This window comes from Mangrovibacterium diazotrophicum (assembly GCF_003610535.1).
Taxonomy (GTDB): domain Bacteria; phylum Bacteroidota; class Bacteroidia; order Bacteroidales; family Prolixibacteraceae; genus Mangrovibacterium; species Mangrovibacterium diazotrophicum.
Window position 1 is genome coordinate 1,326,443 of sequence record NZ_RAPN01000001.1, and the last position, 57,671, is coordinate 1,384,113.

The 57,671-nt window shown below is 44.7% G+C and carries 36 protein-coding genes (2 of these 36 running past the window's edge); 7 read left to right on the forward strand and 29 right to left on the reverse strand.

Translation table 11 applies throughout. The features are described from left to right. The 3 genes from BC643_RS05295 to BC643_RS05305 form a co-directional block, all read right to left on the reverse strand. Window positions 1-1,109, reverse strand: the beginning of a protein-coding gene (locus BC643_RS05295) for a TonB-dependent receptor (protein WP_245994862.1). 2,149 nt of this gene lie to the left of the window's left edge; 1,109 of the gene's 3,258 nt are visible here — the first part of the coding sequence; the start codon lies at window positions 1,107-1,109; the stop codon falls past the left edge of the window. A gap of 157 nt (window positions 1,110-1,266) precedes the next feature. Then, window positions 1,267-2,286 (reverse strand): FecR family protein, encoded by a 1,020-nt coding sequence (locus BC643_RS05300; protein ID WP_120272105.1) that lies wholly within the window; start codon window positions 2,284-2,286, stop codon window positions 1,267-1,269. An 89-nt stretch (window positions 2,287-2,375) separates the two neighbouring features. Next, on the reverse strand, window positions 2,376-2,951 hold the full coding sequence (locus BC643_RS05305) for an RNA polymerase sigma factor (protein ID WP_170154460.1): 576 nt from the start codon (window positions 2,949-2,951) through the stop codon (window positions 2,376-2,378). Window positions 2,952-3,291: 340 nt separating this feature from the next. Here BC643_RS05305 and BC643_RS05310 point away from each other — a divergent pair, with 340 nt between their 5' ends. Then, window positions 3,292-5,715, forward strand: coding sequence for an alpha-ketoacid dehydrogenase subunit alpha/beta (locus tag BC643_RS05310; RefSeq protein ID WP_120272107.1), 2,424 nt, complete (start codon window positions 3,292-3,294; stop codon window positions 5,713-5,715). Window positions 5,716-5,820: 105 nt separating this feature from the next. Here the strand turns inward: BC643_RS05310 and BC643_RS05315 are convergent, their stop codons facing one another. From BC643_RS05315 to BC643_RS05400, 17 genes are all read right to left on the reverse strand, one after another. Beyond that, on the reverse strand, window positions 5,821-9,360 hold the full coding sequence (locus BC643_RS05315) for a CotH kinase family protein (RefSeq protein WP_120272108.1): 3,540 nt from the start codon (window positions 9,358-9,360) through the stop codon (window positions 5,821-5,823). Between the two features lie 24 nt (window positions 9,361-9,384). Then, complete coding sequence (locus tag BC643_RS05320; RefSeq protein ID WP_120272109.1) at window positions 9,385-10,056, reverse strand: DUF4956 domain-containing protein; 672 nt, start codon at window positions 10,054-10,056, stop codon at window positions 9,385-9,387. After that, the gene (locus tag BC643_RS05325) at window positions 10,053-10,820 is read right to left on the reverse strand and encodes a polyphosphate polymerase domain-containing protein (RefSeq protein ID WP_120272110.1); all 768 of its coding nucleotides are present in this window, start codon (window positions 10,818-10,820) and stop codon (window positions 10,053-10,055) included. Before BC643_RS05325 ends, BC643_RS05320 begins: the two co-directional genes overlap by 4 nt. A 4-nt stretch (window positions 10,821-10,824) precedes the next feature. Continuing rightward, on the reverse strand, window positions 10,825-11,502 hold the full coding sequence (locus BC643_RS05330) for a DUF2490 domain-containing protein (protein ID WP_170154461.1): 678 nt from the start codon (window positions 11,500-11,502) through the stop codon (window positions 10,825-10,827). A gap of 31 nt (window positions 11,503-11,533) precedes the next feature. Further along, window positions 11,534-11,944: a hypothetical protein gene (locus tag BC643_RS05335; RefSeq protein ID WP_120272112.1), complete on the reverse strand. Its 411-nt coding sequence runs from the start codon at window positions 11,942-11,944 to the stop codon at window positions 11,534-11,536. A 535-nt stretch (window positions 11,945-12,479) separates the two neighbouring features. Continuing rightward, entirely contained in the window at window positions 12,480-13,355 is an 876-nt protein-coding gene (locus BC643_RS05345; protein ID WP_120272114.1) for a carbohydrate kinase family protein, read from the reverse strand. Between the two features lie 4 nt (window positions 13,356-13,359). Then, on the reverse strand, window positions 13,360-14,718 hold the full coding sequence (locus BC643_RS05350) for a sugar porter family MFS transporter (RefSeq protein WP_120272115.1): 1,359 nt from the start codon (window positions 14,716-14,718) through the stop codon (window positions 13,360-13,362). Between the two features lie 22 nt (window positions 14,719-14,740). Next, window positions 14,741-16,966: an alpha-galactosidase gene (locus BC643_RS05355; RefSeq protein ID WP_120272116.1), complete on the reverse strand. Its 2,226-nt coding sequence runs from the start codon at window positions 16,964-16,966 to the stop codon at window positions 14,741-14,743. A gap of 57 nt (window positions 16,967-17,023) precedes the next feature. After that, a complete protein-coding gene (locus BC643_RS05360; RefSeq protein WP_120272117.1) occupies window positions 17,024-18,601 on the reverse strand; it encodes a glycoside hydrolase family 32 protein in 1,578 nt (525 codons plus the stop codon). A gap of 44 nt (window positions 18,602-18,645) precedes the next feature. Next, a complete protein-coding gene (locus BC643_RS05365; protein ID WP_120272118.1) occupies window positions 18,646-20,118 on the reverse strand; it encodes a glycoside hydrolase family 32 protein in 1,473 nt (490 codons plus the stop codon). Window positions 20,119-20,198: 80 nt separating this feature from the next. Continuing rightward, window positions 20,199-21,941, reverse strand: a complete 1,743-nt coding sequence (locus tag BC643_RS05370; protein WP_245994863.1) for a RagB/SusD family nutrient uptake outer membrane protein — start codon at window positions 21,939-21,941, stop codon at window positions 20,199-20,201. A gap of 21 nt (window positions 21,942-21,962) precedes the next feature. After that, entirely contained in the window at window positions 21,963-25,445 is a 3,483-nt protein-coding gene (locus BC643_RS05375) for a SusC/RagA family TonB-linked outer membrane protein (RefSeq protein WP_211337992.1), read from the reverse strand. A gap of 191 nt (window positions 25,446-25,636) precedes the next feature. Continuing rightward, a complete protein-coding gene (locus tag BC643_RS05380) occupies window positions 25,637-26,620 on the reverse strand; it encodes a FecR family protein (RefSeq protein WP_120272119.1) in 984 nt (327 codons plus the stop codon). 76 nt (window positions 26,621-26,696) lie between these two features. Further along, complete coding sequence (locus BC643_RS05385) at window positions 26,697-27,308, reverse strand: RNA polymerase sigma-70 factor (protein ID WP_170154462.1); 612 nt, start codon at window positions 27,306-27,308, stop codon at window positions 26,697-26,699. 168 nt (window positions 27,309-27,476) lie between these two features. Further along, window positions 27,477-29,534: a glycoside hydrolase family 65 protein gene (locus BC643_RS05390; protein ID WP_211337993.1), complete on the reverse strand. Its 2,058-nt coding sequence runs from the start codon at window positions 29,532-29,534 to the stop codon at window positions 27,477-27,479. Between the two features lie 134 nt (window positions 29,535-29,668). Continuing rightward, window positions 29,669-32,302: a glycoside hydrolase family 3 C-terminal domain-containing protein gene (locus BC643_RS05395; protein WP_120272121.1), complete on the reverse strand. Its 2,634-nt coding sequence runs from the start codon at window positions 32,300-32,302 to the stop codon at window positions 29,669-29,671. Window positions 32,303-32,421: 119 nt separating this feature from the next. Further along, on the reverse strand, window positions 32,422-33,465 hold the full coding sequence (locus BC643_RS05400) for a glycoside hydrolase family protein (RefSeq protein WP_120272122.1): 1,044 nt from the start codon (window positions 33,463-33,465) through the stop codon (window positions 32,422-32,424). Window positions 33,466-33,621: 156 nt separating this feature from the next. Between BC643_RS05400 and BC643_RS05405 the strand changes: the two genes are divergently transcribed. From BC643_RS05405 to BC643_RS05415, 3 genes are all read left to right on the forward strand, one after another. Then, on the forward strand, window positions 33,622-34,359 hold the full coding sequence (locus BC643_RS05405; RefSeq protein ID WP_120272123.1) for an MBL fold metallo-hydrolase: 738 nt from the start codon (window positions 33,622-33,624) through the stop codon (window positions 34,357-34,359). 141 nt (window positions 34,360-34,500) lie between these two features. Then, window positions 34,501-35,937: an MATE family efflux transporter gene (locus BC643_RS05410; RefSeq protein ID WP_120272124.1), complete on the forward strand. Its 1,437-nt coding sequence runs from the start codon at window positions 34,501-34,503 to the stop codon at window positions 35,935-35,937. A gap of 106 nt (window positions 35,938-36,043) precedes the next feature. Then, window positions 36,044-36,412, forward strand: coding sequence for a YccF domain-containing protein (locus BC643_RS05415; protein ID WP_120272125.1), 369 nt, complete (start codon window positions 36,044-36,046; stop codon window positions 36,410-36,412). A 172-nt stretch (window positions 36,413-36,584) separates the two neighbouring features. Here the strand turns inward: BC643_RS05415 and BC643_RS05420 are convergent, their stop codons facing one another. Continuing rightward, on the reverse strand, window positions 36,585-37,289 hold the full coding sequence (locus tag BC643_RS05420) for a phosphoadenylyl-sulfate reductase (RefSeq protein WP_120272126.1): 705 nt from the start codon (window positions 37,287-37,289) through the stop codon (window positions 36,585-36,587). A gap of 192 nt (window positions 37,290-37,481) precedes the next feature. On the opposite strand from BC643_RS05420, the gene BC643_RS05425 reads away from it, so the two are divergent. After that, window positions 37,482-38,867: a methyltransferase RsmF C-terminal domain-like protein gene (locus BC643_RS05425; RefSeq protein ID WP_120272127.1), complete on the forward strand. Its 1,386-nt coding sequence runs from the start codon at window positions 37,482-37,484 to the stop codon at window positions 38,865-38,867. 491 nt (window positions 38,868-39,358) lie between these two features. Further along, on the forward strand, window positions 39,359-40,558 hold the full coding sequence (locus BC643_RS05430; RefSeq protein ID WP_120272128.1) for a saccharopine dehydrogenase family protein: 1,200 nt from the start codon (window positions 39,359-39,361) through the stop codon (window positions 40,556-40,558). A 102-nt stretch (window positions 40,559-40,660) separates the two neighbouring features. On the opposite strand, the gene BC643_RS05435 is transcribed toward BC643_RS05430, so the two are convergent. The 8 genes from BC643_RS05435 to BC643_RS05470 all read right to left on the reverse strand — a co-directional run bounded on the left by BC643_RS05435 (window position 40,661) and on the right by BC643_RS05470 (window position 57,060). Continuing rightward, window positions 40,661-43,525: a SusC/RagA family TonB-linked outer membrane protein gene (locus BC643_RS05435; protein WP_120272129.1), complete on the reverse strand. Its 2,865-nt coding sequence runs from the start codon at window positions 43,523-43,525 to the stop codon at window positions 40,661-40,663. Between the two features lie 195 nt (window positions 43,526-43,720). Beyond that, window positions 43,721-45,292, reverse strand: coding sequence for a SusD/RagB family nutrient-binding outer membrane lipoprotein (locus BC643_RS05440; protein ID WP_120272130.1), 1,572 nt, complete (start codon window positions 45,290-45,292; stop codon window positions 43,721-43,723). 12 nt (window positions 45,293-45,304) lie between these two features. Further along, the gene (locus tag BC643_RS05445; RefSeq protein ID WP_120272131.1) at window positions 45,305-48,370 is read right to left on the reverse strand and encodes a SusC/RagA family TonB-linked outer membrane protein; all 3,066 of its coding nucleotides are present in this window, start codon (window positions 48,368-48,370) and stop codon (window positions 45,305-45,307) included. 136 nt (window positions 48,371-48,506) lie between these two features. Beyond that, a complete protein-coding gene (locus BC643_RS05450; RefSeq protein ID WP_120272132.1) occupies window positions 48,507-49,673 on the reverse strand; it encodes a FecR family protein in 1,167 nt (388 codons plus the stop codon). Between the two features lie 194 nt (window positions 49,674-49,867). Further along, window positions 49,868-53,146, reverse strand: coding sequence for a SusC/RagA family TonB-linked outer membrane protein (locus BC643_RS05455; RefSeq protein WP_120272133.1), 3,279 nt, complete (start codon window positions 53,144-53,146; stop codon window positions 49,868-49,870). 175 nt (window positions 53,147-53,321) lie between these two features. Beyond that, complete coding sequence (locus BC643_RS05460) at window positions 53,322-54,428, reverse strand: FecR family protein (RefSeq protein ID WP_170154463.1); 1,107 nt, start codon at window positions 54,426-54,428, stop codon at window positions 53,322-53,324. Window positions 54,429-54,588: 160 nt separating this feature from the next. Next, window positions 54,589-55,188: an RNA polymerase sigma factor gene (locus tag BC643_RS05465; RefSeq protein ID WP_245994990.1), complete on the reverse strand. Its 600-nt coding sequence runs from the start codon at window positions 55,186-55,188 to the stop codon at window positions 54,589-54,591. Between the two features lie 408 nt (window positions 55,189-55,596). After that, on the reverse strand, window positions 55,597-57,060 hold the full coding sequence (locus BC643_RS05470; RefSeq protein ID WP_120274161.1) for an aminoacyl-histidine dipeptidase: 1,464 nt from the start codon (window positions 57,058-57,060) through the stop codon (window positions 55,597-55,599). Between the two features lie 340 nt (window positions 57,061-57,400). Between BC643_RS05470 and BC643_RS05475 the strand changes: the two genes are divergently transcribed. Continuing rightward, window positions 57,401-57,671, forward strand: partial view of an ABC-F family ATP-binding cassette domain-containing protein gene (locus BC643_RS05475; protein WP_120272136.1) — the 5' portion only. 1,346 nt of this gene lie beyond the right edge of the window; the window shows 271 of its 1,617 coding nt (coding positions 1-271); its start codon is at window positions 57,401-57,403; its stop codon lies off the right edge, out of view.

The window sequence follows — 57,671 nt, forward strand, 5'->3', positions numbered from 1 at the left end:
TCATCCATCCAGTCGGTATCAGTTCCATCGAGGGTAACAGTTCCCGCGCCGGATTCTTCCATCCACTGTTTGTACTGTTCAGCATTCATCAAGTCCATGTCGCTGCGCGAACTTTGAACACCGTATTGAAAGTCGTAGCTGATTTTTGCACGTTCGCCTTTTGCACCCGATTTGGTGGTAATGATGATTACCCCGTTGGCACCTTCAGTACCATAGATTGCTGCCGAAGCCGCATCTTTCAATACTTCCATCGATTCAATATCTGCCGGATCGATGTTGTTGATATCGCCGGTTTTCATACCGTCAACAATGAATAACGGGTTTGAATTACCATTGGAGTTGACACCGCGAATACGAATTTTGGTACCCGCACCCGGAGAACCGGAAGTCGATAAAACAGAAACACCGGCTGTACGACCTTGAATGGCCTGGTCCGCACGTGCTACCGGAACACTTTGTAAATCTTCTGCTTTGACGCTGGAGATTGCACCGGTAACCAAACTTTTCTTTTGAACACCGTACCCAACGGCCACAACTTCTTCAATGCCGATGGTTTCTTCAGCCAGAACAACATTGACAACCGACTGGCCACCTACAGCAACTTCCTGTGCCTGCATGCCCACAAAAGACACCAACAAAACAGCATCAGGTGACACATTGGTCAGTGTGTATTTTCCGTCAAAGTCGGTGATTGTTCCGTTGTTTGTTCCTTTCACAACGACAGTAGCACCCGGGATCGGGTCGCCATTGGCCGAAGAGATCGTTCCCCGAACATCCCCCTGCTGCTGAACGCTTTGGGTTTCTTCGTTGAGGTTGGTTAAAATTATCTGGCGATCTTTAATTACATATTTAACAGTTGTTCCTTCGAACAACAGGTTCAAAACCTCATCAATTTTCTGATCATTTACCGTGATGCTAACTTTGCGATCAACATCAATCAAATCCTGGTTGTAGAGGAAGTAATAATCAGACAGGTTTTCGATTTCGTTTAAAACCTCAACTAAACTCGTGTTTTTCAAGCTCATGGTCATTCTCGACTGTTGAGAATAACCGGTTACGGCTGATACCTGAAAAATTCCAATTAGCAGAAACAGAACGGTTAGTCGCATAAAGAATAAGGTTTTTTTTAGGGCATACCAATCCCTAATTTTCTTAGATTTTTTCATAAATTTACGTTTGTAGAGTTGTTAAAAATACACTGTAACGATTCTTCGAGCAGATCAGGGGAGTGGTACCAGCACTTTCCTGATTTTTAGCTTTTTAAGATCATTTCTTTTCGATTACTATTTTCATTTTTTCATAAATGCCATTTTGATTTTGTTTACGTTCTTCAATTTTATATTTCATTGGTGTTGTTAAGGCTATCATTTTCAGGATCTCTCCCAATTGTTCGTCTTTAAAAGTTGCTCTGAAATTGTACGATTTCAGTTGGTCGTCGCGAATTTCGATATCCACATTGTACCAACGCGAGAGCTTGTTCATCACTTCTTCCAGCGACTCTCCTTTAAACTGAAGTAAACCCATCGTCCACGAAGTAAACTCCCCGGCATCGATCGTGCTGATCAGTGCTTTGTTTTGTTGTTTGTCGAACTGAAATCGTTCGTCCGGCTTCATCAGGTAAGTTGCCTGGTCTTGTTTGTCGAGGATCTGTACGCTTCCTTCTTTCAACACAACGCTTATATTTTCGGCTTCGGAATAGGCAGAAACATCGAACTGTGTGCCCAAGACTTCAACGGTTAAACCGCTTGTACGAACCCGAAACTTGTCGCCATGCTGGTGTTTTACATGAAAGAAGGCTTCACCATTTAGTTTAACTTCCCTGGCTTCAGCAAATTCAACCGGGTAAGTCAGCTCCGAGCCGCTGTTCAACCAACCGGTAGAACCATCGGGCAAAACAAAACTTGTTCGTGCACCCATCGGTGACACAATAGTTGCCATCGCCACTTCGCCCGGCTTTTGGTCATTCACAAACCAATAGATGGAAAAGAGAACGATTGGAATTAACAGGATGGCTGCAATACGTTGATAGTAGTTCAGCATCAGTTTTACAACCGTTTGCTTGACCGGGAAAATATGCTGATCGAAATGTTGCAGGATTTGCTTGACCTGCGGGGAATGGCTCGCGCCTTCGGGAATCCGTTGCCAGTTTTCGTGCAAAGTGTCATTCAATTCTGATTCCGGCCCCGATTCAAACAATTCGTTCACCCGCTTAAAATCGCTTCGGGAATAATCACCGCTCTCAAAATTCCGGAATGACTCTTCGTATTTTTGCTCTTTATCTTTCATTTAATGCCCTCTGAAAATTTCTTTTTTCGCAGGTTATATCCTGAAAAATGAAAAACCCCTATTCGGCACCAATAAAATTTTGAAAAAAATCAGGAGGGTAAAAAGAAAAACAATAATTCGAGACCTTCAGGCATTTCAACACTGAAACGACTCTTCAGGTACTTCATCGCTTCAGTAATCTGGTTTTCAACTGTTTTTACAGAGATATCCAGTTCATCTGCGATTTCTTTCACGGGCTTGCCTTCTTTTTTGCGAGCGATAAATATTTGCCTTCTCCGCTCAGGCATTTCCGCAATAAAAAGCTCCAGCTTTTGAATAACCAACTGATAGCGGTCTTCAAATTCCGTCGAATTTTCATCCGCGTCAATCTCGTCAATCAACTGGTGCTTGTAAGACTCTTCTTTCGATTTCCTCAGAAAATTTTTCTTCACTGCATTAAAGGCAATGGTGAAGAGGTAGGCTTGGATCGAAGTGTTGATCTTTAGATTCTCGTGATTCTTCCAGACCTTCAGAAAAACTTCCTGAACAATCTCCTGCGCCTCGCTTTCATTCTTCAAATAAGAAAAAGCAAACGCATAGATCTTGTCTCCGTAGAACTGAAACAACTGCCTGAATGCACGAGGATCACCTTTTCGAAGTATCTCTGTGTTAAAAAGTTGATTCAATATTGTTGTTGGTTTAGGTTTTGCTATTCAGCATACTACAAAGTAATAAAAATATTGCTAAGCATTTAAAATCTTAGGTTTCAAAACATATTCCCTGGCACAATATTCCTCTTGTCGAACTTGCTTGATTTCGAAAACAAAATACTCAGAAGTCTGATTTATTGTATTTTAGACGAACAAAAAAAATCCTGCCACCTTTTGCTTATGTTTAAAATCGCTATTTTGCAACAATTGGTGCACAAACAAAAGCATACCAGAAACGTTTATTTGATAAATTTTTTGACAACTTTGCACCCGACTTGAGGAAAAGTTGACGAAAGTATTAACCAAAAGTGTATACATGTACCTTGAGAAATCCGAGCTATTGGAATCGACTGAAAATAAAACACAAAACGAAATCCTAAACGATTATTACCTGGTTTATTTAAGCCGTCAGTTGAGTGTTTTAGGGAGAAGAGAAGTTCATAACGGCCGTGCACACTTTGGAATTTTTGGCGACGGGAAAGAGCTTACGCAAATTGCTTACGCCAAAGCATTCCGCAAGGGAGATTGGAGATCCGGTTACTACCGCGATCAAACTTTCATGCTGTACCTGGGATTACTTCAACCCGAAGAATTCTTCGCCATGATTTATGGCGATACGGATTTGAACTTTAACCCATCTACCGGCGGTCGAAATTTCAACAACCATTTCAGCACGCGAAACATTAACGAACAAGGCGAGATTAAAGACCTGATGAAGCAGTACAATTCGGCTTCTGATGTTTCTTCTACCGCCGGGCAAATGCCTCGTTTGCTGGGCTTGGCCCAGGCTTCGAAAATCGTTCGGAATAACCCCGAGCTGAAAGAAGTGCTCAATAATAACGTTGATGGTAACGAAGTGGCTTTCGGGTCTATTGGTGACGCCAGTACTTCCGAAGGTATGTTCTTCGAAACGATTAATGCTGCCGGAGTATTGCAAGTGCCGCTTGCAGTTGCTGTTTATGACGATGGCTTTGGCATCAGCGTTCCGAAGAAACTCCAAACAACCAAGGAGAGCATTTCGGAAGTGCTGAAAGGTTTCCAAAAAGAAAAAGGAACAAACGGAATCGAAATTTACACCTGTAAAGGGTGGGATTACCCGAATTTGGTTTCGACCTTCGAAAAAGGAATTGCAGCTTGCCGTAAAACGCAAACTCCTGCCCTTTTCCACGTTCAGGAAGTTACCCAGCCATTGGGACACTCCACCTCGGGATCGCACGAGCGTTACAAGGGGAAAGAGCGTCTGGCATGGGAGAAGGAGTTCGACTGTGTAAGCCAATTCCGCAAATGGATTTTATCGTCGGGTAAAGCTGACGAAGCAGCCTTAAAAGAAGTTGAAAACCGGGCAGGTAAACGGGCACGTCAAGCCCGCGATATTGCCTGGAAACATTATACCGAAAGTTTCAAAACTGAGACCGACAGTCTGCACGAGATTGTTGTTGAACTGAAAGAACACAAGCAGAAACCGGTTGATCACTCGAGTGAATTTGAAGCAGTAACTACAAAATTATTCCCTACCCGACGTGCACTCTTCAGCTTTGCCAAACGCTTGAAATACGAGCTTCACGGCATGGAGGAAGTGAAAACAGAACGGGAAAAGCTGATCAAATGGCTTGAGAAATTTGAAGCCCGCACAAAGGTGATGTACAACCGCCAGCTGCACCGCGAAGGTGTTGATTCAACCCTGAACGTTGAAGCAGTGCCGGTTCAGATTGACGAAGATGCACCAATGGTGAACGGTCACGATATTCTTGCTGAAAATTTCCATAAACTGTTTGCGAAATACCCCAACCTGGTAACTTTTGGTGAGGACACCGGATTTATGGGCGACGTGAACCAGGGGATGAAAGGCATGCAGGAAGCGTTTGGTGAACACCGTGTTTCCGACACCGGTATTCGTGAGACTACCATTATTGGTCAGGGTGTAGGATTAGCCCTGCGCGGCTTCCGACCTATTGCCGAGATTCAGTACCTCGACTACCTGATGTACGGTTTGCCGACCTTAAGCGACGACTTGGCCAGCATGCAATATCGTACAATGGGAAAACAATCGGCTCCGCTGATCGTCCGCACCCGTGGTCACCAGTTGCAAGGAATCTGGCATGCCGGTTCGCCGATGCAAATGATCTTGGGATCGATGCGCGGTGTGTTCCTTTGTGTACCCCGCAACATGACGCAGGCAGCCGGAATGTACAACACGCTGCTGGAAGGTAATGACCCGGCATTGGTTATCGAGCCGCTGAAAGGCTACAATGTAAAAGAACATCTTCCATCTAATCTGGGTGAATATAAAGTTGCAATGGGTGTTCCTGAAGTTTTACACGAAGGAACAGACGTGACTCTGGTTACTTACGCATGGAATGCACACCACGCGGTAAAAGCCGCTCAATTGTTGATGGAACTAAAGAATATCTCTGTTGAAGTCATCGATGTACAAACACTGATGCCGTTTGATGTCAACCACCGGATTGTGGAGTCGATTAAGAAAACCAACAAGGTAATTTTTGTTGACGAGGACGTTCCCGGTGGTGCTTCAGCCTACATGCTGCAAAAAGTGATTGATGAGCAAAAAGCATTCAACTACCTGGACACTGCTCCGGTAACATTGCCTGCGGCTGAACACCGCCCGGCATACGGTATCGATGGTGAATATTTCACCAAACCGACAGTTGAACGGATCTATGACGCCATCTACAACATGATGCGCGAAACAAATGTCAAAAAATATCCACCATTGGATTAAAAAATATTAGATTAAAAGAGAAAGGTCGAGCATAACTGTTCGACCTTTTTTATTGTTGCAAATTCTGCAAGATACTGATACACGCCCCCAAAAGCACAGGTTTTATTAATGTTCTACTATTAATTTCAGGTAACTAATCGTTTGACCACTGCTTAATCGGGCTAGGTAGATTCCGGAGGGCACATTTGCTGCGTTCCAATCAAAAAGATGTTGGCCTTTCGCCAAGGTTCCAGAAAACAACAATTCCTGCAATTGCCCCTGCATATTGAAAATACACAAACTAACTTCCGTTTTCTCCGCACATCCGAATTCAATAGTCGTTTGCTGGTTAAATGGGTTCGGGTAGTTCTTCAATTCAAAGTTACTGATATCGTTTTTCTCGATGTCGTCAATTGCTGTGACGGTATTCGACACCCCAGGACTTCCTTTTTTTGACGCAGAGCTAAACCAGTTCTGTGCTAATGAGTTGTCAGCTTCTGCATTTCTCAAAATTAAACTGTTCCCCTCACCATCGGGCTCCGTTGGCCAAGGGTATTCGGAGGCGTAGCAAACCTGATCAATCAATTCCTCTGTAGTGTTGTACAGTCGGATACATTCACCCGAACTACTAAATCCAAATCCCAGCGAACCTTGGTAGTTAGTCACATCCGGGTAAATCGCATGGAAGTTTTCAGTATTTCGGCAAACCACAAGGTACTCGTATGGCCCCATAATCGTGTTCGCATTGAAATTGTATTCATTCGAATCGTCAGAATCTTTTAAAATCCAATTGGTCAGATTCACATAGTTGCTGCTGTTGTTGTAAAGTTCAACCCAATCGTCACTATCGTACTCGTCAGAAGCATGATACATTATTTCAGAGATGACAATATTTTTCGAAGAAGCGTCTTCTTCAAAAACAGCCGTTATACTTTTGGCCTGATCCATGGACACAGTGATATTTGCATCTGTCGATTGGACATCGCCTTCCCAACGTACAAATCGATATCCAACCGGGGCAATAGCGGTTAGTTCGATAGGAACATCTTTGAAATAAATTCCAGTCCATGGAAACTGCTGTAACAGAATCGTGTTCAATTGTACAGTTGCCTCATCGCAACCCGAGATAGCAAGCTGAACGTTGAGGCTGTCGCTTAAGCTGAATTGCTCCAAAATAAACTCGCGCAAAATTGCCGGTCGTTCCAGTGCAAAGGTCTTCAGTCGCGAAATGTTGTGTTCCCATTGCTCCTCGTAGCCCCCCCAGCGCTCTGCATGCGTGCTGATTTCGTCCTCGATGGCTGCCTCACATCCAGTAATTCGGCTGACTACCGAATCTGGCAAAAAGGTTGTATTCAGATGATCAGCAAACGTGTTGATAAAACGATTCTTGAACCCCTGATTGTTCATTAAGGAACGTAGCAAAAATGTTGACCATGCCGGATTCGGCCAGTCGTCATTATCCGGATCCAATGCCAACGCTATCGAATTGGTATGTAGCTCATCATCGAAATACCAAATTCCAAAGGTCGCATCTACGTCGTACAAAATCCAGCGCCATTTCCCGGTTGAGCCCTGTTGTCGCCAAAATTTGATATTATTACCCGGCCAGTCGGTATTGTGTGCATATTGCTCCACCACGTTGTAACGAATAAAATTGTCGACGTCCATTTGTGTTGTAATGTAGTTGTAATTATCTGTTACCGAGAGATCATTCGAATCAATGAAGTTCAACATGGCAACATAATTCTCATTACTACCCTCCACAACCGTTCCATCGTATTCCAGCAAGTCTATTTCGTCTTTATCAATGCCATTGTTATCTGCGAGGAAATCTTCGTTTACTTTCTCGCGAATATTATAAATTCCCCAATAATCGCTGTTCAAATAAACGACACAAGGACGACCTGCCTGTGCGTCAAGCTTCATATCAAGACCAATACCGGTTAGGAAAAGGTCGCGAACAATGGTCCCCCAGCTTTGCACCTCGCCGAAACTATCGGAACCTCCGCTCCGAAGAACCAGGTTGTCGAACTCCTCGAGCGCCTTATTGTCGAACAGTTTACCTTTGATATGTTTCGGTCCATATTCCGAACGCGCATAAAGAGCAAGTGATTTTTGCTCGTATCCGCGTGAATAATTTCCAAACACTTTGAAACCAGCATCAAGTGCAAACCCTGTCTGCCCCGGCGTAAAATAAAATTCCGCATGAACCGGTTTTTCCCAGTCCATCCAAAAATTAGCCCCCTTATAAGGGAAGCTCGCCTGGGCATTGGGACCGGAGGTATAAATGCCGGTATTGTAATCCCAAAGGTTTTCTGGTTGGGTTGAAAGAAAGACCACCGGCAAGGACTTATTGAAAGCAGGGAAATAGCTATTGGTCACCACATCTCCTGCGAGATAGCCACCTTTGATTATACGAGCTTTTACAGTAACTGCCGTATCAACTTGCAATGGAGTATAATAAAAAAGCGACAGTTCATCTGGATCGGAACCGTCCGTGGTATAATAAACCGTATCTGTTGGGTTTGTCGCCGTAAGTTCCAGTGCGAAGGTGTGATCGTACAAGCCACCGGCAACAGAAAATACAGGAAGTAAGTTTTCATCTTTTAACAAGCCTTCGCTGGTGTTGGCAAGCCATGGTGTCGCCTGCTTAAAGTACCAAAGCTTCGTATCGTCACCCTCCCGGTAGCCGTATGTAATGTCGTTACCGAGAGACGGAATAAGCATGTTGCTAACAATTTCTCCGCCCGCGTTAAACAGGAAAAGGCTGTCGCCATCGGCACTGAGCTTAAAATCAGTATGCCCCGTTCGGTTATACAGGGCTAAAATTTCGGGTGCTTGGTTGATGCTGAAATCGGAACTGCGCACCGATAAAAACGGGATCGCCGTTAAGTCGCTCGAACTCGCGTAATTGTTATGTACTTCGATGGCTAGCAGGTTGGTCCCTTCGTGCAAGAGCGAGGCAAAACTTTCAATATTGAATGAATCGGGTGCCAGGCCCTGGTACATGAGTGCTTCTTTATCAATCGTTGCATAAGCGGAGTAGGCAGGAGTATCGCCTGCAGTTCCTAAGTTCGATCGGGCAATTTCGGTCCCGTTGAGGTAGGCCACAAAACCATCGTCATAGTCAAGGTGAAGCAGCAACTGTTCAATGGCCGATAGATCTTCTATCGAAAACTCTTTTCGAAGATAAATGCTAATGGCTCCGCTGACAATGGTGCTGTCGTCGTTGTCGCCGTAGCCAAAGCCGCTTTTCCCGCTTTGCCAGTCCGAGTCGTCAAAATCGGGCTGGTTCCAGTTGGTGACTTCCGCTTGCGGAACCAGGTAGTTCCAATAATCCCCCTGGTTGATGATGGTTGTCCAAAAGGAAGGCGCAACTGGCCGGTCTTTTCCTGAGGCAAACAGCAGAGAATACGCTCCGGGTTGAAGCGTATAAGTCGGAAACTGCCAGCGTTCGTCTCCGTCTTCGTCGTCACTGATAGAATAGTCGCCCAAATTGATGGCTGAAGCCGAAGTATTCCGGATTTCAATCCAGTCTGAATAATCACCGTCCTCGTCAGCAAGGGATTTGGTGTTTGCCGATTGAACCTCGTTTATTTTAACGGTTTGGGCATCCAGGTTTAGCCCGATGGTAAACAGCAAGATACACAGTAATAAGTATTTCATTTTTGGGGTGGTTAAGCAGAAAAGTTATTCGTCGTCTCCTTCATCTCCGGATTCCTCAGCATTGAAAATCCGGTTTTTCTCGTAGTAGTAAATCACCACGCGGGCGGTATCCCGCAAGAAGTTGATGGAACTCACTTCAACCCGGTGAATATTAATCCCGGTCCGTTTTCGAAGGTCTTCCAGTAATTCGTCACGGCGGTTTTCGTTTATTAGCTCAATCCGCTCGTACAAAACTTTCTTTGATGATTCGTGTGATAAACGAAAGGCGTATTCGAGTACAAACAGAAGCCCAATGACCAGTAAATTAGCCAGGATAACATCTACATAGGGCAAATACTCGCCTGAAATAGAGTTCAAAACTGCAATGCCAATAATGATAAACAAATAGGTCATCTCCTTAATTTGCAACTGATTTGTTCGGTAGCGAAGAATACCGAATAGTGCAAAAAGTCCAAACGCGAAACCGAGTTTCAACTCAACCCCCGATAGCAGATAAGCCAGCAGGAAAATCATGGTATTGATAAGGAAATAGGTGAAAAGGTAGTCTTTTCGCTTCGTCTTCCGATAGTAAATCAGACGAACTATAACAAAAGTAACCAGCAGGTTGAAAGAGTAACGCAACAGCAGATCAAAAAATCCGCTTGATTCAAAAAACAAAGTTGACAGTAAAGGCATTCCCTGAGTAGAGTTTATCATAGGTACTGGGGGTTTAATTCACGAATTAATTCTTTAAAGTTGTTTGTTTTTACACATGGATGTAACAGCGCCACACCAACACAATATTTGCTGAAAGCTTGCGGACGGATTCGCTCATTGCGCATTAGCCTTGCGAAAACGGTTTGCTGATTTTGGTTATCATTTTTCGTTTCGGCAATCGCCAATTCGGGCAACGAAACTTCACTACCGCCAAAACAAAATTTCAAATCGTAGTCAATGGTTATCCGTTCTTGTTTACGTAGGTTAACCAAGCTGATACGTCTGTATGTCGTGTAAAGCGTTGACCTCAACACTTTAAGATCTACGGATGTATGGCTGGAAATAAATCCCTCTCCTTGTTCCAACATTCCGAGTTCAGGATTAAGCATTTTTCGTTTTTTGGTTGTCAGTTTTTTGTTGTTTTTCAATTTGACTTCCAGAAAGCTCAACCCAGTATCTGTGTATGTTCGGGTTCTGATTTTGCAGCGATTGGCCGCACCGTTGTGGTGAGCGTTGTAAAAGGTCCATTCAGCTGTATCAAAATATTGAGATTCGTATGCACTGACCCGCGTGCCGTAAAAATCAACAACGGCATAACGATGGTCAATAAGCTCGAGAATTCGATCGAGTCGCTTAAGGGGAAACACATATTTGGTATCAAAGCGAATCATTTGCGTCTCCGGGTCGAGATTCTCAAAAGGGATCGACCGCATGGATTGTGTCCTTGCTCCAAGACCGGAAGGGATATCAGTTAGTATTTCCATCCGTCTATTTCTTTTTACGATCTAATTTGAACTTGTAGTCTAAAGACACAATATAGCTGTTCTGTGGGCTCGCAACATTTTTCCGACGATTCAGAAGGTAGCTAATTCCAATAGCATTGTGCTTGTTGATTTTATAGTCCAATCCGGCGGTGTAACGTTCGTGTTCAATCTGCCGGGTTGAATAGCTATTAATCCGCCAGGCCATTTCGTAACTAAGCCAGGGTTCCAATGGCATACCTTTAATATTGTAGCTAGCTTTTACCCGATTGCGGAAGAAACTGTCTGGTATTTGACCTTTCTCTGAACTTTCATAGTTGCTGTATTCTGCCTGCACGCGACCGCGATAACTTAGTGTAAACCGATCCAAGTCAGTCTTTAGTTGCGATTCGACTCCTAAGCGATGAGAATTACTCGTCCGTTTCATTCCGTTTTCGTAAGAGTAACGGTACAGTAATCCCGCTTTGAAAAATTTCCGAGACCAGGAAACTTCAGCTCCTCCAAACCATTTGTCCCATTGGTTCAGATTATCCTTCTGACGGTATCCTGCTTCAAGCTCAACGTCCCAGCGCTTGGTCAACGCTTTTTCAAGGGCCAAACCTGTCCACACACCAAAATCCTTTTGTTGCGCAGAAAGTGGTAACCCGGCAAGGATAAATAGCAGAGTCAGTAGTTGATAATACATTGCTTTGGCGTTTTTTACCAATCTCCCTCTACTACTCATAAATTACAAGGTCGTCAGCAATAACAGTTGAATTATTGTCAGAAATGTTAATGGTTTGTTGGATCACAATCTTACCCGAAGCTGATATTCGTTCCGGGTCATTGGACAGCACATATAAGGTGTAAGTTCCTTTGTTCAGATATTGAAACCGATACCAGCCATTGTAGCTGGTTTCTGTCTTGTCTGAGTGAATGCTGTCATTACCGTAAATGATAAACACATCGACATCGGGAGCATAATATTCGCCCAGCTTTATGCTGAAGTCGCTGTTGTAGTTTAAGGCGTAAACACGGCCCTCAATTGTTCCGGTTCCCCCTTCTCCCTCTTCCTTTTCACATGAAGTAAATAATACCACCACAAAGAGAAACAAAGCTATTCCTCTCAATGCACTTGTAATTTTCATAACTAAACCGTGTGTATAAAATTTCCGACTCTTTATCAATACAAAGCACCCAAAATGCCCATCGCAAAAAACAAACGACGAAAATATGTAAATTATTTTGTCCTCAAGTATCAACGATTATTCACCTACCCTAAACACTCGTTATCAGCTCAAACCTCAACACCAAACAAGGTCACTATTTTTCAATGCATTAACATCAAAATCATTTCACAGATCAACCAAATAAGAATCAAAATTGCCCCCGTCAAAAAAACGACCTTGGAACGAATCGATTCGGGCAAACAACTTGTCACCTACCAAATTCAACGCAAGACTAGTCTCCTGACAACTAAAAACACGAGAAAAAATCAAAAATCTAATGACTTCTGATTCGAAGTTAAATATTCTATTTACATAAAATACACCTATCAAAAAATCAAGAATCCTAAACGAGCGAGATTTGTCAATCTAAACCATATCGTTAAACTAATGGGTAAATACAATAAAAAAGGTCGAGCATAACTGTTCGACCTTTTTTATTGTTGATTAACTTCTATCAAATATATTCAACCCGATCATATTCAGGCATGGCGCCATTTTGCGTGCATACAAAAGCGGAAAGATTGACCGCCATTTGATGGACGTCATTTAACGGTTTTCCTTTGAGCATACCGACCACCATGGCGGCAGTGAATGAATCGCCCGCTCCCACGGTGTCAGCAACTTTTACTTTTGGGGTTTCCCGAAAACTGGTTTCACCTTTCGTGATCAGGTAGCTGCCATTCGTGCCGCAAGTCAATGCAACCATTTTCAATTGAAAACGATGAAGTAGTTCCTCACAATTTTCCTGATCATCGCCTTGCAAGCCAAACATCCGGGCAACGATCTTGATCTCGTCATCGTTTATCTTCAGAACATTGCACATTTTCAAAGAATCAACCAGCAAGTCTTGCGAATAAAACTGTTGGCGCAAGTTGATATCAAAGATTTTCAGAGCAGAATCAGGTACAGCGTTTACATAGCTGCGAATGGTCGCTTTTGAAACGTCGCCCCGCTGTGCTAAGGAGCCGAAACAAACAGCTGTCGTCTGCTTTGCGATCTCCTCGTAGTCTGACTTCATCCCAATAAAATCCCATGCCACCGGCTGGCAAATTTCGTATTGCGGAATACCGTCACCACTCAAGGTGACTTTCACCGTCCCCGTAGGATAATCTACTCGTTGGATGTCATAAATCAATCCAACACCATCCAGTTTTGCTATTATTTCATCCCCAAGCTCATCTTTCCCAATGGCGCTAATCGCCAAGCTTTCGAGCCCGAGCTTCGATGCATGAAAAGCAAAATTGCAGGGTGCGCCCCCCATTTGTTTGTGGTCGGGGAAAACATCCCACAACAACTCACCAATTCCGACTACTAATGATTTTTTATCCATAATTTTAGATCAATCCAAGTTCTTTTTCAATTTGTTCCAACGATTTTCCTTTGGTTTCGGGAATCCAGAATTTCACAAAAACAAAAGCGATAACACTGAATATTCCGAAGATACCAAACAAGTAGCTCAATCCCAATCCTCCTTGAATGACCGGGGCAAAATAGACCGTCAGGAAGGTACATAGCCAACTGATGGCAGTTGAGAACGACATAGCCACGCCCTTAATGCGGTTTGGGTAAATCTCCGAAATGATTACCCACATCACGGGGGCAAACGAGGCCGCGAAGAAGGAAATATAAACCAGCAAGGCCACCAAAACACCAACACCGAATTGCTCGGGTTTCGCAAATTCCCCGGTCAGGTAAGCCAGAGAGACAATCATACCAACGGCTCCCCACAACAAAAGTGTTTTACGTCCTTTCTTATCAACCAACCACAACGCAATAATTGTCATCAGAAAGTTGACCAATCCCACGACCATCGACATCATCATTGAATCGTCCTTCGCTGCGCCGGCTGCCTTAAACATTTCCGGAGCAAACATGATTACTGCGTTGATCCCTGTAATTTGTTGCAGCGCTGCGATGGCAGTACCAATGGCTACAATCTTCCCGGTCTTGCCTTTAAACAGCTCCGAAACCTTCATTTTCTCTTTCGACTTTTCTTCGGAGATTACTTTTTCCATTTGGCCAAGCTCTGTTCGAATCAGTTCCTCGCCACCAATTTTCAGCATCACTGCTTGGGCTTCAGCCTTTCGATCTTTGGCTACCAACCAACGCGGACTTTCCGGGAATGAGATCAAAATGAAGATCAAATACAGGAGTCCGAACAAAGCCGGAACCGCCAACATGTAGCGCCAGCTGTTATCCCCCAGCCCAATGAGCAGGTAGTCGAAAATATACGCCAATACAATTCCGATAGTGATCGCAAACTGGTTCATCGAAACCAGTCGGCCACGGCTCTGTGCAGGCGAAATTTCGGAGATGTACATCGGCCCAACTACAGAAGTGGCACCAACTGCCAGTCCCGAAAGGACACGAAAGACAATCAGAATCGCCGAAGACTCAGCAAATGCGCAGCCCAAAGCAGAAATAATATAAAGTACAGCTGTTGCCAGCATCACCTTCTTCCGACCATATTTTTCGGTGAAACTACCGGTGAAAAGTGCGCCAATCAGACAGCCGAAGGTTAGCAAGGCCGCCACAGTTCCAAGTCCGCTGTCGGTTAGCGAAAATTCCCCTTTCAACATATCGACAGCGCCGGAAATTCCGGCCATATTTAGTCCAAACAACAATCCACCGTTGATGGCCACAAAAGTGATCCAATACAAATATCCCGTATGGATTTGATTTTTCGTTTTCATCTCTTTAAGTATTAGCTTTTAATTATTCTTTATCGATCTCTTTCAGCAAGATGACAGCACTATCATACTGATCAGCAATCTTCAGCTCCAAACCGACATTCATCAGGTAATCTGCCTTGAAAGTTTCTCCATCTCCCCAAAAACGGGATCGACCGTTTGTATTGATCTCCTGAATCTGGTACGATTTTTCTGGATCCAGCCCGTTTAATTTCACCGTTGGATAAACTCCACGCAAGTGAGATTCCAGGCTGAAAGCAAACAGTACCGCCGACGTTTGATCCTTCGACACATACATTTGCGATGCCCATCCGCCCTCATCGTAGGGTGATTTTATGCGATACAAATCTCCATTAGTGACCAATGGCCTGACAAACTGTTTGTAGTTTTTGATGGCTTCCTCGGCAAACACACGATCATTCCCCTGGATGTGTTTAGGCTGAAGCTCCATTCCCAAGCGCCCGGTCATGGCCACATCGAAGCGAAACTTCAACGGGGTCATCCGCTGGGTTTGGTGGTTGGGGCTGGTTGAAACATGAGACGCAGCTCCTACCGGCGGATAAATCAGGTTGGTTCCGTACTGAATAAAAATTCGTGATAGCGGGTCGGTATTGTCTGACGTCCAGTATTCATTGTGGTACTGCAGTGCACCGTAATCCAAACGACCGCCTCCGGAAGCACAATCCTGAATCACAAAATCCGGATATTTGGCACGAATCCTTTTGTAAACCGTGTACAATCCTTCCGTGTATGAAACCCAGAAATGCGTTTGCTCCGAAGCTGGCAGAAAAGTTGAACCAGCCTGTTCTACGTGCCGGTTTGCGTCCCATTTAATGTATTCAATTCCGGGATGGGTTGTCAACAAACTGTCGAACACGTTGTACACAAAATCCTGCACCTTCGGATTGGACAAGTCCAGCAACAACTGGTTTCGCCAGGTTATTTTCTCGCGACCGGGACTCTGCACAATCCTCTCCGGGTGATTCTCAGCCAGTTCACTTTCCGGGTTAACCATTTCCGGTTCAATCCACAATCCAAATTTCAATCCTTTCGAATGCGCATAGTCAATCAGATAATCCAAACCACGCGGCAATTTCTTTTTATTAGTCTGCCAATCGCCCAAACCGGCATCGTCATTGTTTCGCGGATATTTGTTTCCAAACCAACCATCGTCCAGCACAAAGGTTTCAATCCCCATTTCTGCAGCATCATCCATCATGCCGGTCAGTGTGTTTTCATTGAAGGTGAAATATGCCCCTTCCCAACTATTCAAAACGATGTCGTGGATTTTATTTCCGCCAACCATTCCGTACTGACGCCCCCAATCATGCAAGTTTCGGGAAACCTGACCGCGTCCTTCGCTGCTGAAGGTGTAAATCATTTCGGGCGTTGTGAAGTTCTCACCCGGGTTCAGCGTCCACGCCGAAAGAAACGGATTGATTCCGCTAACCACATTCAGCGTTTTCCATTCGTCCACCTGAAAAGCCAAGCGGTAGTTACCCGACCAGGCCAATGCGCCTCCGTAGCAATCGCCCGCATTCTCCAATGCCGGATGATTCAGACTTAAAATGAAAGACGGATTTTCGGTCTGCGTGGTGCGTACTCCTTTTTTACACTCGATAACCTTTATGCCATTCTCCACCTTTTCCTCAACAAGTCCCATTTCGCCAGCCCAGGCACCACAAAAGTGAGTCAGGTAATAACTTTCAGCTTTCAAGGGTAAAAACGACGATGCAAAACTGGTCAGCTTTACGGCTCCTTCTTCGTCATTGGAGATGACAGTCCATTGGGTAATCACATCCTCGTTCGAAAAAGCTTTCGTGTGCAATTCCACCTTGAAATCAAAAACCCGATCCTTGAGGTGAATTACCGTTTCGCTTACATCCGGCGTCGAACCGATCTGTTCAACCGACTGAAAAGCCAATTCAGTGTTTAAACTTCCATCTGCATGAATGACAGCCAAAGCAGGTTCGTTAATGTTTCCCAAACCGAAAGTCGGATAGGCCTCGTAAGAAAAATCGCGGTTGGTATCCGGTTTCGAATAGGCTTTGTGCTGCTTGAAATCATCTGTCGAATCAACCAACTTCCCGTAATATTGGAAGACCAGCCGGTTGCTCTGATCGACAGTATAAACCAACGACGTCGATTTTGTTTTGATTTCAATAACAGACGTGTTTTGTCCGAACGCCGGAACACTGATTAGCAAAATTGCTCCAAGGCAAAAAAAGAGGTTCTTTAAATAGTTATTCATTATCTATAGGTTTAGTTGAATTGGCTTTTTAACGAACAAGGTTCATAAACCACCGGATTACCAAATTGAATCAAGCGCTACAATCTCAGCACGATTCAATGTGACAGGGTTTCCTTTTGAAAAAATTTGAAGTTTACTGTACGGTTTCGAATTGAAGAAGATCTCCGTCATCACCAAGTCACCGCCATCAACAAAGATTTCCGCTGACGCAGCGTCAATAAACAATTCGAGTTTTACAGATGTGCCGATATCGTACGGAGCTGAAGCAACTCCCGTAAACTTATCCGAGAAGCTCATGTCGCCCGATTTTGTGCGATCGAATTGAAATTGTTTCGTCGACGTAGAATAGCTTAGTTTCACTTGTTCGCCCAAATCATTTTCCAACACCAGTCCAAACGACTCCGGATGCGCTTCTCCCAAATCGAATTCAAATGATAAACGACTTTGATTTAGATTAATCCCGTGTAAATCGAGTTCCTTTTCACCATCAATTTTCAAGGCTTCACTCTCGACAACCATAGTACGATCTTCAATTTTACCCAATTCTTTTACCGGTACTGACTTCACAATGTACTGGCCATTCTTTTGAATCAGCGACAAAGCTCTGGGGACTGTCATGGCGCTGCGCCATTTCTCGGTTGGAACAACCTGAGCGTATTCCCAATTGCTCATCCACCCCAGGAAAATTCGGCGCCCGTCTTCTTTGGGCACATCCGACCAGGTGACGCCGGCATAATTATCGCGGCCCCAATCAATCCAACTCGTTTCTTTGGAATCGGCCATAAATTGATGCCCGTCAAACTGCCCCAGAAAATATTGTGTTCCGGAGCCTCCGTTTGGCCCTCCCGGATTGATATTGACAATCAGCACCCACTTGGTTTCGTCGGTTCCCTCAACCTGGAGTGGAAACAGATCGGGGCATTCCCACACACCACCATGAGCTCCGGCATCAATACCAAAACTGCTTTCGTAGGTCCATTCCTTCAAATCAACTGACGAATAAATTTGCACATGGTCGTGTGCCGAAAGCACCAGGTTCCATTTCTGTATTTCGTCGTTCCAGATCACGTTGGGGTCACGAAAATCCCGATTCCCGTCATTGGGGATCACCGGGTTTCCTTCGTATTTCGTCCAGCTCCTACCTTTGTCCAAACTGTAGGCAATACCTTGCGACTCCACATCAACCCCACCCGCTTTGGCGATTTCGGGATTGTGATACGTGTAAATCGCCACCAACGGCGGATTTTCTGCAGAACCAAATCCGGTCGTATTCTTCCAGTCAACAACTGCACTTCCTGAGAAAATATATCCTAAACTATCTGGGAAAAGGGCGATGGGCATGTGCTGCCAATGTACCAAATCGGTACTTATGGCATGTCCCCAGTGCATGGGGCCCCAAACGGTACTATCGGGATAATATTGATAAAACAAGTGGTACTCACCCTCATAAAAAACCATTCCGTTCGGATCGTTCATCCAGGCCGAATCCGGAGAAAAGTGAAATTGCGGTCGATATTCCTCGGAATAGGTTTTCATTAGATCTCCTGTTTCTACAGTCTTTTTAGTGCCGGAAGAACATGCCGCGGCTAAAAAAAGGAATACGCTCAACAGGTAATATAAGTGTCTATTATTCATTTGTTTTTGATTTAGTGGTTCATCTTCATTCTGTAAAGTCGACGCTAAAACCGGCTTATCGTGCCTCCTTTTAACGTGATGGCTCCTTTCTCTGCAAAAAGCTCAACCTGTTGCCATTCCCCTTTAAAGTTAAACTTTCTGGATAAGCTAATCAGCCCGTTCATGGCAAATAATTCAGCCGAATTGTGGTCAATAATGAGCGTGAGATCCATTGTTGGTTCATTTGTCACGTAAGGCGCATAGTTGAAGCCATCCCAGGTATCTGGGAAATTTTGCTGAATCGTAGGATTTGCAATGAAAAAGTATCGCCGCTCAGCCTGATAGCCCAACATCAACTCTTGCCCGTTTTCGTTTTTCAGTTTAACACCAAATGATTCGGCCATTCCCAAATACAAACGGTCGTTTACATCGAATGTCAGATCTATCTTGACTGGCAAATCAATCTTCTTCGCAATTTGTACACTCTCGTTCAGCGCTGCTTCGTCAACCGTCTTGCTTTCTGTTTTCGAAGGAATAACCGGCTTCGAGATCAAATAGTAATCGTGGAATTCTTCCATTAGCGTCAACTCACGGGTTATGGAAAACACACCGGATTCATCGGTATCAATGTTGAATTTTGAGTAGATTGAATTGTAAATACGACCAAGCAGAACAGGTGCTTTATTGCTTGCCGCATAATCCGATAAAACGATTGCCTGGTAAAGGTCGCTGCCATGATCGACCCACTTTGGTTTGTTGTGCGAGGCCTGGTAAACGTAGCCATCAAAGTCACCAACAAAATACTGCACGCCACTCCCCTCGTTGGGTGAGCCGCTATCGGCACTGATAAACAGTACCCATTTCAGTTCGTGGGTTCCGGCCATTTCCATCGGAAAGAAGTCGACTGCGGTCCAATTGCCGTGCTTCAGATAGACATCGTCACCAAAGCGACTTTGGTACTCCCAATCCCGGAGGTTATCCGATGAGTAAAAACGCACTTCATAACCCGACAATACCAGCATCGTCCATCGTTGCAAATCATCATTCCAGAACACTTTCAAACTTTGGATCGGCTCATAATAATCCGGCAACAGAATCGGTCCTTCAGTATCCTTCAGCCAACTTGCACCATTGTCTTCACTGTGCAACAATTCAAGTTCACCAAACTGATCATCCGAAACGGAGATCGCAATTATCGCCGCACCATCGGTACTGAATTCAGTTGATTGATTCCAATCCACGACAACACTTTTTACTTGCTGCGCTGAAAGCTGATCCGACTCAAAATTCATCGGAACATTGTTCCACTGGATTAAATCCAAGCTTTGAGCTTGTCCCCATTTTTCTACTCCATTTTCCGATTTATAGCTGTAAAACAAATGGTAGTTACCATCCTCGTAAAGAAGTGTAATCGGATTTTGAAGCAGGGAATCGTTCAATCGAAAGTGTAACGAAGCTGAATCGTGTTGTCGTTTCTCAGTCGAACATCCCCAAAGGATTCCCAGAATCAACAGTAAAAATGTGGTCTGACGTATCATGGTGTTAGTTTCGTCTTATTCGTAAATAGGGAGAAAATTCATGGAGAGCGAACACTCCCCCTCCATGAATCAATTACTCTTTAATATCCTGTATTTTGCTCGTACAAACCTTTTGTGAAGTCGATTTCACGCTGCGGAATCGGGAAATATTCATCCCTTCCGGCTGTAAATTCAGCATTGTTCAAAAAGTCGCGGCGAGTCTTTTCTTTGGTCAAATAAGCGTTCAGAGTCGGCTCAGCAATTCCCCAACGAACCAGGTCAAAGAAACGCGGGCTTTCCAGAGCGAACTCCAGACGGCGTTCCCAGCGCAATGCCGTGCGGGCATTTGCCTGTGTCCAGCTCAGGTTCGAACCGTCATATTCCGCAATCAGGTAATTGGAAGGTGCCGAACCATCGGCAAAGCGTGTTCTACCTGTACTTTCAGAAGCACGGGTGCGGATTTCATTAATCAGCGGACGAGCCATATCCTGCTGTCCCATTTCAATGTAAGCTTCAGCCTGCATCAGCAACACGTCGGCGTAACGAATGATATCGATGTTTTTGGAAACGCCCATGAACGGACCTTGCTTTTTGTAGCATGAGCAATCGGCAGCCTGCTGTTCTTTCATACTTTGAAAATACCCGTAAACCCCCGGATCGCGCACCCAGCTGTTACTAAAAATATAAGCATCTTCATTGCGGTATTTGTACGGGTGTCCGTCGATTCCAACCGAGTGGTCGATACGCGGGTCAACAGTAACACCAGTTGGTGTAATATCTGTAGCGCTCAACGCAACATCGTTAAATGTGTCGAATTTAGGCAGGCCGTTCGCATCGGTTGCAAATGCGTTCACCAGGTTTTGACTAGGCTGATGGAATCCGCAACATCCGTACTGCGGAGCTCCGTGCGGGTAGTTCAATCCATTCTCGAAGTTCAGACGACCGGATGTCGTTCCATCACTGATAGAAAACTGGATCGCAAAAATCGATTCGGGTCCATTGTCGTAACCATCGAGGAAGTTCTCGCCAAAATCAGGCTGTAAGCTGTATTTTCCCGACTCGATAACCATTTGGCACAGGTCAACTACTTCCTGCAAACGCGTTTGACTGATGTTTGTAACCTGGTTGTTTTCATCCTGCTCGTAAGCTTGGTACAACCTCAGTTTAGCCAGATAAGCCGCAGCTGCATATTTGTTGGCACGCCCAATTTCGGGTTGAGTTGCCGGTAGATTATCTAAAGCGAATTCGAAATCTTCAGCAATCTTGTCCCATAATTCGTCATTGGTGAATTCGCGGTTCGATGTCTGAAGAATCTCTTCATTGCTCATCGTTTCGTTGATGTAAGGAACATATTTGAACAGAACTTTCAGCATAAAGTGTGAATGACCTCTCAGGAAACGAGCTTCTGCAATTCTGGTCTGACGCAAATCGAACTCTTCGTCAGTCAACTCATTCAGCGAACGCAAAGCCGAGTTCGCACGCGAAATAGCGCGATAGTAGTTTTCCCAGGTGTAAGGCAGACCAGCCAGCCAGCTTTGAAAAGGCTGGGTCAAATTATATTGCTCGTAAAAGTTGAATGGCTCAACGTCCGAAACTCCACCTCCGCCTTTGTAAGCATCGTCCGAGCGCACACTACCGTAGACCCACATGCTGGCAATCGGTCCAATCATATCGTCGTTTCCAATTCCGGCATACGCTGCGGTAACCAAACCTTCGGCCCCCTCAACAGTCGGGCTCCCCGCCGTAATGTACCCCTGCGGTTCGGTTTCCAGATAATCCTTGCATGAAACAGCCAAAAGGCTCATCAGCGCGATTACGTATATTTTGATGTTTTTCATATTCATGATTTCTTAAGTTTAGTTTGATTAGAATGCTACGTTTACACCAACTGAAAAAGTTCTTGGAATCGGAATGACATTCACATCAGTCCGCTCGGGATCCGGTCCCTGGAACTCTTTACTCTTGATCCAGAACAGGTTCTCAGCCATCACATAAAAGCGCAGTTTATCCATGCCGATTCTTTCCAATGTATTGTTGGGAAGCGTGTAGCCCAACTGAACGTTGCGCAGTTTGAAATAAGATGCATTGACGTTTAAGTAGCTTGATGTACGCGTTTCGTTGTTGCTGTCCGACAAAGTCAGACCGGGAACACTGGAGTCGGGATTTTGTGGTGTCCAGGCTCTGAAAACACCAGGCCCAACATTGTCGCGACCACGAATAAAATCGTTGTAGAAAGTGTAAGGATCGTATCCCGTTTTCCCTGCAACACCTGACCCGAAGATTGACAAATCGAAGTTTTTGTAATTCAGGTCAACACGAAGGCTGTACTCCAATTTTGGCAGCAATGTTCCCAGAAATTTCTGGTCGAGCGAGTTGATTTCACCGTCGTTATTCAGATCTGCCCAACGAATACGTCCGGGAGCTGCACCAACCTGGTTCGCATGATCATCAACTTCGGCCTGACTTTTAAAGATACCGTCAGCAACATAACCGAAGATTGAAAGTTCTGAATGTCCAACAACTGTTTGCTCCGAGTTACCGGGGTAGGCTGTCCGAACTTCTTCCGGCAGTTCTGTAATCTTATCAGCAAAATGGCTGGCGCTACCTGCCACTTCGTAAGTAAAATCTTTATTCACTTCCTTGCGATAGCTCAGCGCAAATTCCCAACCGCTGTTTTTCTTGGTGGCACCATTCAGGAACTGCAATTGTCCTTCACCTAAAGCGGAAGCTACCGGAGGTTGAATCAAAATATCGGTTGTTTTGCGGGTGTACCAGTCGAAGGAACCAACCAGTTTGCTGTCGAAGAATCCAAAATCAAGACCAAGGTTCAATTCATCCGTTGTTTCCCATCGCAAAGCCGGGTTAGCAGCCTGTACCGAAACGAAACCGGATGGTAAGTTACCGGTATCCTGACCATTCAAAGCATAAGCTGAGCCAATATTCCAGTAATCGTCGAAGAAATCGTTGTGGAATACACCGTCGACCTGACTGGCAACAGCGCCGTAACGCGGTTCAAACAAACCTAAACTGGCAAAATCACCAACATCCTGGTTACCCACACGTCCGACACCGGCACGGAATTTCAAATTGGTGAGATTTTCCATCCCTTTCATAAATTCCTCTTCGCTCAGGCGCCAGCCAAAAGTTGCTGCCGGGAAGAAACCGTAGCGGTTGTCCTTACCGAAGCGGGAAGAACCGTCGCGCCTCAAGGTGAACGAAGCCAAGAATCGTTGATCGTAGTTGTAGTCAATTTTACCGAATTGAGACAGGAGGCGGCTCCCGGTTGCTGTACCAAAACTGTTACCATTGCTGGTACCGGCACTCAATACAAAGAACTCTTCGGTTTGTGTCGAGAAGCCTTCTTTATAGCCGGTGAAATCTTTGAAATTATCGCTTACCGATTCAACGCCTAGAAGGAATCCGAATTTGCTTTTTCCAAGTTCCAAATCGTAATGCGCCGTGTTCGACCAGGTAACACTGGTGAAATCACTGTTGTAAATCGTCAGGCTATTTACCGAACGGGCAATGAAACCGTTCGTGAATGCCGGCTCAATATCTTTGTCCTCCACCATTGAATAATCCAGTCCCAAAGTTGTGCGTAGCACCAGGTTCTTAACCGGTTTTGCTTCAGCAAAAACGCTTCCGAACAAGTATTTACGGTTTGTGTTGTCCCAACGGTTGATATACTGCATCATCACCGGGTTATTTCGGTCTGAATAACCGGAACCAAGCGGGCCACCGTATTCTCCAGTTTTGGTGTACAACGGAATTGTTGGCGCCAATGTGATGGCCAAGCCCGGAGTCGGAGCGCTTCCCAAGTCGGGCGTTTCAAGCGTTTCATTTGATGATACAACCTGAGCGTTGATGCCAAACTTCAATTTATCGTCCAGCAAACTGGTTTGTCCGTTAATGCGGGCTGTGATACGATCGTAGTTGGTGTATTTCAACATCCCTGTATTTTTAATGTATCCCACATTCATCAATACCGACGATTTATCGGTACCGCCCGAAACAGTTAAGTCGTTGCTGATTACATAGCCGGTCTCGTAGGTAACGTCCTGCCAGTCGGTATCGCCAACCGGAACGTTTGTATCGCCGCCCACATAGGGCTGAGGAGTGACACTATTCAGCACCGGATTGTTATAATCGCCATTCCAGTCGAAATCGTAAATTTCGCCGTAACCGCTCGCTGGGTCCACACCGTCATTTACAGATGCCTGCCAAAGCGCGCGACCACGATCAACTGCATTCAGCATTTTGAAACGCTGCGATTTTTCGCTTTGCATGGAAAAGTTGGAATTGAATTCAACTTTGACTTTCCCTTTCTTCTCAGAGCCATTCTTGGTGGTGACAATAACGACACCGTTTGATGCACGCGCACCATAAATAGAAGAGGCTGACGCATCTTTCAGTACCTGAACCGACACGATAGATCCGGCGCTCAGCCCTTGAAATACTTCCGGGCGTTTTGTTGGAACGCCGTCAATAATATACAGCGGGTTGTTGTCGCCCAGCGTGTTTACACCACGAATCAGGATGCGGCTGTTTGTAGCATTCGGCGAACCATTTTTTTCGATGTACAAACCCGGGACACGACCTTGCAGTGCCTGCATGGGGTTACCCGAGCTCAAACTCACATTCTCGATCGACTGCAATTCGATCACCTCGATCGCACCTGTCAAATCTGCTTTGCGCTGAATTTGGTAACCAACCGCTACCACTTCGGCCAAACCTATCGTTTCTTCTTTCAGTACAGCATTGACTACCGAAGCGCCGGCAACCACAATCTCCTGCGACTGCATCCCAACGAACGAGAACACCAACACATCGGAGTTTCCGACATTGCCCAGCGAGTAATTTCCATCGAAATCGGTGATCGTACCATTTGTCGTTCCTTTTACCACAACAGTCACACCAGGCAGCGGCGCACCAGTTTCGTCGGTCACTTTCCCGGATACCTTTTCCTGCTGCTGCAACTGGATCTGGTCGGCTTTGCCAACCTCGGTTACTGCAATGTATCGGTCAATGATTTTGTAAGTATATCCGGTATCCCGGAACAGGTCTTCCAGAATCTCTTCGATGTTCTGATCGCTATAATTGACACTGACGACCTTATCCAGAATTTTCTGATCGGCTTTCAACACAAAATGATAGCCTGACACTGTTTCAATTTGTTCAATAACGTCTTTTAGGGAAGAATTCATGCTCAGGGAAATCTTAGCGGTTTGCCCGAAAGAAGTCGCATACAATTGCATGCTAAGCAGAAAAACGAAGAAGGCTGTTAGCTTCATAATTCGCATAATTTGTTTAAGAACCGCATAAGGCGGAACTAATTCCGTTTTTTTCATAAATTTGAAATGTTTGAGTAAATACTGGCCTTTTACCGAAGGCTTGATTGCTTGATGTATAGTTTGATGCTGGTAACATCGAACTGTACCTGCAGACCGGTGATACTAACCCTATTTCCGGTCTGTGTTTTTCATTAGGTTTTCATCGTACGTTTTTTTCGTTTAGGTTAAGACTATCGGTTCGTTCTTGTTTAATTCCAATAAATTAAAGTCGGTTTTCCGGCACGGGGCTCAATCCGGTAATTAAGAGAAGAAGTCATTTTGAATACTTCCAGGATCTGGTCAATCGGCTTATTTTTCATGATTGTTCCGAAGTACAGTTCGTCGGCCAATTTGGGGTCTTCAATCTGAATTTCAACATTGTACCAACGTTCCATTTTTTTAGCAATATCACTTAGCTTTTCATCGCGGAAGGTAATCAGGCCTTTTTGCCAGGAGGTATATAAATCGGTGTTGACATTTTTCACCACAAGTTCTTTGGAAACGCCATCGAAGTTTACATTCTCGCCGGGAACGAGACGGGTAAATTCTTTCCCGGTTTTGCTCAAAACCCCCAGGCTTCCCTCAACCAAAGTTGTATTCACTTCTCGTTCATCATCGTACGCCTGAACATTAAACGAAGTTCCATACACCTTAAAATCAAGTGATTTTGTTTTCACAACAAAGGGATGTTCCGGATCTTTTGCGATGTTGAAAAACGCCTCTCCTTCCATTTCAACAGTGCGTTCCCCTTCGTTGAAATTTCCGGCATAAGCGAAATGCGTTCCCGAGTTTAGCTGCACGGTTGTTCCATCAGGTAAGGTGAGGTTCGACATTTGTCCCAGCGGAACATCGATCGCCATATTGGATGCATAAACCAATTCAGCGCTCTTTCCAAACTTCAAATTGCTTTGCACAAACATGCCCAGCGCAAAAAATAAAACAATAACAGCCGCGTAGCGTGCATAGGTGTATAGTCGGCGAAGATTGTCGGTTTTGCGAATCCGGCGGGTAATCTCTTCTTTCCAAACCCGCTGCGCATCGTCAGCCGATGTTGCCGTTAGTGCATAAGCTTTTTTAAGGCTGATGAACTCCGCTTTGTTTTCAGGTGAAATTTCGATCCATTGGAAGATTTCTTGTACTTCCGCTTCGGAAGCTTGGCCTGACAGGTATTTTATGATTTGTTGGTGATCCATTTTTGTCGCTTTGTACTTTTAGTACACGCACATTCGGATACACCCTATATCGAAAAGAAAAAAATCTGAAAATTTTTCAATACATGTAATGTATGATCATTTCAACAAGCACAGCAGGCAGGTATTCAGACAGTTTTAAGCTGAGGGTTTTCAAGGCTCGAGTGATATTTGCTTCTACAGATTTAATGGAGATTTCCAGTTCATCGGCTATTTCCTTGTTCTTTTTCCCCTCAAAACGACTCAGCATAAACACCTGTCGGCACTTCTCAGGAAGTTCACTGATGGCCCGATATATCAAATCCTCCATTTCTGAAAATTCCAGTTGGTCAAAATCAAACGAATCCAAAACTTCACTGTTGATCTTCGCCTCCATTTGCTGCAAGTGCCGATCCTCGTATTTACTGACTACCTTTTTGTGGCGAATAAAATTCAGACAACTCGACTTGGCAAAGGTGTATAAAAATGATTTAATTCCGTTGGGAGACTGAATCTTCGATCGGTTCATCCAAAGGTTGATAAAAGCTTCCTGAGCCAGGCTGGCCGCTTTGTCATGATCGGAAATAAACTGATTACAGAAGCCAACTACCGGATTGTAGTGAGCTTTAAACAGCTGTTCGAAGGCGGATTCATTTCCGTCTTTGAATTGGCGAAACAAGAATTCGTTTAGGTCTGAAGGTTCAACTAACATTCGTAAAAATGTATGTTTTGGCGCTGTAAATATGCCGTTTTTCCCGAATAAAACAACGAAATCCCCCTTCCATTTATTAAACATGTTTTGTAAACGGACATAAAAAAAGACAAGATCAGGTCTGAAAACTCGATCTTGTCTCCTTAAATCAGAATTCAAATATCACTATCAATGAGTCACTTTGTAGGTTTTATGCTCAGGTCCAACACCGGTTATCGTAAGGCTTTTCCAGTTCGAAGGCAAACATGGGTCTTTTTGAACCAAGCCGTCATCGGCCAGGTGAAGCCCGGCAAATCCGAATAGCACCGCCTGAAGCATTCCGCCAGCTCCGGTTGTAAAATACGGATTCTGGCTGGTCGCCGACTCGGCAAGTGCACCAAAAGGAGGACGTTTATTGGGTACGTAAGCGCGTTTGAACAAATCGAAGGCTTTATCGGCGTCTCCCAGGCGGGCATACAAAACCGAGAAAATGGAATAGCCCATTGCCGGTCCTTTTTTTGAAATGCGCGGCTCGTAGTAGTCCATGTCTTTCAGGACCGCCTCTTTTTCAGTTACGAGCTCAAGCGGGTAAGCCAGCAAGTTTACATCGGCCTGTTTGATGATTTCACCCTTGTAGTTTGAATGCTCTTTCGTCACACCATCGTCAAAATAGTTGAACCGAAGTTTTTGCGCCACCTCATCCCATTTCGGATCCGGCGTTTCACCACAAACAACCGCAGCTTTTGTAGCATACTCCAACGCCACTTTCACCGATCCGTTTGTGAAAGCGTTGTCATCAATATTCATGGCATACTCGTTAGCTCCCACAACATTATTGATCGAATAGCTGCCATCGCTGTTTTGCGACGAACGGCTTAACCAAAATTTAGCGCCTTTTTTCAGCAAAGGAAAACCTTCCGTTTTCAGCCATTCTTTGTTGCCGGTGAGGCGATAATAATTCCAGCAGGCGATGCCCACATCGGCGGTAATATGGTGTTCAAATGTTCCTGTCAGTGCCCAGGTTGGCGTGGCTTCTTCACCGGTATCGTCCGACTCCCAGGGAAACATGGCACCCTTATAACCGTAATTCGCTGCCTTCTCTTCTGCTTTTCCCAAGCGGTCGAATCGGTAATCGAGCATCGATTTGGCAAAGCCCTGATTCAGGATCAGTAAGGGCGGAAACATCCACAACTCCGAATCCCAAAAGATATGGCCATTGTAGCCTTGCGACGACAAGCCCATGGGAGCAATACTCAATCTTGAATTCTCCCGCGAAAAAGCATACAAATGATACAAGGCCAGGCGAACATCCCGCTGCGATTCGGGATCGCCTTCAATCTGGATATCACTTTGCCACAAATCGGCCCACAGCTCCTTGTGTTGTTTAATCACCAAATCCTTGTTACCGCGCATCACATAAATTACCATGCGCTCGGATTCGTTCTGCGGATCCCCGAAATTTTCAGTAGAACAAACCGCTCCGGTCCAGGCAAACTGAAAATTTTCCTTCGCCTTTACTTTACGCTGAAAGTTGATTTCGTGCTCGAACGGACTCAATACCTTGTGCTGCAATGGTTGCGCTTCGTTGCCGAAAATGAATGTTGCTGTTGTTGCCAGCGTGTGCTTGCCGAACGGACTTTTGGCAATTGTTTTTAGCAATGGCATCGGAGCTTCGGCATCGTGTAAAGTTTTAAACGAAGCGTCAGTCACATGGTAGCTTGCCGGACAGCTGATCTTTCCAGCCACCGAGATTTGAATATCTTTTTTTAAGGCATGCACATCCACGTCAATCAACCCAACATTGGGCATCCCGCGTAGTGCATAGATTTGATAAGTTACTTCGGCCTTATCCGGAACCTCGAACCTGGTTGTCAAAGTAGCTGCTTTCAAATCCAGCACCTGTTCCCAGTTTTCAATATTCGCTTGATTGATCGTATCACCATCAACAACCAAAACGAGATTGGCAAAATTGATTCCCTCCAAAATTTTACTAACGTCATTCGCCCCTGCCCGGTCAAAAACATTGTTGAGAATGATTGATTTCACCTGAAAAGGTTTGCTTGACGGCACCATCCCGATTCGCCCGTTTGACAAGGCGATACCCACATAATCAGTTGGATCAGTGACCTTGATTTTCCACAAATCTGTTTCTTCGTTCTTCGTTTTAGTTGAACCAAACACAGCCATACTGTTTAGTGCCAGAAATGCAATGCAAAGTGCAATTCCAAATTTCCTGTTTTTCTTCATGTTTTCTAATTTGTTTCCGCACACAAATTTAAAAATCCACTGCAATTTCAGGCAGAAACCGGAACAGAATAACACGAAAAATCCCGGTTACTGCGGCAACCGGGATCTTAAATATGGTCTGAATATTTTAGGAACTATTCTTCGAGAACAATTGCTTTTCCTTTGACCACAAAACGACCGCTGACGGTGTTTGTCGTCGCCGCTTCGGTGCGACCGGAGAAGCCGGGTTGCTCACCGCCAACTGAAACAGTGAACCAGCCGGGTTCCACGACGCGCAAATCTTTGCTATTGATCATTGAAAGCTGCCGAGGGTCCAGGCTAAAATTGATAGTTTTTGTCTCACCCTTTTTCAGATTCACCCGTTTGAAACCTTCCAACTGGCGGATTGGTCGCGGAGTAGACGCTTTTTCGTCAGTCAGGTATAATTGAACCACTTCATCACCATCCAAATCTCCGGTATTCGTTACATCAACAGAAACGGCAACTTTATCGCCCATCAATATATTGGGGCTGATTTGAAGATTTGAATAGCTGAACTTTGTATAGCTCAGTCCGAAGCCAAATGGATAAAGTGGCTCCTGTGTGAAATAACGGTAAGTTCTTCCATCCATGTTGTAATCCTCGAACGGAGGCAATTGGTCAACCGATTTGTAGTAGGTTACCGGCAAACGGCCAGCAGGATTGTAGTCGCCGAACAAAACATCAGCAATCGCATTTCCTCCTTGCTGACCGGGATAACCGGCCGTTAAAATTGCCGGAACGTTGTCGGCCGCCCAATTGACCGAAAGAGCGCTTCCGTTGATCAAGACCAAAGCCACCGGCTTACCGGTTGCCACAATCGCCTTCATTAACTCGACCTGTGTTGCCGGCAAATCGAGGCTGGTGCGGTCACCACCGGAAAATCCGTCAATCTGAATTTTCATTTCTTCGCCTTCCAGCCGCTCATTCAGCCCCAAAGCCAGCACAACAACATCGGCCTGGCTGGCCGTTTCCACAGCCTGCTGCAAACGATCTTCCTGCGGAACCGACCACAGCATGCGGGCCGTTGCATCACCATAGTAGTTCTGGTATTTCACTTCAACTTTATACTTTTCACCGGCTTTCAAATCCACTTTCAGCTCCCGCATTCTGGGGTGGTGCTCGTTATTTCCACCTTTTTCTTCATCCCCGATTTTGATGGTCATGAATGGCTTTCCCCAATCGCTGAAATAATAGGTACCGCTCTTGGGAGCAACAAGATAACCCGTCCATCGGATGCTGTAACTACCGGGTGCCAGCCGCGGATCGGGCGTGTCAATATCCCAGCAAAAATCAATATTGTCATCCACCTGCTTGTACAAAGGATCTCCCTCCCACTTGCTATTGGCAAAATATTCGGCTTTCAAACCTTGCTCGCCGTCTGCCGTTTCCAAATAAATTGAAGGAACTGCTTTCATCTCTGGAATACCATCAGCCAGATCGCAACCTTGCGCATACAACACCTTCGCTTGCGGGCTGAGTTTATTTTGAATGCCTTTCAGCACCGTAACCGGATCGCTGGGCACACCGCTGTAGTTTCCCCAAAGCGACTCAATATCGTCGGCATTGGGGCCAATCACCGCAACTGTTTTTATCTCTTTTGAAAAGGGCAACGTATGATCTTCGTTTTTCAGTAAAACAATACTTTCGCGAGCAGCCTGACGGGCCAAAACATTGTGCGCCGGATTGTTATTTACCGAAAACGGGATTTGTGCGTAGGGAACATTTTCGACCGGGTCGAACATGCCCAGCTTGAAGCGGGCCGTAAAAAGGCGTTTCACAGAAACATCCAACTCATCTTCCGTAATCAATCCTTTTTCGACGGCCTCTTTCAGTGAATTGTAGGTACTCCCGCAATTCAGGTCGCAGCCTTCTTTTACCGCCAGTGCAGCGGCCGAAGCAGCATCGGGTACCACCTTATGATACTCCCAAATGTCGGCAATGGCGCCACAGTCGGAAACAAAATAACCATCAAAATTCCACTTGTTCCGCAGGATATCAAATAACTCAGTGTTGGCACAGCAGGCTTCTCCGCGAAAACGGTTGTAAGCCCCCATGACTGAATAAACACCGCCATCGACCACAAGAGTTCGGAAAGCCGGCAGATAAGTTTCCTGTAAATCGCGTTCACTCACTCGGGCATCAAATTCGTGACGCAGTGGCTCCGGCCCCGAGTGAACAGCGTAATGTTTTGCCGTAGCCACCACTTTCAGGTATTTATCGTCGTCGCCCTGCAAGCCACGAACGAACTCCATGCCCATCTGGCCTGTGAGATACGGATCTTCACCATAAGTTTCGTGTCCTCTCCCCCAACGCGGATCTCGGAAAATATTGATGTTCGGTGACCAGAAAGTCAATCCCTGGTAAATGCCCCGCTCGCCGCGTCGAACAAACTCGTGATGTTTCGCCCGTGCTTCATCTGAAATAACCGAAGCCACATCAAAAATTAAATCCTGATCCCAGGAAGCAGCAATGGAAATGGATTGCGGGAAAACGGTAGCGTAGCCTGCTCGGGCCACTCCGTGCAAACATTCGTTCCACCAATTGTATTTAGGAACTCCCAACCGGTCGATTGCCGGAGATTCATATAGTAACTGGTCAATCTTTTCCTGAACAGTCATTCGTGACACCAAATCGTCGACACGCTGATCAATCGGAAGATCCGGATTTTGATACGGGAAAGTTTGTTGCGCCTGCAAACTGAGGCCGCTCGCGATCACGAGAAGCGCTAGTAATAGGAGGTTTTTCATAGCTTTAGGTCTATTCTGTTATGTTCTGATGCAAGATAGGTCTTTTTTCAGAACGTCCGACGCCTGCTGATGAAATAAGTCTACGTGAATGTTTTTAAACCAGAAGTGTAAACAAGTTCTTATTCGCCCTGAATCCAGGCGGTTCTCCGGTTCCCGTTCGTTTCGGCGTAAAATGGTTGGAGCACCAAAGTATGATCCTGATAGCCGCTAAAAGTAAAGGTTGGCATTTTCCCCGCCGGCGAAACAAATTGCAGGTATTGCAGGGGATCACCAGTTTGCGGCGCACCGGTCAGGGTACTGTCCTGCTCGTATGTCATAAACAACGGGCCGTACTCGAACGCAAACTGCCCCACTTCGTTTTTGATGACTGCTGGTTTCAACCCTAAGACAACTTTCACTTCATCGCCATTTTTCCACTTTTTGGCTACCTCGGTATATTCACCCGGATGCGTTGGGTATTTCACACCCAAAACGGTTACCGCAGCATATTCGGCCCATTCGGGAATGCGAATGTACAAGTCCATGTAGCGGGAGTCGTCCATCTCGACCCTAAAGGTGATTTCACCGTCATCCGGGTAATTGGTATCCTGGATCAAACGGACATCGCCGCCGGTGGTATGTTTAAAATTCAGGGTTGAATTATTATAAACGTTCACGTAAATGCGATCGTAACGGCGTGTGTAACAGGTCGACTTGATTGCCTCTTCAGTCACAACATCGGGCGACTGGCTGTTGTAGAAAACCTTTTCCAACTCGTCTGCAAAACAAACCAGGCCGGTATATTTCAGCAACGAATCATTCAACGCCACCCAGTTTTTCAAATCGACTCCCGAGAAATGCTCGAAATTCAAATCCGCCTCTTCTGCCATCGACTTCCATTCATTCAGCAAACTATCTGAAATGGCCGGCTCCTTTTTTTCAACCATTTCGGTCACCTGTTCCTGTAAATTCAGGATTCCTTCAATGGCAATTGGCTGACTTCCCTGGACAGCCGTATCGATCGGTGTGAAACCATTCAGCTTTTCGGCCAAAACGCCACCCAACGAAATTTCCCTGGCTTCGACCGAACTTGAAGTGCCGGGTAATTCAGGAGCGGTGCGGTAATGGCAGGCAGAAAAAGCAATCAGAAAAAGGAGGAGTAAGGGCGTCGCATTCCGGTTCATAAGTAAATTTTTGTAGTTTCCCAATTGAACAGTCTAGTAGGCGCTAAGTTCAATAGCCACAAAGATTGAGCACCAATTTGTTAAAATCGGATTCGATACTGAGATTTTTCAAAAGCTTCTTTCGGGGAACAGCTAAAATTGATATTTTAGCCGACTATGAAACGAACTACCCCAATTCTGCTAAGTCTCATCCTACTTGTGAGTGTACTTTCCGGCAAGTCTGCTTCCGCTCAATACCGGATCAAAGATGTCATCCCAACGTCCAAAGGCGATCTGGAGATAACAATTATTGGGCACTGTTTCTACCATTTCACATTCAACCGGCTGAATATTTATGTAGACCCGATTCCGAATGTCGGGGATATCAGCGCATTGCCAAAAGCCGACCTGATATTGATTACACACGATCATCGCGACCACCTGAGTACAAATGTCATCCAGTTTTTGTCGAAATACGATACGAAAGTCATTGCCTCGAAAGCCTGCATCAAAAAAATGGATTTCGGTGAATTTCTGGAAAACGGACAACAAACCACCTTTGGCGAAATTTACATCAAAGCAGTACCAGCTTACAATGTTGTCAACCTTCGGCCCGACGATGTGCCGTATCACCCGAAAGGCGACGGGAATGGCTATTTCCTGGTGTTTGGCGATAAAACGGTTTACATTGCCGGCGACACAGAATACATCGACGAGATGCGCTTTTTCATGAAACCCGACATAGCATTTATCCCGATGATGATGCCCTTTTGCATGGACGAAGACATGTTTATAAAAGTGGCAAAACGCCTGAAACCGGAGATTATCTACCCGGTTCATTACAATACCAAGCTCGATTCGCTGGTCGAAAAAATGAAAATAGCCCTGCCAAATACAGAAGTTAAAATTCGCTAGACTCCTTTTTATTCGTCCTGTTTGAGAGCTGAAAATTGCACTTCCTCCCGTATGCCATTCATTTATGAGGCAGTAATTTAAGGCGCGTTAAAACTTCGGTGCTAACTTCTTGTTTTAGATTGACACGCTAACTAAAAACAGATGCCCCAAACTCACTTTGACGAAGCCTCGAAAAAAGTCAGCCACATTTCCTTTCAATCCATTTGGTCGGATGTAAAAGAAGCGATCGCGGGTAGCGAACGAGACTTTACCGAGACCAGTGTTGGGAAAGCGATTTTCCTGCTGGCTGTTCCCATGATTTTGGAGATGATGATGGAGTCGGTCTTTGCCGTGGTCGACATTTTTTTCGTGTCAAGATTGGGCGCCGATGCCGTTGCCACTGTGGGTATTACCGAGTCGGTGATGACGATTGTTTATGCCGTTGGAATTGGTTTGAGTACGGCAACCACTGCTCTTGTCGCCCGTCGGGTAGGCGAAAAGGAACCACGAAAAGCGGGCAATGCAGCCTTTCAGGCGATTCTAGTCGGAGCGATATTTTCGTTTATCGTCGCCATTCCGGGTTTTGTTTTCGCCAAGGAATTCCTGATGCTGATGGGTGCCAGCGAGCAAATGGCCGAGTCCGGTTTCTACTACCCCATGATCATGTTTGGCGGCAACCTGGTTATTATGCTACTTTTCATCATCAACGCGGTGTTCCGCAGCTCGGGCGATGCCGCTATCTCGATGCGTGTACTGTGGCTGGCCAATATTATCAACCTCATCCTCGATCCGCTGCTGATTTTCGGTTGGGGACCAATCCCCGCTCTGGGAATCAAAGGAGCAGCAATCGCCACCACCACCGGAAGAGGAATTGCCGTGCTGTACCAATTCTACCTGCTGTTCAAAGGCAACGGACGCATTCACCTGGATGTGCGAAATCTCAGTGTACGGCTGAAAGTGATGCTCAAACTCCTCCGCCTTTCTGTCGGTGGAATTTTCCAATACCTGATTGCGACTTCAAGCTGGATTATATTGGTAAGAATGATCTCTGTTTTCGGGCCTGAAGTACTGGCAGGCTACACCATCGCTATCCGCATTATTATCTTTGCGTTGTTGCCGGCTTGGGGCCTATCCAACGCCGCAGCGACCTTGGTCGGCCAAAACCTGGGCGCCGACAAACCGGAACGGGCCGAGCGATCCGTTTGGATTACCGCAGGCACGAATGTCGCCATGATGACCGTCATCTGCATCATCATTCTGAGTATTCCCGAGAAACTGGTGCTGCTTTTTATCGACGATCCATCCGTCCTCCAAAGCGGCATCACCACTTTGCAATGGATGGGAGGCGGATTTATTTTCTACGCTTTGGGGATGGTCGTGGTCCAGGGATTTAACGGCAGCGGTGATACGTTGACACCGACCAAAATCAACCTGGTGTGTTTTTGGTTACTCGAAATCCCCCTCGCCTATTTATTGTCAATCCACTACGATCTCCGGCTTTCGGGCGTTTGCCTGTCGATTGTTTCAGCTGAAATACTTCTGACCGTTATCGGTGTTATGGCTTTCCGACGCGGGAATTGGAAGCTTCGAAAAGTATAGCCAAAGCACGAGTCGTTTACCTGTTTATTTTTGCCGTTTACCGAATAAAGTGGAGCGTCGCTGCTGCATTTTACCTATTTTCGATTCGGAATCAAAATCACACACCATGTCTACTTTGGGAAATCTTATTTGGGTCGTTTTCGGGGGCTTTCTCATTTTCCTCGAATACCTGATCTCCGGAATTCTGCTTTGCGTTACGATTGTCGGCATTCCGTTCGGCTTACAGGCCATCAAACTTTCGCTTTTGGCACTTTGGCCTTTCGGGGCAAAAATTGAATACATGGGTTACGCGCCCGGATGCCTGTCAACCATCATGAACATCATTTGGCTGTTAATCGGTGGTATCTGGATTGCCCTCACCCACCTCGTTTTCGGCATCCTGTTTGCCATCACCATTATCGGAATTCCATTTGCCAAACAACATTTCAAACTGGTCAGCCTGGCATTGACCCCGTTTGGAAGACGAGTGGTTTAGGAAGTGGTCGGTGTTCAGTCGCAGCCTTCAGTCGCAGTGATCAGATAGATGAGTGAGACTTGGAACTCGAAACTGAAAACTCGAAACCCTCAACTAACAAAAATCGCAGTTCCCGGAAGTACCCGAAAACTGCGATTTCAACTCAAAACTGAGAACTGTCAACTCAAAACTGTTAATGTTGGTGCAAACCGCACTCTTTTTTCGAATTGCTTTCCCACCACCAACGTCCGGCGCGGAAGTCTTCTCCCGGTTGAATGGCGCGCGTACATGGCGCACAACCGATGCTCACAAATCCGCGATCGTGTAAAACGTTGTACGGCACATGGTTTTCCAAGGTGTATTTACGGCAATCTTCCAGTTCCCAATGCAACAGCGGGTTGTATTTCACAACATTGAATCCGCCATCCCAATTGAAGAATTCCAGTCCTTCACGGTTAGCCGACTGCGATGCACGCAAACCGGTAATCCAGCATTCCATGCCTTCAAGTGCACGGCCCAGCGGTTCAACCTTGCGAATGTGACAACACATTTTTCGGTTTTCCACCGAAACATAAAAACTATTGGGGCCATTCTCGCCAATAAACTTCTCGAGCGGCTCGTGCTTTGGGTAAAAAGGAATGATTGGCTTTTTATATTTTTCAATGGTTCGCGCGTACACCTTGTAAGTTTCTTCAAACAAACGACCTGTGTCCAGGGTCACCACTTTGATGTCAATGTCATTTTTGAAAATCAGGTCGGTAATCACCTGGTCTTCAATTCCAAAACTAGTGGTAAAAACAACTTTCCCGGGGAAACGATCAGCCAAGGCTTTCAACGTTTCGACGGTGTCTTTTTCACCAAGTTCTGTATTGAGTTGTTTTGCTAATTCTTCGCTCATTTTGTGCTCCTCTCTGTTAAAAAATGCGGCTTTAAATTTAGTGTTTTGAAACTGAAATTCTCCACGCTGCCAAGCACCGCTGTGTTAATAAAACCGACAGACAAAGTAAAAGGTTTTCATCCTGAAATGAATACGCGTTTATACACATTTCAATTTTAATCGATAACCGGCAAAAAGTCCTATTTTTGGCGCATGACTTTTTCATCGAGCAACTGGCCAGCAGATTTTGTACAACGTATTCGGACGCAGTTTCCGGAGACAGCCGATTCGTTTATTGAAGCATTGGATTTTAATGCGCGCGTGAGCATCCGTTTGAACACTCAAAAGTTCCGGATTGAACCGAATTTACCGAAAGTACCTTGGGCCAATCAGGCTTATTTTTTGCCCGAGCGCCCCGTGTTTGCACTCGATCCGTTGTGGCATGCCGGCGCGTATTACGTGCAGGAAGCCAGTTCGATGTTCCTGGAACGGGCTTTCAGGCAGATTGTGATTGAAGGCCCCAAGATCGTGCTCGATTTGTGTGCAGCTCCCGGCGGAAAGTCAACGCATCTGAATAGCCTGATTCATGACGAAGATTTGCTGGTAACAAACGAAGTCATTCGTTCGCGGGTGCCCATTTTAGCTGAAAACCTCAGCAAATGGGGACAATCAAACTATGTTGTTTCCAACAGCGATGCCAAACAGTTTGGTGAGCTGGGTGCCCTGTTTGATGTGCTGATGATTGATGCACCGTGCTCTGGCGAAGGCTTGTTTCGCCGTGATCCGGAAGCAGCGAAGGAGTGGAACCTCGAGAATGCTAATCTGTGCTCGGTTCGTCAACGTCGTATTTTGGCCGAAAGCTGGCCCTGCCTGAAAGAAGGCGGCTACCTGATTTACAGTACGTGTACCTTCAACCCGGCCGAGAATGAGGAAAACCTGAGCTGGCTGAAATCGCAAGGCGGATTCGAAAGTATTCGTATTCCGTTACAGCCCGACTGGAACATCAATGAAATTGAAAACGACGGCATCTTCGGTTATCGATTCCTGCCGCATCGGGTAAAAGGCGAAGGTTTTTTCCTTTCAATTTTAAAAAAGACGGAACAAACAGCACCTGTGCGATTCCCCAAAAAATTCAAAACCCGCCTGCAAAAAGCCGCAGCATTGCCCGATGGCTGGCTGCAAAATCCCAGGGAAAAGATTTTCTTTCAGCACAACGACCAGCTCAAGTTTATCCCGGCACAATGGGAACTCGAGATTCTCCACTTGTTTGAAAAACTCAACTTGGTAAAAGGCGGGACTCATTTCGCTACGCTGAAAGGGAAAGATATTCTGCCTGAACACGATCTGGCGATGCTAAATGAACGCATGAACGAAGCTTTCGAACGAATCGATCTAACACAGGAAGATGCACTCAGCTATCTTGCCAAAGATAATTTCGCGCTAGAGCTAACGAGTAAAAACTGGCAACTGGCAAGCTACAAAGGCATCCCGCTGGGCTTTGTCAAAAACCTGGGTAACCGTTTCAACAACTACTACCCAAAGGAATGGCGCCTGCGCATGCAGGATCGCAGCAACAAAAAATTGTGGTATGGTGAATGATTACCTATTCTTAATGAATTTATCATTCGAATTGGTTGGTCATTAGTCATTCGCAGTCGTTTAGTGGTCATTTGTTGTTTTATCTCTGTGGTAAACTCTGTGTCCTCTGTGGTTTTGCTGTTGAATCGTTGAGAACTGTTGAATTGTTGAATCGTTAAGAATTGTTGAACAGGGTGCATCTCACGACTCATTACTCATTACTCATTACTCATTACTCATTACTCATTACTCACGACTCACGACTTTTGTCTAAAAACCCGGTATCTGAAAATCCAAATTTCCCTCAACCTACCGGCAATTTGACAGCCTAAATTTTTTCTCAAATTAATTCTTCACCTATTTCCGGAACTTGAAAAAATTATTTCCTTTGGCGCTTGTATAGGTCGTCGTTCTGCAGTATTTTGCAGGGACGCTAAAAAAGCGACGACTTTTTGTTAAACCAAAAAGAAGAAAACAGAGTTTACACACTTTTTAAACCTTTTTATTAAAAAATGGGAAAAGTTTTAATCATCGGTGCAGGTGGCGTAGGTACAGTAGTTGCCTACAAAATGGCTGCACTTCCGGAAGTTTTTTCCGAAATTATGTTGGCAAGCCGTACCAAAGCAAAATGTGACGAGATCGCTAACAAAATTGGTGGTAACCGCATTCAAACCGCCCAGGTCGATGCCGAAAATGTGCCTCAACTGGTGGAACTAATCCGTACGTTCAAACCGGATTTAGTGGTTAACGTTGCCCTTCCCTACCAGGACCTTCCAATTATGGACGCTTGTCTGGAAACGGAAACAAGCTACCTGGATACGGCAAATTACGAACCCAAAGACGAAGCCAAGTACGAATACAAATGGCAATGGGCTTACCAAAACCGCTTCAAAGAAGCCGGTATTACCGCCATTTTGGGTTGTGGTTTCGACCCGGGTGTTACCAGTGTGTACACGGCCTATGCAGCGAAACACCATTTCGACGAAATTAATTACCTGGACATTGTTGACTGTAACGCGGGCGATCACGGTAAAGCATTTGCAACCAACTTCAACCCGGAAATCAACATTCGCGAGGTAACCCAAAAAGGAAAATACTGGAAAGACGGCAAATGGGTTGAAACCGAGCCGCACGAAATTCATAAACCGGTAAATTACCCGGAAATCGGACCAAAAGAATCGTACCTGATTTACCATGAAGAACTGGAGTCGCTGGTGAAAAACTTCCCAACGATCAAACAAGCTCGTTTCTGGATGACTTTCGGACAGGAATACCTGACTCACCTGCGCGTGATTCAAAACATTGGTATGGCCGGAATTGAACCGATCATGTATGAAGGAAAAGAAATCGTGCCAATCCAGTTCCTGAAAGCTGTTCTTCCGAACCCGGGCGATTTAGGTGAAAACTACACTGGTTGGACCTCTATCGGTTGCCGCATCAAAGGTTTGAAAGACGGTAAGGAGAAAACCTACTACGTATACAACAACTGCAGCCACGAAGTTGCCTACAAGGAAACCGGCACGCAGGGCGTAAGCTACACTACCGGTGTTCCGGCGATGATTGGTGCCATGATGTACCTGAAAGGCCTTTGGAAAAAACCGGGTGTATTTAACGTAGAAGAGTTCGATCCTGATCCGTTTATGGCTGAATTAAACATCCACGGATTGCCTTGGAACGAAGTTCACAACACTGACTTGGAAATGGAGTATTAATCCAAACCATCGATAAAAACGAAAGCCCGGTTTAACGCCGGGCTTTTTGTTTTATGTGGTGTTCGTTCTACATTTCCAACTTGAGAATCGATTTCAATCGACTTAAAATGTCACCCTCAAATTAAAGCCATACATCCGGCTTGCCGGCACACTAAAACTATCCATTGATTGGGAACCAAGTCCAGTGCTCAGCGCCATTTCCGGATCAAAAGGAGCCTTTTTATACAGGAAAAACAGGTTGTTCCCAACAAGCGACACAGAAGCAGCCTTCAGCGGCAGCCCTAACGATTCAACATTGAAATGATAAGCCAAAGCAGCCTGTGCCAAACGAATATTAGTACGATCGTAAAGGTAGTTTTCGCCGATGCCGTTTCGCCCTCCAACAGTCGTGTAATACAATTCGGGATCGATTTGAGTAACGAGCGTTTCACCCTGAATACCGTCAATTGCCACGTAACCTTTGTCCCGGGCGGCAGCGCTGCGTTGGCTGACTCCGTAACCATCCAGCATCGATTCGGTTTGGCTGAATGCTTTACCGCCAATGTTAGCGTTTAGCTGCAGGTCGAGCGAGATATTTTTGTAGTTCAGGCTATTCCCCCAACCCAAACAGAAATCAGGATTCAGGTTGCCTAAATATTCAATTGAGCTCGTTTTTCGCGGTGTCCCGGTTGACTCATCCAACACCAGTTGACCCGATTCATTCCGCAGAAATTTGTATCCGTACAAATCGCCGATTTTCCCACCGGCATACACGCGTGAATAATAGCCCTCGGTGCTCCCCAAATCAACGAAATAGCTTTCGTTATTAGATGCAAGATCTTTCACTTCACTCGTATTGCTATAGAAGTTCAGCTTTGTTTGCCAATTCAAATCAGAACCGGTAATCGGTTTTGCTGCGACTGTTGCTTCGAAACCTTTATTGACAATGTCGCCCATATTCACAAAAATGTAGAGATAAAAGCTCTGCTGTGTGGCACTTGCCGATCTTAGAGAAGCCTGATCGCTGTTCGTTGTCTGGTAGTATGCCAAATCAACGCTCAAGTTATTATTCCAGAAACTCCAGTTGGTACCGGCTTCCCACGCTTTGATTTTTTCCGGACTCAAATCATCTGTTGGTCCTACCGAATTGGAACTGGTAATTGCTGAATGACCGTACAATTGCATCAAACTGGACGACAGATCCCGATAGGAACTACTTGCTGATATATACACTTGAGAATGGCTGACTACCGCCGGAAAGTTGATCCACTCATTAAGCAGCGTGGACAATTTTGCGGTAGGAAACCAGTGCGCTTCATGTCCTTCCGAGATAATTGATGAAGTCACATCATTGCGAAGCCCAAGCTCCAAAATCAGGCTCCTGTTATAATCTAAAGCAACAGAAGCGTAAATTCCCTTTTGCTCCAACTCCCAATGATACAAATCCTCCCGCCCAATATTCGAGGGCAAATTGTCTTCGGTAAAAATATTCGGACTATTCAACCCCGTTATTCCACTATCGATTTGATATCCATTGTTAAAATCAGTTTTCTTATAATTGGCTCCTGCAACGGCTTCCACTCCAAGCTTATTGAAACGGTGATGATAGGTCAGACTTCCGTCCAGGTAAATCAGCTTGTCTGTGTACTTTTTATACCGCCAGCGACCATTTGTGCCAATGTTGATGGGGTTTCCACCATCGTAATATTGCTGCTCAAAACTCTTGTCAGCGTAGTCGTAGCCCGAGCGAACCTGCAAGTCGAAATCACCCGAAAGCTTGAACTCGGCTGAAAGATTTGCCAGCAAGCGCTGCGTTTGATCTTCCTGTGGCTGTTTGTTTAACAACCAATAGGGATTCGATTGCAAATGGTCGTAGACAAACCAGTTTTGTTCATCGGCACTGGTATAGGTATTGGGGATACTGTAATTCGATTTGAAATAGGAAAACGGCTGCCTGCCCAGCGCCATGTCATTTATCGGAACACCTCCGTTTCGCGGAAACAAATACAATCCGGTTAGCGGATTTAAATAGTAGCCGGTAGCATAGCGGTTTTTAACCGTTTCATCGGCGTAACTGATTCCGGCCTGAATATTCAATCGGTTTTGAAACAAATGACTAACATTCCTCAACGCGAAATTATTCCGCTGGTATCGGTTGTTTTCAACAACGCCTTTCGCACTGGTATTGGCAAATGTGGCATACAAGGTGGAATTCTTCCCCCCACCACTAATTGCAATCGAATTCTGCGCAGTCATACCTGTTCCAAAGTAATCAGACACATAATTATCCGGGTAGTTTCCGGCAGTCATCGACCAACTTTCTGTTTCCGCGTCAGTACCGTATTTAAACTGCAATTCGGGCTCCCAAATCACCTTCTCAAACAAAGTAGTCGAATTTAAAATGACACGCAGCTGCTCATCTTTTGCTGTTTTGGTGGTGATTAAAACAACGCCATTTGCAGCCTGGCTCCCATACAAAACCGCACCGCTCGTTCCTTTTATAAATTCAATCGAAGCAATGTCATCCGGGTTAATCTGCGAAAGTCCGTCGCCTTCATCCAATCCTCCCCACATATTAGGTTGTTCGCCAAGGTTGTTCACCATTGGAATTCCATCAATCACAAATAAAGGAGTGCTTTTCTCGGAAAGAGATCGCTGACCGCGCAAAGTAACGGCAACCGATCCACCAACGCCGGATGTACTGTTTAAAACCTCCAGCCCGGCAACAGTTCCTTGTAAAAAGTCAGCAACGTTCAATTGGGGAAATTTACGAAGAACATCCTCGTTTAAAGATTCTTTCAAATCCAACAAATCGACACGAAAATGCAGACTATCTGCTTTAAGACTATCATCCGCAAACGTTTGTACAGAAGATTCAACTGAACTTAATTTACTAGCGTGAGTTTCCGAAGCGGAAACAAAAGTGGGCACGATGCACATTAAAATGATTAATGCACAAAGAGGTTTGGTCAATCTAAGTTTATTCATTTCAAGAGTCTCTTAAACTTTAAAGCAGGGGCACGATTGTGCTTCTACCTGCGTCCTGTTTTACAACTCCAAAGCTAATCAGAGAACGGTCTTGTTGTACTTAATTAACACCAAGCTTAAAATATTTTTAAATTGAAAATGGGCTGGAAACAAAAAAAGCTCCCCGAGGGGAGCTTTCTAAAAATTAGTTATATATCAGAAGTTTGAACCACTACCAGTATCAAACCACAAGCGAGTACTAATTAAGTCGTCACCTTTCATTGTTGCGACTGCAGCAGAGATCAATTCAGGGCTGTCAGAGCGCTCTGAATCAAGGAACGGCATACGTTTGATCCATTCATCATCAGGAATTACACCCCAGTCAGAGTTGCTGTCGTTTTTGTATACAAGAGGCAATTTAGGATAGCCGGTACGACGGAAATCAGCCCAAGGTTCATTCGGGTTTGTAAACCCTGCGATCCATTTTTGAGTAATGATTTTTTCCAATTTTTCTTCGTTAGTTGCTGTTTCATCCCAAGCAACAGTCACAGTCGAACGAGAAACGAAATCGTTAATAGATCCGCTATAAACAGCATCATCATAATCAATCGGAGTACTTGTTGCATCAGCCAAATAATCATCGGCACCACCAACACCCCATTGAGAGAATGAAGCACGAACACCAGCGTCGTAGTTTGAACCAGCATCGCCGGCACCAGTCCAACCACGCAGAGAAGCTTCAGCCAAATCGAAATAAACTTCAGACGCAGTCAAATACGGTCTTTCAGTAACTGATTGGAAGCTTTCGTTGATCGTTGAATAATCTGAGTGGTCAGCTTTTGCTGTCAACTGCGCACCGTTGCGGATACCTTTGTAAGGGAAGTCAGGGTGGTCAGCATAAACAGACTCAGCAGTTGTTGCAGGTTCAAAGTAAGCTGCAATACGTGGGTCTTTCAATCCAACCAGGAACGATTCCATACCTGCAGACATACGAGTGTCACCCCAGCTGAAACAGATAACTGACAAATACAGATCTGAACCATACAGTGAGATATTGAAGTTATCATCGTTTGAAGTAATCAAACCGGCAGCATCAGCGATCGCCTTTTCACCTTCAGTTTGAGCTAAATCAGGAGCAACGTTCGAGATACGGATTGCCAAACGCAAACGCATAGAGTTGACCACTTTTGCCCAGCTTGCAACATCACCTGCATAGCTGGCATCGAATCTAGTCAAACCTTCATAGTCACTGTTAGCTGCAAAAACAGCCTGAATATCATCCAAATCATCAAAGAAGGCATTGTAAAGTACTTCTTCGCTATCGTAGCTCACATCTTCTGAACCATAAGTAGAATAGATTACCGGACCGTGGTAAGTTGTCAAACGAGACACACCTAAGATACGGATCAACTTTGCCCAAGCAACGAACACGTCGTAACCACCTTCTTGTGCTATGTCAATTACCTGGCTGGCAGGAGACATCAAGTTGTTATAAATACGGTTCCAGTAAGTGTTCCAAGTGATGTAGTAAGTTGTGTTGTTTACACCACTAACGAACGGAGTTGGAGTCGCCATATAGTCGCAATACGACTCTGAAACCAAGTTTTCCTCAACCTGGTGTCCGAAAATGTTAGCCAACAAAGTTGGATAGAATGAGCCAATATGGTTAAAATCCTGAGTCAACGACTCATCAGTAATCTCGTACGGGTTAACGTTTGCCTCTTCAAAGCCATCTGTACAAGCGTTGGCGAAGAGTGCGACAATAAATATGAATAGTATTTTTTTCATGACACGTCTGTATTAGAATGTAAATTTAAGGTTGAATCCGTAAGTTCTGGTTGCCGGAACATTAAAGTTATCCAACGATTGTGATCCCAAGTCTGTACTCATACTCAATTCAGGATCGAACGGTGCTTTCTTGTATAAGAAGAACAAGTTATTTCCAACCACTGAGAATGATGCTGCTTGCAATGGCAAACCTAATGATTTAACGTCCAAATCATATGAAAGTGCCAATTGTGTTAAACGAATGTTAGTTCTGTCGTATACATAAGCTTCAGCAATACCGTTACGTCCACCTACAGTTGAGTAATACAGTTGTGGATCAATTTGAGTCATAACAGTACCAGATTCTTCGGTAATTCCGTTTACAGCTACATAACCTTTATCACGAGCATCAGCAGTACGTTGGCTTACACCATAACCATCCAAAATTGATTCTGTTTGGCTGAATGCTTTACCACCGATTTTAGCGTTGATCAGGAAGCTCAATGTGAAACGTTTGTAATCGAAGCTGTTGTTCCAACCTAAGCTGAAGTCAGGTTCCAGGTTACCCAGGTAAACCGGGCTGTCAGAAGCAGTTTTCAACGGAGTACCATCTTCGTCCAACAAGATTTGGCCAGCGTCGTTTCTTCTGAATTGGATACCATACATATCACCGATTGAACCGCCTGTGTAAATACGGTTGATATAACCCTCAGAACTACCTAAGTCGATGTATTTTGATGGCTCACCTGGGTACAACTCAACAACTTTGTTGTTGTTTTTAGAGAAGTTCAAAGATGAGTTCCATTCAAAGTCTGATGTTTTCACCGGTGTTGAGTTCAATACGATTTCAACCCCTTTGTTCACGATTTCACCAGCGTTGAAGTACATGCTTGTGTAGTAGTTGTCTTGTTTACTACCCGACAATGTTTTAGACAGCGCTTGGTTTGTACTTGTAATGTGGTAGTATGTGAAATCCAGACCTAAACGGCCATTGAAGAATCTCCAGTCAGTACCCAATTCCCAAGTTACTAATTGTTCTGGTTTTGCATCGGTAAACGGCTTCACAGTGTTACGGTCAACACTGCCACTTGCGTTGATGCTGTGGTTTACCTGGATCAAGCCCCATGGAACTTCGTTGTTCACTTGAGAAGCACTTGCACGAACTTTAGCGAAGCTGATGAACTCAGGCATTGTTACCATTTGGCTAAGGATACCAGTCAAACCGGCAGCTGGGTAGAAATAAGATTCGTTACCAGTTGCAGCCAAAGTAGAAGACCAGTCGTTACGACCTGATAAATCCAGGAACAACATATCTTTGAAACCTAACTGAACGCTTCCGAATACACCTTCTTTGATGATTTTACCACCATAGATTGATTTAATCGCTACGTTATCCGGAACGTTTTGGAAATAAAATTCGTTAGGATACAACAAGTCATTTGTTCCGTTATCAACGCTAACCCCATCACCATAAACAGATTCCTGGTAGCTGGCACCTGCAACAGCGCTCAAACTCAAATCACCAAACTCGTTTTGGTAAGAGAAAATACCGTCAGAATACAACTGCTTGTCAGCAAATTTTTTGTAATTCCAACGCCCGTTTTCTGAGATATTTACAGTGTTACCACCGGCATAGAATTTTTGTTCGAATGTTTTGTTCGCATAGTCGTAGCTACCACGAGCCTGGAATTTCAATTTTTCAGTAATCTGATAGTCTAATGTCAAACTGGCAATAACACGTTTTGTCAAGTCAGTTTTTGGCTGTTTGTTGATCAACCAATATGGGTTTGATTGGTTATCCGCTTTGATATGCCATTCTTGCCAGTTCATATTTCTTGACGTCATGAAGTACTGGTAATTGTCTTTGAAGTAAGAGAATGGCTGTGCACCCAAGCTTGAATCAGACAACGGAGTTGCACCACTTCTTGGGAACAGGTACAAACCAGTCAATGGGTTCAGGTAGTAACCGGCACCAGGACGGTTTTTAGAACGTTCAGAAGTCAACATTACGTTAGAAGTCAAAGTCAATTTATCATCTAACATTTTAGCAGATTGCTTGAATGTAACGTTGTGTTTTTGATAGCTGTTGTTTGGAACAACGCCACCAGCACCTGTATTTCCGTATGAGAAATAAGTTGACATTTTTTCGTTACCACTGCTCACAGAAACAGTGTTGATCAGGTTGTAACCTGTTTCGAAGAAATCGTCAACGTAGTCGCTTTCGTAGTTTCCTTTTGTGTATGACCAGCTTTCAGCTGTACCACCGTCAGCTCCGTAAGAGAATTGCAGATCAGGAGTCTCGATTACGCTTTCGAAAATTGCACTTGAGTTGAAAGAAACAGTTGTTTTTCCTTCTTTTCCTTTTTTAGTTGTAATGATGATTACACCGTTAGCACCCTGGCTACCGTAAAGGATAGAAGCAGTTGCACCTTTCAATACACTGATGCTTTCAATGTCGTCCGGGTTCAACTGAGAAAGACCGTCACCTTCGTCAGTACCACCCCACATACCAGCTTGATCACCTTTGTTGTTTACCATTGGAATACCATCGATAACATACAACGGATCGCTTACCGAGTTCACGGATTTGCTACCACGCAATACAGTACGGGTAGAACCACCGGCGCCAGAGCTACTTTTACGAATCTCCAAACCGGCGGTTTTGCCACTCAAACCGCTCATGAAGTTAACGTCTCTTGCTTTCATCATTTCCTCGCCACTAACCTCTTGCGAAGAGTAAGTCAACGTTTTAGATTCACGTTTGATACCCAAAGCGGTAACCACAACCTCATCTACAGCGATGTTGTTGCTCTTCAAAACTACATCAATTGATGATCTTCCGTCAACAGATACTTCCTGGGTTTCGTAACCCATAAATGAAAATACCAAAACTGCACCTTCCGAATTCTGAAGATTGAAGGTATAATTACCATCAAAATCAGTAGCCGCACCGTGGTTGGTACCCTTTTCCAACACGGCCACACCCGGCAGCGGTTCATTGTCTCCCTCTGAGACAACACGTCCAGTCACGGTCTGTGCCATTGCCGACACGGTACCTAGCAGGACGAGTACGAAAAATAATAAGGACAACTTTTTCATAGTTTGTTCAATTTTAAAAGATGAATACAATAAGATTCACTGAGTATAAGTATTAACTGATCTGTTTCTATTCTTTTTGTTACCGCACACATTTTGCGAAAAAATCAAATTGATGATTACTTCATTTTCATACCAATTAAATTCGTGACATGATAATTTGATTTCCTTGCTGCTCGATCCGTGCGCTGACTATTTCAGCAACGATCTGCAAGAGTTCAGGCGCCGAGTTACCTAGGTCAAGATTTCCGGAGAACGTCTCTTTCTCCAATTCGGGGTCGGCAAGTTGAATATCCACGTTATAATAACGTGACACTTTGCGAACAATCTCGGGCAACGGCTCTCGCTCAAAAATGAGATAGCCTTTTCGCCACGATGTGTACAAGTCGGTATTTACTGCTTTTTGATTCAGGCTGGAATTCAACGGATTGTAGGACGCAAGATATCCGGGAATCATCTTCTCCTCGCTTTTACCAACAAACGACGTTCCCTGGTAACTCAATTCGACCGATCCTTCAACCAAAACAGCACTGGTCTCTTTATCGTCTCGGTAAGCACTCACATTGAATACGGTGCCTAAAACCTCAACTTCCAGGTCTTTGGTTAAAACATGAAACGGGTGACCTTTGTCGTGAGACACTTCAAACATCCCCTCTCCTTCCAGGTAAACTTCTCTTTTCCCTTTATCAAAGCGAGCAGGAAAAACGAGGCGGGAACCTGAATTCAACCAAACTGATGAGTTATCGCTAAGCGTTACGTGAGTTCGTTTCCCAAAAGGAACAACCACTGTATTCATGGCCGGCTTTTGAGAATCGATGTCCTGGTTCACTTTTCCCGAATCATCAATATCTATTACATTACCTGTTTCCGAATAGCCAATTTCAGATTCTTTCGAATCGATGGCGATGGTCTCATCGTTAGATAAGATCAATTGCGTGTTGCCATTCACAGGAACCATTTCCCAGTTCTCGGCATAAGATCTCACGGCTGAATCCTGATTTGACAGGTACAGGTAAGAAACACTCACAAAAATGAGGAAACTTGCCGCTGCGGTGAAGCGACTGATTATTAGTTTCCGGCGGTAGGCAACAATAGAGTGTTGAATTTTGTCGCCGAGCTGTTGTTTTTGCTTTGGCTTAAACCAGTTTTTGTTTCCGATCAAGGCACGGTAAATCAATCCGGCAAGGCTAAACGAACGGTCGTTTCGTCCTCCTTTGTTACCCTTCTCATCTCCTATTAGCTCCTCAACCAAGTGATCGTTTATCAGGATGTCTTCAACGTTATATTTAACCTTATCGTTTCTCATTACCGTGCTTAATCAAGAAAAGTTGCAGTTGCTTATTTCTGCGCATTTACAAACCATAAGCACGGTATGGCTAAAACATAGACAAGAAATTGTAACTTTTTTTACAAGATTTTAACGACCAACAGTCAAGTCACTGAAAAACAACAATCTAAAAATTTATTTTTTCTTGATTTTTTATAAAAAAGAAAGGAAACTTAGAACTGCACTTTGACATTTAACCCAAAAGAACGGGTAGAAGGAACGCTGAAACTGTCAATAGCTTGATCCTGAATCAAGGTGTTCAGGGTAATTTCAGGATCGAACGGAGCGGATTTGTAAAGGAAAAACAAGTTCTGCCCAACCAGCGAAAGCTGAATATCTTTTATGCCCAGGTTTTCCGGAGAAAAAGAATAAGAAAAACGAATTTGAGACAAACGAATATTATCCCGGCTGTAGCTGTAAACTTCTTTGATACCACTGCGCTCACCTACCGAGGTATAATATACCTGCGGGTCGATCTCGTTAACCGGTGTTCCGTCGGGCAATACAGCATTGATGTTCACCGCGCCATTATCCCGGGCTACGGCCGTCCGCTTACTGACACCATAACCATCCAGCATCGATTCGGTTTGGCTAATCACTTTTCCGCCAAATTTGGCGCCAATCAAAAAATCCAACGACAAATTTCGATAGGCTATGCGATTATTCAGCCCCAGGTTATAGCGTGGATTTGAATTACCGATATATTCCTGTCGTTCGCTTTTACGTATGGTTCCGTTTTCATTCAACAAAATTCGTCCTCTCTCGTCGCGCTCAAATTTATACGCATAAAGATCGCCAAACGAGCCGCCCTCGTCGATGATCAACTGGTATCCTTCGTTATCGGAAAGCACAATGGGATTCTTCAATTCATCGCTTAACTTGACGATCTTATTCTGATTTTCGGAATAGTTGAATGTTGCCGTCCACTCGAAATTCCTCGTTCGAATCGGGCAAACGAAAACGGTTGACTCTGTTCCCTGGTTGGTTATTTTACCGGCATTCACATAGTAAGTGGTGTAACCCGATCCCGATGGCGCCGGAAGTTCAATAAACTGATCCAGGCTGACAACTTTGTAATACGTAAAGTCGAAGCCAAAGCGATTCTTCCAGAACTTAAATTCCGTTCCCAACTCGTAGCTCTGTATTTTTTCAGGTCGTAAATTTTCGAATGATTTGGTCGTGTTAAAAACCACACCAACCGGTCCGATGGAATGTTGTGGATTGACCCGATTAAACGGTACTTCGTTGGATACCCGCGAGAATGAACTTCTCAGTTTTCCGTAGGAAATAAATTCAGGTAATGTAACTAAGTCGGTGATAATACCGCTCAATCCAACCGATGGATAAAAATAAGAATCATTACCTGTGCCATACAAACTTGAAGCCCAATCGTTTCGACCGGAAATATCCAAAAACAATTTGTCATCGTAATTAAGCTGAACGTTTCCGAAAACAGCCTCTTTGATTAACCGACTCGACAAAATCGAGTACACAATCACGTTATCTTCGATATTCTGGAAATAAAACTCATTCGGATAAAGAAGTCCGTCTGTGTCTGTATCAACCGTAAGCCCCTGCCCGATTGTACTTTTTTGGTAGCTTGTTCCGAGTATCGCACTGACACTGAACTTCTCCCAATTATCATTATAAAAAAGAATGGCATCTCCGTAGATGAGTTGATCATCCACCTTGGTGTAAACCCAGCGCCCGTTCGGGTGTACGTTCGTCACATTAGAGCCGGCCTTATGCTTTTCTTCATAGGTTTTAACGGCGTAATCGTAGCTGCCACGTACCTTCAAATTAAAATGATCGTTGAACCGAAAAGCGGCATTCACATTGCCGATAATTCTTTTAATCTGGTCTTCCCTTGGTTCGTTATTTATAATCCAGTAGGGGTTCGACTGAAAATGGTCTTCAACAAACCAATTTTGAACGTACAAGTTTCTGTCTGCATTGAACACCTGGTAATTCTCTTTGTATTGCGAAAAATCCCGATCGCGCGGAAAGAAATAAAGTCCCGTAAGCGGATTCAGGTAATAACCAGCCATGTATTTATTTTTGACCTGTTCTTCGGTCAGCATGATATTTGAGCCAAGTATCAACCGTCCCTCGAGTAGGTTACTCGACTGCTTAAAAGTCAAATTGATTTTCTCATATTTATTCTTCGGAATCACCCCTTGCGACGACGTGTGTGCAAACGAAAAATAGGAAGTCGTTCGGTAGCTACCTCCACTCAGGCTGAGTGTATTTACCAGGTTGGTTCCGGTTTGAAAGAAATCCTTAACGTAGTTGTCCTTATAATTTCCTTTTTCGTAGGACCAGCTTTCGGATGCGCCGTTTAGACTACCGTAGTCAAACTGAAGCTCCGGCAAATCTTTAATTGTCTCAACCGTGAAATACGAACTCAAATTAACTTTAAGAGCTCCAGGTTCACCTTTCTTCGTGTTGATGAGAATCACCCCGTTTGCCCCCTGACTGCCGTAAAGCGCTGCCGCATTTGCGCCTTTCAGTACGGTGATACTCTCAATATCGTCTGAATTAACCTGCGATAGTCCGTCTCCCTGGTCGCCACCATCAAAAAGTCCAAGCTGCCTGCCTTTACTGTTGACCATCGGAATCCCGTCAATGACAAACAACGGTTCGCTGGATGTACTCAACGACTTATTCCCCCGAAGCAAAACTTTTGAAGATCCGCCTGCACCCGATGCACTTCGGGTAACCTGCATGCCGGAAACCTTGCCGGAAAGACCTGAAACAAAACTGTATTCGCGACTGGATACTCCCTCGTAATCAATCGTCTGCTGAGCAAATGACAAGGATCTTTCATTCCGTTGAATCCCCAAAGCAGATACGACAACTTCCTCAACACCGAAGTTATCCGGCAACAAAACGACATTCAGAACCGAATCTGCGCCCAAACTCTCCTGAATGGTCTTCATTCCGACAAAAGAAAAGGTTAACAGTTTTGTGTCTGCAGGTATTTTCAGCAGGTAATGACCTCCAAAATTTGTCGTAACTCCATATGATTTTCCGAAAACAAACACGGAAACGCCCGAGATCGGATTTCCGCTTTCATCCGTCACATTTCCTTCTATGATCCTATTTTCCTGGCTGAGATTATCGGATTGAAGCGCTGATAACGCTTGGGAATCTTGTTCCTTGAGGATGATAATTTGTCGATCGAAAATTTTGTAGCTGAGGTCTGTTCCTTTTAACGCCTGATCCAACACTTCGTTGACTGTTCCCGATTCGACCGAAACGGACACTTTGCGTTTTGAGTCAACCTGGCTGTCGTTATAGAAGATGATGTACTCGCTTTGCAACTGAATCAGCTCAAATATCTTTTTCAGGTTTGATTGTTTTAATTGAACCGTAACACTCCCCTCCTGAGCCCTTCCGGACAAGCAAGCACAAGCAACCAAAACAATTATCAGCAGGAGTCTCTTTTTCATCTTTTATAACAACAACAGAACCGCTATTTTTATTCAGCCAATCCAATAAATATTATTGACTGACTGCGTTTTAATCGTCAAGGCTCGTCAATATCGTTGCCTTTCGGAGCTGTAATCTATAATTTTTGAGGAATTTCACAGGCCTGCAATTAATCTGCCTGCAGTGACGCGGATTTTAGGAATGAACATCCTTCCCTTTAAACAAAATACCATCGCTCGTTTCTTCCACTTGATTTCCTGTGATTTCTGAAATAATTCCCATAACCTCCAAGGCTGAATTACCCAAATCAAGGTAACCTGAAAAAGTTTCAGCCTCCAGGGCCGGGTCTACAAACGAAATTCGCATATTGTAATACCGAGACAACTTTTTGGCAATCACCGACAACGGACTGTTCTCTAAAATCAAATAGCCATCTTTCCAGGATGTAAACTGATCGGTATCAACCAACGATTGCTCAACCGATCTTTCAGTTGCATCAAAAACCGCCAAAGTACCCGGCACCATTTTCTGATTTACCGAAATCCCCCAAAGTTTACTTTTATATTCCAGTTCTACCGATCCCCGAACAAGTACGGTTTGAACGACTGAATCATCTTCATAAGCACTCACATTGAAACTTGTTCCCAATACACGAACATCCAACTGTTCTGTCAACACAGAAAACGGACGTTGTTCATCATGAGTTACATCAAATAAAGCCTCGCCCTGCAGGAAAACTTCCCGCTTGTCGGCACCAAATTTCACCGGATAAGTCAATTTCGATCCGGAATTTAGCCAAACCTCCGTTTGATCGGGCAATACTACATGACTGCGTTTGCCGTAGGGCACAACCAAGGTATTGTAAGTTTGCGCCAGCTGAGCCAATGTTGTTTCAGTACTCATAGAGTCCTGAATATGAATCTCCTCTCCATTAGCAGAATAGCTAACCGAAGATTCGGTCGACATTAATTGTACATCTTCAGCTCCGGGAATAACCAGTCTCGTGAACTTAGTATTGACGGGTATTTCCGCCATCGAAGCGTATTGTCGTATCGGTGACTGATTCTGCGAGTTCAACCAAAAAGTCAAGCCAACCAACAAAATCGCTATAGCTGCAACGGAACTTGTCCAAACGATTAACCGACTCTTTCGTTCCCGTTTAATTGATTCCTGAATTCGCTGTCCAACCAGGATTTTATCTGGTCCCGCGAACTCCTGCTTACCCGCCTTGAGTGCATCAACAATATTACCGGCCAATTCGAAATCAGCAGAACGTTCATTAACAGAAAAACTTTTTTTCATGAGCTTATCTATCAGCGCGTCTTCTGTCAAAATATCTTCAGCTTTTTTATTTAAATCTCTGCTACTCATCTGTTCATTAAACGTTGACTTAAAAATTCAGGAGTACTGTGACTCACCACTTTTTAACACAACGCAATTTTATTTCTAATAATGTTCAATATTAAACTATTTTGCCCGATTTCTTCATGAAAATAAACAAAAACATCAGTTCCTGCCCTTCCATTTGTTCCCGAATCGTCTTAATTGACCGGTACACCGAAGTGCGGACTGATTCAACCGAAATATCCATAATTACCGCTATTTCGTGATAAGGCATCTCCAACTGAAATTTCAGATTCAGAATCTCCCGTTGCTTCTCCGGCAATTCGTTGATTAAACAGTTTACTTTCGACATTTGTGCTTGTTGCTCATCCAATTCATCCGGATCTACATTGTCATGCAGATTATCTGATTCGCTGGTCAAGTTCTCGGAATAAACCAATCGAAGACTTTTTTTCCCGGAAGTCTGAATTTTTCGTTTCAGCGACTTAAATAAATAATTGCGGATGTTGTCGTTGTCTGAGAGGTTTTTACGGTATTTGTACAAATCGAAAATAAGATCGTGCATGCAATCTTTTACCAATTCGTGGTCGCGCGTGAAGATTGTTCCGAAAGAAAACAGGATGTCCGCATAGAGATTGTAAAGCTCCTGAAACGCCTCAGCGTCACCGGACTTTATTCTCTTCCACAGAAAATAATCATGATTCCCCTCTATTTGCATATCCAAAACCTTCAGTTTTATCCAAAGGAAAAGCATCATCTATAACCGAAAAGCCTTCCCCGGATACAAATAAATATTCGATAATTTGATAAAATAGGGGCAAAGTTTCTTCCAAGCAACATGCAACAAAACAGCAACCAGCCACTTGCCCAAAAACAACTCAACCGAAGATTTTTACCCGCTTCTTCGGTTTAGCTTATCTAGTTTCTCGTTTTTAACGAACGCGAAATTAGAATGAAAAAATCAACTAGCCAACAAACTTATTGATTTATTGACCAATCAACTGTTTTTATGACACAAAAAATGAGGATTTAATATTAATTTGTCAGATTCATTTTCGAGTTTTCCTCAAAATGAATAGTACACCACCTATTTGTCCATGAAACAGTTGCAGGCATGTTCCAGCCGCTATTCTCCTACTACAACCATTCTTAAGACATCCAACAAATGCACCCAGAATTTTTCGGTCGATTCAATATGAATTCGTTCATCCGGCGAATGGGCATTCCGAATTGTGGGGCCAAAAGAAACCATATCCAGTTCGGGATATTTTTCGAGAAACAAGCCGCATTCGAGTCCAGCATGAATACTGCGAACAATCGGCTCCTGCCCAAAAAGGCGCTTGTATGACTGGGCTGCCACCCCAACGATGTAGCTGCCCGGGTTTGGCGTCCAACCGGGATAGCCTTCTGAATGTTTCGCCTCGGCTCCTGCCATTTCAAAAACCGAACGAACCATTTGGGCGGCCATTAACTTTCGGCTCTCCAACTCGCTTCGTTGACTTGTGGTAATTTGGACTTTCGTAGACGTTCCAAATTTTACCGAAGCCAAATTGGTCGAGGTTTCAACCATATCTTTCATGCGGGTACTCATCTCCAACACACCGTGCGGACAAGCCATCAGCAAGTTCAGAAATTTCTCCTGGCTGGCCTGCGTGAGCACTGTCGCTGGCAAACTAGTCGAATCGTGGTCAACCACCAGGTTGGGTTCGGTGCGCTGGTATTCGAATTCAACATCCGATGAAAAAATATTCAGCTCGGCAACCAATTGCTCCTTTTGAACGGAAGGAACAATAATCGTTGCAGATGCTTCGCGGGCAATCGCGTTTCGCAGGTTGCCCCCGTTGAATTCGACGATCCGAACGCCAAAATCGCGAATCGCCTGCCACAGGAATCGTGTCAGAATTTTGATGGCATTCCCGCGTCCTTTATTAATATCGTCGCCCGAGTGACCGCCCCAAAGGCCTCGAACCATTATTTTCAAAGCGAATGATTTGCCGGGTGTTTTTTCACGCTGAAGCTCCAGTTCTCCTAAGGTGTCAATTCCACCGGCACAACCGATAAATAATTCGCCATCATCTTCCGAATCTAGGTTTAGCAGAATCTTCCCTTTCAAAAAATCAGGTTTCAAAGCAAATGCACCGCTCAAGCCGGTTTCTTCGTCCACCGTAATCAAACATTCCAGCGGGCCGTGCACCAAGCTTTTATCAGCCAACACAGCCAACTGCGCTGCAACACCAATTCCGTTGTCAGCACCAAGTGTTGTGCCATCTGCTTTTACCCATCCGTTGTCGATAATCGGCACAATCGGATCCTTTTCAAAATTGAAAGTTTTGTCCGAGTTCTTCTCGCAAACCATGTCCATGTGTGCTTGCAAGATCACTGTTGGCGACTTTTCCATCCCCGAACTTGCGGGCTTACGTATCAATACATTTCCAATCTCATCAGTTTCAGCATCAAGACCCTCCTGCTTCGCAAACTCGAGCAAAAACGCTCGTATCTTTTCTTCCTTTTTTGATGGTCTTGGTACTGCACAAATTTCTTCAAAGTAGTGCCAAAGTGGTTTCGGATTTAAACTTTCCAACTTTTTCATATCTGAATTCAATTTACAGGCCATTTCGAATGTTTCAATTCTTACAGGCAAGCCTCAAAGTTAAGGCTAAATTGCTAAGAACAAATCCCGGCTCTGAAAATTAAAACAGAAGTTAGATATGAGATTTGCGGATATTGAACTTTGGGACACCAGATATTACACAACAGACTTTAGCGCAATTAACAAGCAGAAACCTGTAAAAAGTGGTAAGTCGCAATAAACAAAAAACCAAAAACCGGCAACCAGCTCAACTTAAGGATTAATTAATCCGTTTTCGTGGTTAAAACGGTCAAAACTATTACCTTTGCGCCCCTTAACTGATAATGAAAGAATTCCAACAATGATAACCGTATCAAATTTAGCCATTCAGTTTGGCAAAAAACCGTTATTTGCTGATGTAAACTTAAAGTTCACTGCCGGAAACTGCTACGGCGTTATCGGAGCCAACGGGGCCGGAAAATCAACGTTTCTGCGCTTGATCTCGGGAGAGCTTGACCCAACCCGCGGATCGGTAACCATGGGACCGGGCGAACGTTTATCGGTGCTGAAACAGGATCACCACGCGTTTGACCAATTCCCGGTTTTGGATACCGTTTTAATGGGGCATAAAG

Excerpts from the sequence above, each read along its gene's own strand:
- BC643_RS05300 (WP_120272105.1), bottom strand. The coding sequence starts at position 2,286 with ATGAAAGATAAAGAGCAAAAATACGAAGAGTCATTCCGGAATTTTGAG.
- BC643_RS05310 (WP_120272107.1), top strand. The coding sequence starts at position 3,292 with ATGTACCTTGAGAAATCCGAGCTATTGGAATCGACTGAAAATAAAACA.
- BC643_RS05315 (WP_120272108.1), bottom strand. The coding sequence starts at position 9,360 with ATGAAATACTTATTACTGTGTATCTTGCTGTTTACCATCGGGCTAAAC.
- BC643_RS05320 (WP_120272109.1), bottom strand. The coding sequence starts at position 10,056 with ATGATAAACTCTACTCAGGGAATGCCTTTACTGTCAACTTTGTTTTTT.
- BC643_RS05325 (WP_120272110.1), bottom strand. The coding sequence starts at position 10,820 with ATGGAAATACTAACTGATATCCCTTCCGGTCTTGGAGCAAGGACACAA.
- BC643_RS05330 (WP_170154461.1), bottom strand. The coding sequence starts at position 11,502 with ATGTATTATCAACTACTGACTCTGCTATTTATCCTTGCCGGGTTACCA.
- BC643_RS05335 (WP_120272112.1), bottom strand. The coding sequence starts at position 11,944 with ATGAAAATTACAAGTGCATTGAGAGGAATAGCTTTGTTTCTCTTTGTG.
- BC643_RS05345 (WP_120272114.1), bottom strand. The coding sequence starts at position 13,355 with ATGGATAAAAAATCATTAGTAGTCGGAATTGGTGAGTTGTTGTGGGAT.
- BC643_RS05350 (WP_120272115.1), bottom strand. The coding sequence starts at position 14,718 with ATGAAAACGAAAAATCAAATCCATACGGGATATTTGTATTGGATCACT.
- BC643_RS05355 (WP_120272116.1), bottom strand. The coding sequence starts at position 16,966 with ATGAATAACTATTTAAAGAACCTCTTTTTTTGCCTTGGAGCAATTTTG.
- BC643_RS05360 (WP_120272117.1), bottom strand. The coding sequence starts at position 18,601 with ATGAATAATAGACACTTATATTACCTGTTGAGCGTATTCCTTTTTTTA.
- BC643_RS05365 (WP_120272118.1), bottom strand. The coding sequence starts at position 20,118 with ATGATACGTCAGACCACATTTTTACTGTTGATTCTGGGAATCCTTTGG.
- BC643_RS05370 (WP_245994863.1), bottom strand. The coding sequence starts at position 21,941 with ATGAATATGAAAAACATCAAAATATACGTAATCGCGCTGATGAGCCTT.
- BC643_RS05375 (WP_211337992.1), bottom strand. The coding sequence starts at position 25,445 with ATGAAAAAAACGGAATTAGTTCCGCCTTATGCGGTTCTTAAACAAATT.
- BC643_RS05380 (WP_120272119.1), bottom strand. The coding sequence starts at position 26,620 with ATGGATCACCAACAAATCATAAAATACCTGTCAGGCCAAGCTTCCGAA.
- BC643_RS05385 (WP_170154462.1), bottom strand. The coding sequence starts at position 27,308 with ATGTTAGTTGAACCTTCAGACCTAAACGAATTCTTGTTTCGCCAATTC.
- BC643_RS05390 (WP_211337993.1), bottom strand. The coding sequence starts at position 29,534 with ATGAAGAAAAACAGGAAATTTGGAATTGCACTTTGCATTGCATTTCTG.
- BC643_RS05395 (WP_120272121.1), bottom strand. The coding sequence starts at position 32,302 with ATGAAAAACCTCCTATTACTAGCGCTTCTCGTGATCGCGAGCGGCCTC.
- BC643_RS05400 (WP_120272122.1), bottom strand. The coding sequence starts at position 33,465 with ATGAACCGGAATGCGACGCCCTTACTCCTCCTTTTTCTGATTGCTTTT.
- BC643_RS05405 (WP_120272123.1), top strand. The coding sequence starts at position 33,622 with ATGAAACGAACTACCCCAATTCTGCTAAGTCTCATCCTACTTGTGAGT.
- BC643_RS05410 (WP_120272124.1), top strand. The coding sequence starts at position 34,501 with ATGCCCCAAACTCACTTTGACGAAGCCTCGAAAAAAGTCAGCCACATT.
- BC643_RS05415 (WP_120272125.1), top strand. The coding sequence starts at position 36,044 with ATGTCTACTTTGGGAAATCTTATTTGGGTCGTTTTCGGGGGCTTTCTC.
- BC643_RS05420 (WP_120272126.1), bottom strand. The coding sequence starts at position 37,289 with ATGAGCGAAGAATTAGCAAAACAACTCAATACAGAACTTGGTGAAAAA.
- BC643_RS05425 (WP_120272127.1), top strand. The coding sequence starts at position 37,482 with ATGACTTTTTCATCGAGCAACTGGCCAGCAGATTTTGTACAACGTATT.
- BC643_RS05430 (WP_120272128.1), top strand. The coding sequence starts at position 39,359 with ATGGGAAAAGTTTTAATCATCGGTGCAGGTGGCGTAGGTACAGTAGTT.
- BC643_RS05435 (WP_120272129.1), bottom strand. The coding sequence starts at position 43,525 with ATGAATAAACTTAGATTGACCAAACCTCTTTGTGCATTAATCATTTTA.
- BC643_RS05440 (WP_120272130.1), bottom strand. The coding sequence starts at position 45,292 with ATGAAAAAAATACTATTCATATTTATTGTCGCACTCTTCGCCAACGCT.
- BC643_RS05445 (WP_120272131.1), bottom strand. The coding sequence starts at position 48,370 with ATGAAAAAGTTGTCCTTATTATTTTTCGTACTCGTCCTGCTAGGTACC.
- BC643_RS05450 (WP_120272132.1), bottom strand. The coding sequence starts at position 49,673 with ATGAGAAACGATAAGGTTAAATATAACGTTGAAGACATCCTGATAAAC.
- BC643_RS05455 (WP_120272133.1), bottom strand. The coding sequence starts at position 53,146 with ATGAAAAAGAGACTCCTGCTGATAATTGTTTTGGTTGCTTGTGCTTGC.
- BC643_RS05460 (WP_170154463.1), bottom strand. The coding sequence starts at position 54,428 with ATGAAAAAAAGTTTTTCTGTTAATGAACGTTCTGCTGATTTCGAATTG.
- BC643_RS05465 (WP_245994990.1), bottom strand. The coding sequence starts at position 55,188 with ATGCAAATAGAGGGGAATCATGATTATTTTCTGTGGAAGAGAATAAAG.
- BC643_RS05470 (WP_120274161.1), bottom strand. The coding sequence starts at position 57,060 with ATGAAAAAGTTGGAAAGTTTAAATCCGAAACCACTTTGGCACTACTTT.